The sequence below is a fragment of the Streptomyces sp. NPDC037401 genome, from assembly GCF_055602345.1.
Genome location: NZ_JBVJWO010000004.1, coordinates 126921 through 180552, shown reverse-complemented (window position 1 = coordinate 180552; position 53632 = coordinate 126921). Strand labels below are relative to the sequence as shown.

53 protein-coding genes and 1 pseudogene are annotated in these 53632 nt (G+C 74.0%); 34 read left to right on the top strand and 20 right to left on the bottom strand.

All coding sequences use genetic code 11. The features are described 5' to 3' along the window. The first annotated feature begins 215 nt into the window (after positions 1-215). Together ACZ7H1_RS05095 and ACZ7H1_RS05090 are read left to right on the top strand one after the other, a co-directional pair. Positions 216-1751: a glycoside hydrolase family 64 protein gene (locus ACZ7H1_RS05095; RefSeq protein WP_470783836.1), complete on the top strand. Its 1536-nt coding sequence runs from the start codon at positions 216-218 to the stop codon at positions 1749-1751. Continuing rightward, a complete protein-coding gene (locus ACZ7H1_RS05090) occupies positions 1745-2764 on the top strand; it encodes a LacI family DNA-binding transcriptional regulator (protein ID WP_470784014.1) in 1020 nt (339 codons plus the stop codon). The genes ACZ7H1_RS05095 and ACZ7H1_RS05090 overlap by 7 nt, the downstream gene beginning before the upstream one ends. A 50-nt stretch (positions 2765-2814) precedes the next feature. Here ACZ7H1_RS05090 and ACZ7H1_RS05085 read toward each other — a convergent pair whose 3' ends face one another. Together ACZ7H1_RS05085 and sigK are read right to left on the bottom strand one after the other, a co-directional pair. Beyond that, positions 2815-3561 (bottom strand): anti-sigma factor, encoded by a 747-nt coding sequence (locus ACZ7H1_RS05085; protein WP_470783835.1) that lies wholly within the window; start codon positions 3559-3561, stop codon positions 2815-2817. After that, positions 3558-4142 carry an ECF RNA polymerase sigma factor SigK gene (gene sigK / locus ACZ7H1_RS05080; RefSeq protein WP_470783834.1) on the bottom strand — a complete coding sequence of 195 codons (585 nt, stop codon included), beginning with the start codon at positions 4140-4142 and terminating at the stop codon, positions 3558-3560. Before sigK ends, ACZ7H1_RS05085 begins: the two co-directional genes overlap by 4 nt. 326 nt (positions 4143-4468) lie before the next feature. On the opposite strand from sigK, the gene ACZ7H1_RS05075 reads away from it, so the two are divergent. The 17 genes from ACZ7H1_RS05075 to hypE all read left to right on the top strand — a co-directional run bounded on the left by ACZ7H1_RS05075 (position 4469) and on the right by hypE (position 22664). Next, entirely contained in the window at positions 4469-6577 is a 2109-nt protein-coding gene (locus ACZ7H1_RS05075) for an MMPL family transporter (RefSeq protein WP_470783833.1), read from the top strand. A 156-nt stretch (positions 6578-6733) separates the two neighbouring features. Beyond that, complete coding sequence (locus ACZ7H1_RS05070) at positions 6734-7105, top strand: low affinity iron permease family protein (RefSeq protein WP_470783832.1); 372 nt, start codon at positions 6734-6736, stop codon at positions 7103-7105. Between the two features lie 213 nt (positions 7106-7318). Next, positions 7319-9112: an enoyl-CoA hydratase-related protein gene (locus ACZ7H1_RS05065; protein ID WP_470783831.1), complete on the top strand. Its 1794-nt coding sequence runs from the start codon at positions 7319-7321 to the stop codon at positions 9110-9112. An 87-nt stretch (positions 9113-9199) separates the two neighbouring features. Then, positions 9200-10255: an NADH-quinone oxidoreductase subunit B family protein gene (locus tag ACZ7H1_RS05060; protein ID WP_470783830.1), complete on the top strand. Its 1056-nt coding sequence runs from the start codon at positions 9200-9202 to the stop codon at positions 10253-10255. Positions 10256-10311: 56 nt separating this feature from the next. Further along, positions 10312-12096, top strand: coding sequence for a nickel-dependent hydrogenase large subunit (locus ACZ7H1_RS05055; protein WP_470783829.1), 1785 nt, complete (start codon positions 10312-10314; stop codon positions 12094-12096). Continuing rightward, positions 12093-12662 (top strand): hypothetical protein, encoded by a 570-nt coding sequence (locus ACZ7H1_RS05050; protein ID WP_470783828.1) that lies wholly within the window; start codon positions 12093-12095, stop codon positions 12660-12662. The genes ACZ7H1_RS05055 and ACZ7H1_RS05050 overlap by 4 nt, the downstream gene beginning before the upstream one ends. Then, the gene (locus ACZ7H1_RS05045) at positions 12659-13318 is read left to right on the top strand and encodes a DUF5947 family protein (RefSeq protein ID WP_470783827.1); all 660 of its coding nucleotides are present in this window, start codon (positions 12659-12661) and stop codon (positions 13316-13318) included. Before ACZ7H1_RS05050 ends, ACZ7H1_RS05045 begins: the two co-directional genes overlap by 4 nt. Next, on the top strand, positions 13315-14016 hold the full coding sequence (locus ACZ7H1_RS05040; protein ID WP_470783826.1) for a DUF6084 family protein: 702 nt from the start codon (positions 13315-13317) through the stop codon (positions 14014-14016). The genes ACZ7H1_RS05045 and ACZ7H1_RS05040 overlap by 4 nt, the downstream gene beginning before the upstream one ends. After that, the gene (locus tag ACZ7H1_RS05035; protein WP_470783825.1) at positions 14013-15509 is read left to right on the top strand and encodes a hypothetical protein; all 1497 of its coding nucleotides are present in this window, start codon (positions 14013-14015) and stop codon (positions 15507-15509) included. The genes ACZ7H1_RS05040 and ACZ7H1_RS05035 overlap by 4 nt, the downstream gene beginning before the upstream one ends. Then, on the top strand, positions 15506-16123 hold the full coding sequence (locus ACZ7H1_RS05030; RefSeq protein WP_470783823.1) for a hydrogenase maturation protease: 618 nt from the start codon (positions 15506-15508) through the stop codon (positions 16121-16123). The genes ACZ7H1_RS05035 and ACZ7H1_RS05030 overlap by 4 nt, the downstream gene beginning before the upstream one ends. Continuing rightward, entirely contained in the window at positions 16120-16227 is a 108-nt protein-coding gene (locus ACZ7H1_RS05025; protein WP_470783822.1) for a DUF6893 family small protein, read from the top strand. Before ACZ7H1_RS05030 ends, ACZ7H1_RS05025 begins: the two co-directional genes overlap by 4 nt. Positions 16228-16355: 128 nt before the next feature. Next, positions 16356-16760, top strand: a complete 405-nt coding sequence (gene hypA, locus ACZ7H1_RS05020) for a hydrogenase maturation nickel metallochaperone HypA (RefSeq protein ID WP_470783821.1) — start codon at positions 16356-16358, stop codon at positions 16758-16760. A 3-nt stretch (positions 16761-16763) separates the two neighbouring features. Beyond that, on the top strand, positions 16764-17576 hold the full coding sequence (hypB, locus tag ACZ7H1_RS05015; protein ID WP_470783819.1) for a hydrogenase nickel incorporation protein HypB: 813 nt from the start codon (positions 16764-16766) through the stop codon (positions 17574-17576). Then, positions 17576-20023, top strand: coding sequence for a carbamoyltransferase HypF (gene hypF, locus ACZ7H1_RS05010; protein ID WP_470783818.1), 2448 nt, complete (start codon positions 17576-17578; stop codon positions 20021-20023). The genes hypB and hypF overlap by 1 nt, the downstream gene beginning before the upstream one ends. Next, positions 19992-20366: a HypC/HybG/HupF family hydrogenase formation chaperone gene (locus tag ACZ7H1_RS05005; RefSeq protein ID WP_470783816.1), complete on the top strand. Its 375-nt coding sequence runs from the start codon at positions 19992-19994 to the stop codon at positions 20364-20366. Before hypF ends, ACZ7H1_RS05005 begins: the two co-directional genes overlap by 32 nt. After that, a complete protein-coding gene (gene hypD, locus ACZ7H1_RS05000) occupies positions 20363-21523 on the top strand; it encodes a hydrogenase formation protein HypD (RefSeq protein WP_470783814.1) in 1161 nt (386 codons plus the stop codon). The genes ACZ7H1_RS05005 and hypD overlap by 4 nt, the downstream gene beginning before the upstream one ends. Positions 21524-21572: 49 nt before the next feature. Continuing rightward, positions 21573-22664, top strand: a complete 1092-nt coding sequence (gene hypE, locus ACZ7H1_RS04995; RefSeq protein WP_470784012.1) for a hydrogenase expression/formation protein HypE — start codon at positions 21573-21575, stop codon at positions 22662-22664. On the opposite strand, the gene ACZ7H1_RS04990 is transcribed toward hypE, so the two are convergent. Then, positions 22647-23786 (bottom strand): cation diffusion facilitator family transporter, encoded by a 1140-nt coding sequence (locus tag ACZ7H1_RS04990; protein ID WP_470783812.1) that lies wholly within the window; start codon positions 23784-23786, stop codon positions 22647-22649. The two genes, hypE and ACZ7H1_RS04990, sit on opposite strands and share 18 nt — an antisense overlap. 782 nt (positions 23787-24568) lie before the next feature. Here ACZ7H1_RS04990 and ACZ7H1_RS04985 point away from each other — a divergent pair. Continuing rightward, the gene (locus ACZ7H1_RS04985; protein ID WP_470783811.1) at positions 24569-25861 is read left to right on the top strand and encodes an MFS transporter; all 1293 of its coding nucleotides are present in this window, start codon (positions 24569-24571) and stop codon (positions 25859-25861) included. A gap of 12 nt (positions 25862-25873) precedes the next feature. Here the strand turns inward: ACZ7H1_RS04985 and ACZ7H1_RS04980 are convergent, their stop codons facing one another. From ACZ7H1_RS04980 to ACZ7H1_RS04970, 3 genes are all read right to left on the bottom strand, one after another. After that, on the bottom strand, positions 25874-26278 hold the full coding sequence (locus tag ACZ7H1_RS04980) for a VOC family protein (RefSeq protein WP_470783809.1): 405 nt from the start codon (positions 26276-26278) through the stop codon (positions 25874-25876). 170 nt (positions 26279-26448) lie between these two features. After that, positions 26449-28080, bottom strand: a complete 1632-nt coding sequence (locus tag ACZ7H1_RS04975) for an isovaleryl-CoA dehydrogenase (protein ID WP_470783808.1) — start codon at positions 28078-28080, stop codon at positions 26449-26451. Continuing rightward, complete coding sequence (locus ACZ7H1_RS04970; RefSeq protein ID WP_470783807.1) at positions 28064-28678, bottom strand: TetR/AcrR family transcriptional regulator; 615 nt, start codon at positions 28676-28678, stop codon at positions 28064-28066. Before ACZ7H1_RS04970 ends, ACZ7H1_RS04975 begins: the two co-directional genes overlap by 17 nt. 207 nt (positions 28679-28885) lie before the next feature. On the opposite strand from ACZ7H1_RS04970, the gene ACZ7H1_RS04965 reads away from it, so the two are divergent. From ACZ7H1_RS04965 to ACZ7H1_RS04955, 3 genes are all read left to right on the top strand, one after another. Continuing rightward, complete coding sequence (locus ACZ7H1_RS04965) at positions 28886-30508, top strand: extracellular catalytic domain type 2 short-chain-length polyhydroxyalkanoate depolymerase (protein WP_470783805.1); 1623 nt, start codon at positions 28886-28888, stop codon at positions 30506-30508. Positions 30509-30632: 124 nt separating this feature from the next. Next, entirely contained in the window at positions 30633-31103 is a 471-nt protein-coding gene (locus tag ACZ7H1_RS04960) for a Dps family protein (protein ID WP_470783804.1), read from the top strand. Between the two features lie 429 nt (positions 31104-31532). Continuing rightward, complete coding sequence (locus tag ACZ7H1_RS04955; RefSeq protein WP_470783802.1) at positions 31533-31679, top strand: hypothetical protein; 147 nt, start codon at positions 31533-31535, stop codon at positions 31677-31679. Here ACZ7H1_RS04955 and ACZ7H1_RS04950 read toward each other — a convergent pair. Further along, positions 31660-32323 (bottom strand): annotated as a pseudogene (locus ACZ7H1_RS04950) (HAD family hydrolase). The gene ACZ7H1_RS04955 and the pseudogene ACZ7H1_RS04950 sit on opposite strands and share 20 nt — an antisense overlap. 64 nt (positions 32324-32387) lie before the next feature. Further along, positions 32388-34436: a heavy metal translocating P-type ATPase gene (locus tag ACZ7H1_RS04945; protein ID WP_470783800.1), complete on the bottom strand. Its 2049-nt coding sequence runs from the start codon at positions 34434-34436 to the stop codon at positions 32388-32390. Between the two features lie 95 nt (positions 34437-34531). Here ACZ7H1_RS04945 and ACZ7H1_RS04940 point away from each other — a divergent pair, with 95 nt between their 5' ends. Beyond that, positions 34532-34909: an ArsR/SmtB family transcription factor gene (locus tag ACZ7H1_RS04940; RefSeq protein WP_470783798.1), complete on the top strand. Its 378-nt coding sequence runs from the start codon at positions 34532-34534 to the stop codon at positions 34907-34909. 14 nt (positions 34910-34923) lie between these two features. Here ACZ7H1_RS04940 and ACZ7H1_RS04935 read toward each other — a convergent pair whose 3' ends face one another. Continuing rightward, positions 34924-35529, bottom strand: coding sequence for a hypothetical protein (locus ACZ7H1_RS04935; RefSeq protein WP_470783797.1), 606 nt, complete (start codon positions 35527-35529; stop codon positions 34924-34926). 105 nt (positions 35530-35634) lie between these two features. On the opposite strand from ACZ7H1_RS04935, the gene ACZ7H1_RS04930 reads away from it, so the two are divergent. Then, a complete protein-coding gene (locus ACZ7H1_RS04930; RefSeq protein WP_470783796.1) occupies positions 35635-36144 on the top strand; it encodes a GNAT family N-acetyltransferase in 510 nt (169 codons plus the stop codon). A 167-nt stretch (positions 36145-36311) separates the two neighbouring features. Further along, on the top strand, positions 36312-37985 hold the full coding sequence (locus ACZ7H1_RS04925; RefSeq protein ID WP_470783794.1) for a hypothetical protein: 1674 nt from the start codon (positions 36312-36314) through the stop codon (positions 37983-37985). Between the two features lie 66 nt (positions 37986-38051). On the opposite strand, the gene ACZ7H1_RS04920 is transcribed toward ACZ7H1_RS04925, so the two are convergent. The 4 genes from ACZ7H1_RS04920 to ACZ7H1_RS04905 all read right to left on the bottom strand — a co-directional run bounded on the left by ACZ7H1_RS04920 (position 38052) and on the right by ACZ7H1_RS04905 (position 40291). After that, positions 38052-38678, bottom strand: a complete 627-nt coding sequence (locus tag ACZ7H1_RS04920) for a YdeI/OmpD-associated family protein (protein ID WP_470783793.1) — start codon at positions 38676-38678, stop codon at positions 38052-38054. A 79-nt stretch (positions 38679-38757) separates the two neighbouring features. Continuing rightward, positions 38758-39390 (bottom strand): hypothetical protein, encoded by a 633-nt coding sequence (locus tag ACZ7H1_RS04915; RefSeq protein ID WP_470783791.1) that lies wholly within the window; start codon positions 39388-39390, stop codon positions 38758-38760. Between the two features lie 186 nt (positions 39391-39576). Further along, complete coding sequence (locus tag ACZ7H1_RS04910; protein WP_470783790.1) at positions 39577-39798, bottom strand: hypothetical protein; 222 nt, start codon at positions 39796-39798, stop codon at positions 39577-39579. 103 nt (positions 39799-39901) lie between these two features. Next, positions 39902-40291, bottom strand: a complete 390-nt coding sequence (locus ACZ7H1_RS04905; protein ID WP_470783789.1) for a hypothetical protein — start codon at positions 40289-40291, stop codon at positions 39902-39904. Between the two features lie 152 nt (positions 40292-40443). Here ACZ7H1_RS04905 and ACZ7H1_RS04900 point away from each other — a divergent pair, with 152 nt between their 5' ends. Further along, positions 40444-40695 (top strand): EF-hand domain-containing protein, encoded by a 252-nt coding sequence (locus tag ACZ7H1_RS04900; RefSeq protein ID WP_470783787.1) that lies wholly within the window; start codon positions 40444-40446, stop codon positions 40693-40695. Between the two features lie 63 nt (positions 40696-40758). Here the strand turns inward: ACZ7H1_RS04900 and ACZ7H1_RS04895 are convergent, their stop codons facing one another. The 3 genes from ACZ7H1_RS04895 to ACZ7H1_RS04885 all read right to left on the bottom strand — a co-directional run bounded on the left by ACZ7H1_RS04895 (position 40759) and on the right by ACZ7H1_RS04885 (position 42331). Beyond that, positions 40759-40938: a hypothetical protein gene (locus ACZ7H1_RS04895; protein WP_470783786.1), complete on the bottom strand. Its 180-nt coding sequence runs from the start codon at positions 40936-40938 to the stop codon at positions 40759-40761. Positions 40939-40997: 59 nt separating this feature from the next. Further along, complete coding sequence (locus ACZ7H1_RS04890; protein WP_470783784.1) at positions 40998-41810, bottom strand: peptidoglycan recognition protein family protein; 813 nt, start codon at positions 41808-41810, stop codon at positions 40998-41000. Between the two features lie 182 nt (positions 41811-41992). Then, positions 41993-42331, bottom strand: a complete 339-nt coding sequence (locus tag ACZ7H1_RS04885; protein WP_470783782.1) for a thioredoxin family protein — start codon at positions 42329-42331, stop codon at positions 41993-41995. Positions 42332-42564: 233 nt separating this feature from the next. Here ACZ7H1_RS04885 and ACZ7H1_RS04880 point away from each other — a divergent pair, with 233 nt between their 5' ends. Beyond that, the gene (locus tag ACZ7H1_RS04880; protein ID WP_470783780.1) at positions 42565-42990 is read left to right on the top strand and encodes a VOC family protein; all 426 of its coding nucleotides are present in this window, start codon (positions 42565-42567) and stop codon (positions 42988-42990) included. Next, positions 42987-43994, top strand: coding sequence for an alpha/beta fold hydrolase (locus ACZ7H1_RS04875; RefSeq protein ID WP_470783778.1), 1008 nt, complete (start codon positions 42987-42989; stop codon positions 43992-43994). The genes ACZ7H1_RS04880 and ACZ7H1_RS04875 overlap by 4 nt, the downstream gene beginning before the upstream one ends. A gap of 210 nt (positions 43995-44204) precedes the next feature. Here ACZ7H1_RS04875 and ACZ7H1_RS04870 read toward each other — a convergent pair whose 3' ends face one another. After that, positions 44205-44684: a hypothetical protein gene (locus tag ACZ7H1_RS04870; RefSeq protein ID WP_470783777.1), complete on the bottom strand. Its 480-nt coding sequence runs from the start codon at positions 44682-44684 to the stop codon at positions 44205-44207. Between the two features lie 156 nt (positions 44685-44840). Between ACZ7H1_RS04870 and ACZ7H1_RS04865 the strand changes: the two genes are divergently transcribed. Both ACZ7H1_RS04865 and ACZ7H1_RS04860 read left to right on the top strand, forming a co-directional pair. Next, the gene (locus ACZ7H1_RS04865; RefSeq protein ID WP_470783776.1) at positions 44841-45827 is read left to right on the top strand and encodes a nucleoside hydrolase; all 987 of its coding nucleotides are present in this window, start codon (positions 44841-44843) and stop codon (positions 45825-45827) included. Between the two features lie 118 nt (positions 45828-45945). Next, complete coding sequence (locus ACZ7H1_RS04860; protein WP_470783775.1) at positions 45946-48015, top strand: glycoside hydrolase domain-containing protein; 2070 nt, start codon at positions 45946-45948, stop codon at positions 48013-48015. 81 nt (positions 48016-48096) lie between these two features. Here the strand turns inward: ACZ7H1_RS04860 and ACZ7H1_RS04855 are convergent, their stop codons facing one another. Together ACZ7H1_RS04855 and ACZ7H1_RS04850 are read right to left on the bottom strand one after the other, a co-directional pair. Continuing rightward, positions 48097-48594: a hypothetical protein gene (locus tag ACZ7H1_RS04855; protein WP_470783773.1), complete on the bottom strand. Its 498-nt coding sequence runs from the start codon at positions 48592-48594 to the stop codon at positions 48097-48099. Positions 48595-48723: 129 nt separating this feature from the next. After that, positions 48724-49284 carry a potassium channel family protein gene (locus ACZ7H1_RS04850; protein WP_470783772.1) on the bottom strand — a complete coding sequence of 187 codons (561 nt, stop codon included), beginning with the start codon at positions 49282-49284 and terminating at the stop codon, positions 48724-48726. Between the two features lie 155 nt (positions 49285-49439). Here ACZ7H1_RS04850 and ACZ7H1_RS04845 point away from each other — a divergent pair, with 155 nt between their 5' ends. Both ACZ7H1_RS04845 and ACZ7H1_RS04840 read left to right on the top strand, forming a co-directional pair. Next, positions 49440-50270 carry a hypothetical protein gene (locus tag ACZ7H1_RS04845; protein ID WP_470783770.1) on the top strand — a complete coding sequence of 277 codons (831 nt, stop codon included), beginning with the start codon at positions 49440-49442 and terminating at the stop codon, positions 50268-50270. Beyond that, positions 50234-50608: a hypothetical protein gene (locus ACZ7H1_RS04840; RefSeq protein ID WP_470783769.1), complete on the top strand. Its 375-nt coding sequence runs from the start codon at positions 50234-50236 to the stop codon at positions 50606-50608. Before ACZ7H1_RS04845 ends, ACZ7H1_RS04840 begins: the two co-directional genes overlap by 37 nt. 40 nt (positions 50609-50648) lie before the next feature. On the opposite strand, the gene ACZ7H1_RS04835 is transcribed toward ACZ7H1_RS04840, so the two are convergent. Continuing rightward, entirely contained in the window at positions 50649-51989 is a 1341-nt protein-coding gene (locus ACZ7H1_RS04835) for a helix-turn-helix domain-containing protein (RefSeq protein ID WP_470783767.1), read from the bottom strand. A gap of 142 nt (positions 51990-52131) precedes the next feature. On the opposite strand from ACZ7H1_RS04835, the gene ACZ7H1_RS04830 reads away from it, so the two are divergent. Continuing rightward, complete coding sequence (locus tag ACZ7H1_RS04830; RefSeq protein WP_470783766.1) at positions 52132-53496, top strand: M64 family metallopeptidase; 1365 nt, start codon at positions 52132-52134, stop codon at positions 53494-53496. Positions 53497-53632: the final 136 nt, after the last annotated feature.

Genomic DNA, 53632 nt, shown 5'->3' with positions numbered 1-53632 from the left:
GTGCCTGACAGAAAGAAAAGAAGGGGGGGGGGAAGGGCAACAACCCCCCCCCCCCCCCCCCCCTCCTCCCCCCCCCCCCCCCCCCCCGCGCCCCCCCCCCCCCCCCCCCCCCCCTCCTCGCCCCCCCCCCCCCCCCCCCCCCCCCCCCCCCCCCCCCCCACCACCTCCCCTCCCCCACACCTCCCCCCACTCCTCCCGCCGTGGAAGGCGCGACCATGACACCAGCGCACATCTCCTCACCCCGCGGACTCCTCCTGGCCATGGCGGCCGTACTCGCCCTGCTGGCCGCGCTCGTGGGCATGGGACTCGGGACGGCGGGCCCGGCCGCGGGCGCCTCCGACTACACCCACGCCGTCACCGCCACGGGCACCGGCTCGGTACGGATCTCCTTCACCCCGGCCACCCCCGCCGCACTCGTCGACGTGCACTACCTCTCGCCCCGGGACGGCCAGCAGAACTTCCGCATGACGAACGGCGGCGGCACCTGGACGCAGGACGTCGGCGGGCTGCCGGCCGGTTTCCTGCTGGAGTACTGGTTCACCTACGAGAAGGGCGGACCCCTCCACGACACGCCCCGCTTCACGCACACCGTCGGGTCCGGCGGCAGCAGCGGGGGCACGGGCGGTGGCGGAGACGGCGGCGGGAGCGGTAGTTTCCCGATCGTGTTCGAGAACAACACGCGGGGCGCGTACACCGATGCGCAGATCCACGTCACGGTCCTCGGCCAGGTCGTGCCCGGGGAGTGGTCGTACCTGAAGGCCGACGGCACGATGACCCGGATCAACCACCTCGACGCGCAGGCGCCCGGGCACCTCACCAAGAACGGCGTCGCCTACCCCGACATGTCGTTCACGCTCGCCGAGGCCGGCGGCCGGGTGCCCTCGCCGACCCGGATCAGGGGCGGCCGGATCTACGTCTCGCTCGGCTCGCCCGTCTTCATCCCGGTCTCCGCGGACGACCGCGGCTGGGGCGGACCCGACCCGCGCAACCCCGCCGACCCCAACGACGACGTGTACTACGACTGGTACGAGTACACCTACGTGCACGGCGAGGTCGCCTTCGGCGGGAACACCACGCAGGTCGACCAGTTCGGCTTCCCCATGACCTCCCGGCTGCGGCAGAGCTCCAGCGGCCACGACACGACGTACGGCATCACGCTCACCCGCGCCGAGGTGCTGTCGCGGTACTCCGCCGCGGTGGGCGCTGCCTTCAAGCCCCTGCGGAACGCCCACCGGATCGTCGCGCCGCGCTCGTCGGGCGCGTTCTCGGAGGGCGGCCCCCAGGCCGGGTACCTCCAGGCGTACATCGACCGGACCTGGGCGCAGTACGCGAGCCGCCCTTTCACCCTGACCCGTCTCGGCGAGACCTTCAGCGGCACGGTCAGCGGGAACACGCTCACCTTCACCAAGAACGGCGCCGGACCCTTCCGCCTCACCAAGCCCACCTCCCCCGACGTCATGGCCTGCGCGGGAGCACTCGCCTCGGGCAACGACACCGAGAAGCAGCTGGGGGCGGAGTTCTGCGCGGCGTTCAACCGCGGGGTGGCCCTCGACACGGCCGCCTGGTACCGCCCCGCCGCCTACTATCCGGCGGGCGCGCCCGGCAACGACTACGCCGGCTTCTTCCACACCGTCGGGCTCGGCAAGCGCGCCTACGGGTTCCCGTACGACGACGTCAACGACCAGTCCTCCGTGCAGATCCTCGGCAACGCGAACCCGCCCACCTCCCTCACGCTCGGCATCGGCTGGTGAGCCGCCCCACCCTGGAGGCCGTCGCGGCCCGCGCCGGCGTCTCCCGGGCCACCGTCTCCCGCGTCGTCAACGGCGGCGCGGGCGTACGGCGGCCCGTCGCCGACCGGGTCCGCGAGGCCGTCGCCGAGCTGGGCTACGTCCCCAATCCGGCCGCCCGTACGCTCGTCACCCGGCGCACCGGCGCCGTGGCGGTGGTCATCAACGAGCCCGAGAGCCGGGTCTTCTCCGACCCGTTCTTCTCCCGGCAGCTGCGCGGCATCAGCCACGGCCTGACGGAGCACGACGCCCAGCTCGTCCTGCTGCTCGCGCAGGGACCCGGCGACCACGAGCGGATCGGCCGCTTCCTGGCCGGCGGGCACGTGGACGGCGTGCTGGCCTTCTCCTTGCACGCCGACGACCCGCTGCCGCAGGTCATCCGCCGCACCGCGCTGCCGGCGGTCTACGGCGGCCGCCCGCACTGGCCGGCGGACGGGCACGGCCCGCTGTACGTGGACGCCGACAACCGCGGCGGCGCGCACACGGCGATGGAGCACCTGCTCTCGCTCGGGCGGCGGCGGATCGCCCATCTCGCGGGGCCGCAGGACCAGACCTCGGGCGCCGACCGGCTCGCCGGATACCGGGAGATGCTGCCGGCGGGCATGGCCGAGCGGATCGCCGAGGGCGACTTCACGGTGGACGGCGGCCGGGCGGCGATGCGGGCCCTGCTGGCCCGCCACCCCGGTCTGGACGCGGTGTTCGCCGCGAACGACCTGATGGCGTCGGGGGCCCTGCGGGTCCTGCGGGAGCACGGCCGTGCTGTCCCCGGCGACGTCGCAGTGGTCGGCTTCGACGACACCGAGGCGGTGGCCGAGGCCGCCGATCCTCCGCTGACCACCGTCCGCCAGGACATCGAGGGCATGGGCCGGATGATGGCCGGGCTGCTGTTCCGCGCGCTGAACGCCGACGGCTCGCCGGCCGGCGCCCCGCACCCGGTGATCACCCCGACGCGGCTGGTCCGCCGCGGCTCGGCCTGAGCGCGGGGGAATCGCGGTCAGGCCGCTCCCGGTGACCCCGGCCGGTGGCCTCAGGCGGGAAGGCCGAGGAGCAGCAGGGGGCTGGTGGTCGGTGCGGGCGAGCCGCCCGCCGGCTCCAGGGTCAGGCCGACGGCGGAGTAACGCGCCGGATCGCCGTCCATCACCACGGCGCCGTCGTGCCGGAACAGGCCTGCCGGACGCATGGTGCCGTGGTCGTCGAACCACAGCTGGTAGGTCCGTCCGGCCGGCGCGGGTGCCAGCCCGTTGCTCAGGAAGACGGCCTTGCCCAGCTGTGCCGAGGTCACCACGCCGGTCTGCGCCCCGTCGCCGGTGCGGCCGTGGACGGTACGCGCATCGGCCGCGGCCATGACGGCGCTGACTTCCCTGACCCGGAGTTCGGCCTGGCGCGCCTGCTGCCGGGCCTCGTCGGCCTGTCGGTGCTGCCAGACGGCGACCCCGCCGAAGGCCGCGGCCGCCGCGACCGCGGCGGCGACGACGAACGGACCGGCCTTGCGCCGCAGGACGGCCGTGAACCGCGGCCGCGGGCCGGAGCGGGTGTGCGGGGGAAGCTGGCGGACGCCCTCGATGCGGTGCAGGACGGCCGGCTTGAGCTGTGCGGGCGCGGGACGGCCGGCGGCGGCCGCCAGGCGGGCGGCGGTCTCCGCGAAGCCGGCGACCTCCCGGGTGCAGGGGGCGCAGCGGCCGAGGTGGTCGGCGAAGCGGTCCCGCTCGTCGCCGGTGAGCGCGTCCAGTGCGTACGCGCCGGTGAGGGTGTGGAGCTCTTCGTCGTCCTTCATGTGGTCACCCCCATGCAGTCGCGCAGCCGGATCAGGCCGTCGCGCATCCGTGTCTTGACGGTGGGCAGCGGGGCCCGCAGGGTCTCCGCCACCTCGCGGTAGGTCAGGCCCTGGTAGTAGGCCAGTGTGACGGCCTGGCGCTGGAGTTCGGTCAGCCCGCGCAGGCAGCGGCGCACCTGCTCGCTGTCGAGGCGGGTCTCGACCTGCTCGGCGACCTCGTCGAAGGGGCGTGCCTGCTCGCGTACGGCCTGGTCGTGCTCGCGGTTGGCGGCGGCCTGGGCCGAGCGGACCCGGTCCACGGCGCGCCGGTGGGCGAGGGTGGCCACCCAGCTCTGAACGCTGCCCTGCTCGGGGCGGTAGCGGGCGGCCCGGCGCCACAGGTCGATCATCACCTCCTGGGCGACTTCCTCGGACTGCGCGCGGTCGCGGACGACCCGGACGACGATGCCGGACACCGTGGGCGCGACGGCGTCGTACAGCGTCGAGAAGGCGTCCTTGTCGCCGCGGGCCACCTGCTGCATCACGTCTTCGAGACGGGGGGCGGGCTCGTCGGGGCGGCCGAAGGGCAGGAGCTGAGTCATGGGCGCCTCTCCCGCCGCCAGGCCCGGTGCCCGTCGTCGTACATCCCTTGCATGGATCGTCCTTTGCCGACGAGGTGACCGGAACCCTGCCGAGGGGGCCCGGCCGCGGGCCCGCTCCGGGCGGACCTGCACCCCCTATTCGTCCCCGGCGCCTTCCCGGATTGCCCGTGGGGGCGCCGAATCTCATGCGCCGGTGATTTCCGCCCGCGCGGTCCCGGCGGACGGGCCCCGGCCGACATCCGGGCGGCTCCGCCGCATCCGTCCCCGGCTTGCGGACGGAACGGGGTACGGATCCCCAGTCCGCGCTGCAACGCCCAAGGAGCGGCATGTCCTCCCGCACGCATCCGGCCCGCCGGATACTCCCCGTCGTCCTGCTCCTCGCCTGGCTGCTGATCGGCGGCGGGCTCGGCCCCTACGCCGGGAAGCTCGGCGAGGTCGCCGTCAACGACCAGGCGGCGTTCCTGCCGCGCAGCGCCGAGTCGACCCGGGTCGTCGAGGCGCAGCGGGCGTTCCGGGAGGACGGGGCGCCGCCGGTGATCGTCGTCTGGACGGCGGAGCGGACGGGCGCGGCGCTCGGCGCGCAGCAGCGGCGCGAGGCGGGCCGCGCCCTGGCCCGGCTCACGGGCACTGCGGGAATCGCAGGTCCTCCGGCTCCCGTCGTCGCCTCGCGGGACGGGCTGGCGCTCCAGGGGGTCGTTGCGCTGGAGCCGGGCCTCGGGGAGGAGATGCCGGCGGTGCTGGCGCGGGTCGCGGCCGCCGCCGCGGCCGTCCCCGCTACGGCGGTGCAGCTCGCGGGCCCCGCGGCGACGCAGGCCGACCTCATGGACGCCTTCGCGGGAATCGACGGACTGCTGCTGGGAGTGGCCCTGGCGGCCGTCCTGCTGATCCTGCTGCTCGTCTACCGCAGCGTGCTGCTGCCCCTGGTGATCATCGTCGGCGCGGTCTTCGCCCTCGGTCTGGCCTGCGCGGTCGTGTACGTCCTGGCCGGTCACGGCGTGGTGCGCGTCGACGGCCAGGTCCAGGGGATCCTGTCCATCCTCGTGATCGGCGCCGCCACCGACTACGCGCTCCTGCTCACGGCGCGCTTCCGGGAGGAGCTGCGCCACCGCGACCGCGGTACGGCGATGCGTGCGGCCCTGCGGCGGACGGCGGGGCCGGTCACGGCCAGTGCGGCCACCGTCGGACTCGGCCTGATCGCCCTGCTGCTCAGCGACCTCACCAACAACCGGGCCCTGGGGCCGGTCGGCGCCATCGGGATCGTCTGTGCCGTCCTCAGTGCGCTCACCTTCCTGCCCGCGGCGCTCGTCCTGCTGGGGCGTGCCGCGTACTGGCCCGCCGGGCTCGGCCGCGGCGGCGAGCAGGGTGCCGGGCACGGGATCTGGGCCGGGGTCGCCCGGCTGGTCGACCGCGCGCCGCGCAAGGTGTGGGCGGTGAGCCTCGCCGCGCTCCTGGCGTGTGCGGCGTTCGCGCCCGCCCTGGGTGCGAAGGGCGTTCCGCTCGACGAGGTCTTCGTCGACGGCGCGCCGTCCGTCGCGGCGCAGGAGACGCTCGGGCGGCACTTCCCCGGCGGTTCGGGCAGCCCCGCGGTCGTCATCGCGCAAGCGGCCCGGCTCGGCGAGGTCACCCGGGCGGCCGCGCGCACCGAAGGCGTCGCGGGCGTGGCGGTCTTCACGGCCGGCAGGCCGGGTGGCGGCGGTCCCCCGCTCGTCGTCGACGGACGGGTCCGGCTCGACGCGACGCTCGCGGCCGCCCCGGACAGCGATGCCGCCCAGCAGACGGTCGTCCGGCTGCGGGAGGCCGTGCACGCCGTGCCGGGCGCCGGCGCGCTGGTCGGCGGCCACACCGCGCAGGAGTACGACACCCGGCGCACCGCCGAGCGCGACCGGGCCGTCATCGTGCCGGTGGTGCTCGCCGTGATCCTCGTCATCCTGGCCGTGCTGCTGCGGGCGCTGCTGGTACCGGTGCTGCTCGTCGCCACCGTGGCGCTCAACTTCCTGGCCACGCTGGGCGTCTCCGCGCTGGTCTTCCGCGAGCTGCTGGGTTTCGGCGGCACGGACGCGTCGGTGCCGCTGTACGGATTCGTCTTCCTGGTGGCCCTGGGCGTCGACTACAACATCTTCTTGATGTCGCGGGTCCGCGAGGAGACGCTGCGGCACGGCACCCGTCAGGGCGTGCTGCGCGGGCTGACCGCCACGGGCGGGGTCATCACCTCGGCCGGGGTCGTGCTGGCGGCGACGTTCGCGGCCCTGGGCGTCATCCCGCTGGCGTTCCTGGTGCAGATCGCCTTCATCGTGGCGTTCGGCGTCCTCCTCGACACGCTCGTCGTGCGGTCGCTGCTGGTTCCTGCGCTGGTGCGGGACATCGGCCGCACGGTGTGGTGGCCCGGCGCACTCGCCCGCGTACCGGATGAGCCGCAGCCGCGGGAGTCCCCGTGAGGCGGCCCGGGAGCAGGGCGGTCAGCCCTGTGCCCGGCGGCCGCCGAGCGCCATCCGGTTCCAGGTGAACCACGCGGGCGTCCGCGCGCTCCGGCACCGCGGCCCTGCCCGCCCACGCGTCCGGTTCGGCGGCCGCGCCGTGGGCAGGGGCCGGGTATGACCTTCGAGCATCCTGCGCAAAAGGGCGACGGGAGGCGGCGCGGCCGCTTCGAGAGGCTGGCCGAGCTGGCCTCCAATTTCACGAGTTCCGCCGTCTTCTCGCTGGTGTGCGTGGCGCTGGTGGCGGGCTTCGTCGTCGTCCACCTGCTCCATCTGCCCACGAGCTGGCAGCACCTCGCGGGCGATGCGATGGCCGCGGTCTCCCTGCTGCTCCTGGCCCTGCTGAAGAACTCCGAGCGCCGGGCCGAGCACGCGATCCAGCAGAAGCTGGACGCCATCGCCGAGGCGCTGCTGGCACAGCGGCAGGGCGAGTGGAGCCGGGCCGACCACCAGCTCAAGGAAGCCATCGGCATCGAGGATCGCCAGTAGCGCCCGCCGACGGTTGCGGCCCGCCGTTCGTCGCCCCCGTGCGTCCGTGCAGCCCCCTGCGGGGCCGCTTTCGAGTGACCCGCCCGCTCGGTTTCGGGCGTGGCACGGCCGGGGTACCGGACCATCTCAGGCGGCCGGTCATGACCCGGTCACGCACTGCCATCAGGCCGGGCGCCACGGTGTCGCGGCTCCGGGCCGACGCAGGGAGACCACGTGCACGTCCTGCTCGTCGCGAGCGCCTTCAACAGTCTCACCCAGCGGGTCCACGCCGAGCTGCGCGACCGCGGCCACAGCGTGGCGGTGGAGCTCGCCCTGCCGCGCGTGTCCCTGGCCGCGGCGGTGCACCGCCACCGTCCGGACCTCGTCGTCGCGCCCATGCTGAGGTCGGCCGTGCCGGAGGAGGTCTGGGCGGCCCACACCTGCCTGATCGTCCACCCGGGACCGGTCGGCGACCGCGGCCCGTCCTCGCTCGACCGCGCCGTCCAGGACGGGGCGCGCCGCTGGGGCGTGACCGTCCTGCGGGCGAACGCCGAGATGGACGGCGGCGACGTCTGGGCGAGCGTGGAGTGCGCCCTGCCGCCGGTCGGCAAGAGCGACCTGTACCGCGGGGAGATCGCCGATGCGGCCCTGGAGGCCGTCCTGCTCGCCGTGGACCGCTTCGCCTCCGGCACGTACGTCCCCCAGCCGCAGGCACCGGGCCCGCTGCGGCCCGTGCTGCGCCAGGACGCCCGCCGGATCGACTGGGAAGCGGACGGCACCGAGCGCGTCCTGCGCGTGCTGCGCGCCGCCGATTCCCAGCCGGGCGTGCGGGACGAACTCCTCGGCTCCGTGTGGTTCCTGCACGGCGGCCATCCCGTCCACCCGCACGAAGGCCTCGCCGGCCGCCCCGGCGAGCTGCTGGCCACCCGGGCGGGGGCGGTCTGCCGGGCCACGGCCGACGGAGCCGTGTGGATCCCGGAGCTCCGGGCCCCCCGTACGCCGGGCGGGCCGTACACCCCGCGGCTGCCCGCGACGCTCGCGCTCGGCGACCGGCTGCCCCCGCTGCCCGAAGTGCCCGCCCCGCTGCTCGCGGACCCGTCGCCGGCCGGCCGGGGCCGCCGTACCTGGTCCGACATCGGCTACCGCGAGGAGGGCCGGGCCGGCTTCCTGTCGTTCGCCTTCCCCGGCGGGGCGATGAGCACCGCTCAGTGCCGCCGGCTGCTGGCGGCCTACCGGGCCGCGTGCAGCCGTCCGACCTCGGTGCTCGTGCTGGGCGGCGGCCGGGACTTCTTCTCCAACGGCATCCATCTGGGCGTCATCGAGGCCGCCGGCGATCCGGCGGAGGAGTCCTGGGCCAACATCAACGCCATCGACGACCTGGTCGAGGCCGTCCTGACGACCACCGACCGGCTCGTCGTCGCCGCCCTCGGGGGCAACGCCGCCGCCGGCGGGGCGATGCTGGCCCTGGCCGCCGACGAGGTCTGGTGCCGCACCGGCGCCGTCCTGAACCCGCACTACCGGCTGATGGGCCTGTACGGATCGGAGTACTGGACGTACACGCTGCCGCGCCGGGTCGGCACCGGCGTCGCGGAGCGGCTCACCGCCGAGGCCCTGCCGCTGAGCGCCGAGGCGGCCCAGCGGCTCGGGCTGGTCGACCGTACGGTCGGCTGCGCCCCCGGGGACTTCGCGGGCGAGACGGCGCGGCTCGCCGCGCACCTCGCCTCGCTGCCCGCCGTCGCGTCCAGGATCGCGGCGAAGAAGACGCGGCGCGAACGCGACGAGGCGGACCGGCCCCTGGCGGCGTACCGCGCGGCGGAGCTCGAGCAGATGCGTCGGACCTTCCTCGACCCCGAGGCCCCGTACCACGCCCTGCGCCGGGCCTTCGTGCGCAAGGAGCCCCCGGCCGGCACGCCCCCGCACCTCGCGCGCGCCGTGCCGGGCCGCCACACTCCGCCGCTGCCGTCCCGGCCCCGGTCCGTCACTGGACCGGGCGTACAGAACGGGGCACCCGGGGCGCCGTCCTGTTAGCAAGAAAGGTGAGGCCGGGAACGGCGGGGCCGAGACCGACGCCCCCGCCGTACCGTCCCCCGATTCCCTTCCCAAGGAGGCATCCTCATGGGTGCAGCAACGCAGGACCCGGTAGAGGACCCCACGATCCACATCCTCTGGATCAACGCGGGGCTGAGCTGCGACGGCGACTCGGTGTCCCTGACGGCAGCGATGCAGCCGAGCATCGAGGAGATCGTCACCGGGACCCTGCCCGGACTGCCCAAGATCGCCGTGCACTGGCCGCTGATCGACTTCGAATGCGGACCGGTCGGCGGCGCGGACACCTTCATCGAGTGGTTCTTCAAGGGCGAGCGGGGCGAGATCGATCCGTTCGTGCTGGTCGTCGAGGGGTCGATCCCCAACGAGAAGATCAAGCCCGAGGGCTACTGGTGCGGCTTCGGCGACGATCCCGAGACCGGGCAGCCCATCACCACCAGCGAGTGGATCGACCGGCTGGCGCCCAAGGCCCTCGCCGTCGTGGCCATCGGCACTTGTGCCACGTACGGCGGCATCCACGCGATGGAGGGCAACCCGACCGGGGCCATGGGCGTGCCCGACTACCTGGGCTGGGACTGGACCTCGCACGCCGGCATCCCGATCGTGTGCGTCCCCGGATGCCCGATCCAGCCGGACAACTTCTCGGAGACGCTGACCTACCTGCTCTACCAGGCGGCGGGCTCGGCCCCGATGATCCCGCTGGACGACAAGCTGCGCCCCACCTGGCTGTTCGGCGCCACCGTCCACGAGGGCTGCGACCGCGCGGGCTACTACGAGCAGGGGCAGTTCGCGAAGACCTACGACTCCCCGACGTGCCTGGTCAAGATCGGGTGCTGGGGTCCCGTGGTCAAGTGCAACGTCCCCAAGCGCGGCTGGATGAACGGCATCGGCGGCTGCCCCAACGTCGGCGGCATCTGCATCGCCTGCACCATGCCCGGCTTCCCGGACAAGTTCATGCCGTTCATGGACGAGCCCCCCGGCGCGAAGGTCTCGAGCAGGGCCAGCGGCGTGTACGGGGCCGTCGTCCGCAGGCTCCGGACGATGACGGCGCACACGGTCGACCAGGAACCGAAGTGGCGCAGCACCGGCCGCGAACTGACCACCGGCTACCGCCCGCCCTGGTGACCGGCCCCTCCCCCAGCTCATCAACTCCCCTCCGAAGAAGGGTCACGGCAGACACGATGGCACCGAAGACGACGGCGGCCGGCGACGGCAGCGGCCTGGTCGAGATGGCTTGGGATCCGATCACCCGGATCGTGGGCAGCCTCGGCATCCACACGAAGATCGACTTCAAGCAGAAGCGGGTCGCGGAGTGCTACAGCACCTCGTCGGTCTTCCGCGGCTACAGCGTCTTCATGCGCGGCAAGGACCCCCGCGACGCGCACTTCATCACCAGCCGCATCTGCGGGATCTGCGGCGACAACCACGCCACGTGCTCCGTCTACGCGCAGAACATGGCCTACGGGGTGAAGCCGCCCCACCTCGCCGAGTGGATCATCAACCTGGGCGAGTCCGCGGAGTACATGTTCGACCACAACATCTTCCAGGAGAACCTGGTCGGGGTGGACTACTGCGAGAAGATGGTCCGCGAGACCAACCCCGGGGTCCTGGAGCTGGCCGAGCGCACCGAGGCCCCGCACGCCGCCGAGCACGGCTACCGCACGATCGCCGACATCATGCGCTCGCTCAATCCCATCGAGGGCGAGTTCTACCGCGAGGCGCTCCAGGTCAGCCGCTACACGCGCGAGATGTTCTGCCTGATGGAGGGGCGCCACGTGCACCCCTCCACGCTCTATCCGGGCGGCGTGGGCACCATCGCCTCCGTCCAGCTCTTCACGGACTACATGAGCCGCCTGATGCGGTACTGCGAATTCATGAAGCGCGTCGTCCCGCTCCACGACGACCTGTTCGACTTCTTCTACGAGGCCCTGCCCGGGTACGAGGAAGTCGGCCGGCGGCGCGTGCTCCTCGGCTGCTGGGGCGCCCTCAACGACCCGGAGCACTGCGACTTCACGTACGCCAACATGACCGACTGGGGACGGAAGATGTTCGTCACCCCGGGCGTGGTCGTGGACGGCAAGCTGGTCACCAACGACCTCACCGAGATCAACCTCGGCATCCGCATCCTGCTGGGCAGCTCGTACTACGACGACTGGGAGGGGCAGGAGCAGTTCGTCACGCACGATCCGCTCGGCAACCCCGTGGACCCGCGCCACCCGTGGAACCAGCACACCATCCCGGCCCCGCAGAAACGGAACTTCGACGACAAGTACAGCTGGGTGATGTCGCCGCGGTGGTTCGACGGCAAGGACCACCTGGCCCTCGACACCGGCGGCGGCCCCATCGCCCGCCTGTGGTCCACCGCCCTGTCCGGGCTGGTCCACACCGACTACGTGCAGGCCACCGGGCACAGCGTCGTCATCACCCTGCCGCGCACGATGACCAAGCCCGAGACCCGCTTCGAGTGGAAGATCCCGAAGTGGAGCAACGCCCTGGAGCGCAACCGCGCCCGCACGTACTTCCAGGCGTACGCCGCCGCCATCGCCCTGCACTGCGCCGAGAAGGGGCTCGCGGAGGTCCGCGCCGGACGCACCCAGACCTGGGAGAAGTTCGAGGTGCCGGACGAGTCCATCGGCGTCGGCTTCACCGAGGCCGTACGCGGTGTCCTCTCCCACCACATGGTGATCCGCGACGGCAAGATCGCCAACTACCACCCGTACCCGCCGACTCCGTGGAACGCCAGCACCCGCGACACCTTCGGCACCCCCGGCCCGTACGAGGACGCGGTGCAGAACACCCCCATTTTCGAGGAGAACTCCCCGGAGAACTTCAAGGGCATCGACATCATGCGCGCCGTGCGCAGCTTCGACCCCTGTCTGCCGTGCGGTGTGCACATGTACGTCGGCGGCGGCAAGACCGTGAAGACCATGCACGTGCCCACCGGGCTGAGCGGACTGGGCGGATGAGCGCCGTCGGCACGGCGGCCGGCGCCGCCGCGGACGCACAGCGGGCGGGTCGGCAGGTCGAGGCGGTGCTCGACAGGATCGCCTCGACCGGCGACCGCGCGGCGTGCGCGGCCGCCGAGGAACTCGTGCGCGTGCTCATGGACTTCTACGGCGCGGGGCTCGCCCGCATCGTCGGGCACCTGGGCGCCGCCCCCGGCGGCCGCCCGGAGCGCGGACCGCTGTCCGCGCTGCTGGACGACGAGCTGGTGTCGAGCCTGCTGACACTGCACGCGCTGCACCCCGAGGACGTCCACACCCGGATCGGCCGCGCGCTGGGCAGCCTGCAGGAGCCCGTGGAACTGGTCGGCTTCGACGAGGAGAGCGGCGTCCTGCGGGTGCGCCCGCAGGCGGCGAGCGGCTGCGGGTGCTCCGGCTCGGGCACCGGCGGAGCGGGCCGGGCCGTCGAGGACGCCCTGGCCTGCTTCGCGCCCGAGGTCACCTCGGTGCAGCTGGAGCCGGCCGCTGCCCCGCCGGCTCCGCTCCTCCAGATCGGGACCCGGCCGCACACCCCGGCGCGGGTGTCGTGACCGCAGCGCTGACGCCGCCGGGCGGCGCGCCCGGGCCGCGCGGGCTGCGGCGGTTCACCGGCCCGCGCCCGCCCCGGCCGGAGACCTGCGAACTGTGCGGGGTGGCGGTGGCCCCGGACGGCCACCGCCACCTGGTGGAGACCGAGCAGCGGACCCTGGTGTGCGCGTGCACCGCCTGCGCCCTGCTGTTCGACCGGCCGGGCGCGGCGACCGGGCGGTTCCGCACCGTCCCGGACCGCTACCTCGCCGACCCCGGCCACCCGCTCGGCGACGACGCCTGGGACGTCCTGCGGATCCCCGTGGGCGTGGCGTTCTTCTTCCGCAACGCGGCGCTCGGCCGGCTGGTCGCGCTCTACCCGAGCCCCGCCGGGGCCACCGAGAGCGAGCTCGACCCGCAGACCTGGGAGGCCGTACTCGGCACGGGGCGGCTGTCCGCCCTGCTCGAACCGGACGTGGAGGCACTGCTCTTGCACCGCGCGCACGGCCGCACCACCTGTCACCTGGTGCCGATCGACATCTGCTACGAGCTGGTCGGGCGGATGCGGATGCTCTGGCAGGGCTTCGACGGCGGCGCGCAGGCGCAGGCCGCACTGCGGTCGTTCTTCGAACGGGTCGAACGGCGCGCCCAGGTCCTGACGGAGGCACCGCTGTCATGACGGAGTTCACGTTCACCTGCACCGGCGTGCGCGCCGACCCGTATGCCGCCGGACCGACCCTGGTCTTCCGGCTGCGCATCACGGCGGCCGGGGACACCCGGGTGCACGCGCTCGCCCTGCGCTGCCAGATCCGCATCGAACCGGCCCGGCGCGGCTACGGACCCGCCGAGACCGAGGGGCTGTCCGACCTGTTCGGGGAGCCCGCCCGCTGGGGCAGCACCCTCAAGCCCGTGCAGTTCGCCCAGGTCTCGCTGATGGTGCCCGGCTTCACCGGGGAGACCGAGGCCGAGCTCGTCGTACCGTGCACGTACGACACGGACATCGCGGCCACCCGGTACTTCAGCACGCTGGAGGACGGCGAGGCGCCGCTGCTGATGCTGTTCTCGGGCACCGCCTTCACGGGAGCCGGCGGCTTCCACGTCGAGCCGGTGCCGTGGGACCGCGAGACGCTCTACCGGATGCCGGTGGCGGTGTGGCGCGAGATGGTCGAGCAGCACTTCCCCGGCTGCGGCTGGCTGCGGCTGCCGCGCGACACCATGGCCGACCTGCTCGCGTTCCGCTCCCGGCACGCGCTGGCCTCGTGGGAGGCGACCGTACGCGTCCTGCTCGACGCGGCGGCGGCCGCGGAGCCCCCGTCGCCGGGGCCGTTCCGGGCGGCCTCCCTGCGACCGCGCGCCACCGAGAGGGCAGCTCCATGACCGCCACGCCGACCACGTCCGCCACGCCGGCCGCGCCTGCGGCGCCGGCCGCGACCGCCGGTACGGCATCCCGCTTCGACACCGCCCGGCAGGTCGCCGACGCGGTCCTCTTCGAGGGCTACGTGCTGTACCCGTACCGGGCATCGGCCGCCAAGAACCGGCTGCGCTGGCAGTTCGGCGTGCTCGTGCCCCCGGCCTGGGGTCCCGCGCACGACGAGCACTCCAGCCAGCAGACCGAGATCCTGATGGAGCCCAAGGGCGAGGCGACGCTCACCGTCGAGGTGCGCTTCCTGCGGGCGCAGCGCCGCACGGTCGGGCAGGCGCAGCCGGACGGCACCTTCACCGAGGTCGCCGAACTGCACCTGGCCGACCGGGTGCTCGTCCCCTGGGACGAGGGCGCCGAGGAGCGCATCGAGCTGACGGCGGGCCTGGCCGAGCTGACCGGAGAGGGCGTCGTGCTGCCGTTCCGGCGTCCGGCCGGCGAGGAGACCGAACCCGTCCTGGACGCCGACGGCCGCTGCGTGGGCCGGCTGGTGCGGCGCACCGAGGAGGTCGAGGGCGCCGTACGCCTGCGCGCGACCGGACTCGACGGCGCCTACCGGGTGTTCAGGCTCTCGGCCGTCGTCGAGAACACCAGCCCGTGGGCGCCGGACCCCGGCGCCGGCCCGCACGGCGCCGACCGCGAGGCGGCGCTCCCCCGGTCGCTGGTCGCGGCGCACGTCCTGCTCGGGCTCAGCGCGGGGTCCTTCCTGTCGATGACGGACCCGCCCGAGTGGGCCAGGGCAGCCGTCGCCGAGTGCTCCAACCGGCACACCTGGCCCGTCCTGGCCGGCGAACCGGGCCGCGCCGACGTGGTGCTGTCCTCGCCGATCATCCTGGAGGACCACCCGGCCATCGCACCCGAGAGCGCCGGGGCGATGTACGACGCGACCGAGATCGACGAGATCCTCGCCCTGCGGACGGCGGCGCTGACCGACCGGGAGAAGCGCGAGGCCCGCGGGACGGACGCCCGCGCGGCCGCCGTCATCGACCTGGCCGACTCGATGCCGCCCGAGGTCCTCGAACGGCTGCACGGCGCGGTACGGGCGCTGCGGGAGATCACCGACGGGCCGACCGCGTCCGCCGTGGCCGCAACCTCCGCCGTGGCCGCCGGACTCCGGGACGAGGACGAGGTGTTCCGGCCGGAGACCCCCTGGTGGGACCCGGCGCGGGCGGACACCGCGGACCCGGCACGCGACCGGATCACCGTCGACGGCGTCCCGGTGGGCGTGGGCAGCCGCGTGCTGCTGCGCCCCGGCCTGCGGCGCACCGACGCCCAGGATCTGTTCGTCCAGGGGTGCGCCGCCCGGGTCGAGGCGGTGCTGCACGACGTCGACGGGGGGGTGCACCTCGCGGTCACCGTGGAGGGCGACCCCGGTGCGGACATCCGGCGGGAGCAGGGAAGGTTCCTGTACTTCCAGCCCGACGAGGTCACCCCGCTGGAGGACGCGTGAGCAGCCGGACCCTGGTCGCAGGCATCGGCAACGTCTTCCTGAGCGACGACGGCTTCGGCGTGGAGGCCGTACGGGCCCTGGCCGCGCACCCGCTGCCCGCGGGCGCGGAGGCAGTGGACTTCGGCGTACGCGGCGTCCACCTCGCGTACCAGCTGCTCGACGGGTACGACACGCTGATCCTGATCGACGCCACCGCGCGCGGCGGCGCCCCGGGCACGCTGTACCTGATCGAGGCCGGGGAGCCTGCAACGCCCCCGGGGACCGCGGGAGCCGGGAATCCCGTGGAAGCAGGGGAAGCAGGGGAGGCCGCCGTGCTCGACGGCCACCACATGTCGCCCGACGCCGTGCTGGCCCTGCTCGGGACGCTGTGCGCCGGGACCGGATCCGTCCCGCCCCGGCGCATCCTCGTCGTCGGCTGCGAGCCCGCCTGCCTCGACGAGGGCATCGGGCTCAGCGAGCCGGTGGCCGCCGCCGTGGCCCCGGCCGTCGGCACGGTCCTGGACCTGCTCCGAACCGCCGACCCCGATACCACCGAGAGCGCCGACCGCGCCGAGGACACGAAGGACGCCGAGGCCGGGGCACCGCACCGCCGTGAACTGAGGAGAATCCCATGAAGAAGGCCGTCATCGGCGGAGCGGCCGCGGCCGCCGCCCTCGCCGCCGTGCTCAAGCAGGTCCTGCCCGACCTCCGGCGGTACTTCCGGATGCGGAGGATGTGACGCGACGGCAGCCGCGACGGCCGGAGCCCGGACGACCGAATGGCGTACGGGCGTACCGGCCGTCGGCGCGCCCGGCCGTGGCGGGCCGTGCCCCGCGGGTCTAATGAGCCCCGGCAGGACGGAGTCCGATGCACGAGATGTCGATCGCCATGGCCGTCGTGGGCCAGGTCGAGGAAGCTGCGCAGGCCGGCGGCGCGTCCGCCGTCACCGCCGTCCGCCTCCAGGTCGGCGAGCTGGCCGGCGTGGTACCCGACGCCCTGGCGTTCTGTTTCGAACTGGCCTGCGCCGGAACGCTCCTGGAGGGCGCACGGCTGACGACGGAGTCCGTCACGGCACGGGCCCGCTGCAGCTCCTGTACCCGCGAGTGGGCCGTCGGCATGCCGCCCGACCTGTGCTGCCCCGGCTGCGGGAAGGCGACGGAGGTCGAACTCGTCTCGGGCCGCGAGCTGCGCATCGTCAGCGCGGAGTGGGCGGACGCACCCGCCCCCGCCCCCGCACCACGCACCCGCTACCCGATCCCCGAGGAGGCCTGAAGCATGTGCCGAGTGGTCGATCTTCAGCAGGCGGTGCTCGCCAGGAACGACGCGGCGGCGCACGCCCTGCGCACCGGACTGGCGGCCCGGGGCATCACGGTCGTCAACCTGCTCTCCAGCCCCGGCAGCGGCAAGACGGCCCTGCTGGAACACGAGTTGCTCCTCGCGCGGCAGCGCGGCCTGCCGGTCGCCGCGCTGACCGCCGACCTCGCCACCGAGAACGACGCGGTACGGCTGGCGCGTTCGGGAGCGCCGGTCAAGCAGGTGCTGACCGACGGGCTGTGCCACCTGGAGGCGCACATGCTCGGCCGGCACCTGGACGGGTGGCTGCCCGAGGACACGCGGCTGCTCTTCGTGGAGAACGTCGGCAATCTCGTCTGCCCGGCCTCCTACGACCTCGGTGAATCGCTGCGGGTGGTCCTCGCCTCGGTCACCGAGGGCGAGGACAAGCCGCTCAAGTACCCGACCGCCTTCGGGCTGGCGCAGCTGGTGGTGGTGACGAAGACGGACATCGCCCAGGCCGTCGAGTTCGACGAGGCGGCCTTCCGTGCGCACGTCCAGCAGGTCAACCCGGGCGTGGAGGTGGTGCTGACCTCGTCCCGTACGGGCGAGGGGGCCGGGCTGCTGCTCGACCGGGCGCTGGCGGCCGGATCGGGCGCCGCGGTGCACGTACCGGTCATGGCACGGCAGCTCGGGGACACGGCCGGCCATCACCACCACGGCGACCATCACGACCACGGCGACCACGGCCACGGTGACGGTGACGGTCTCGGCCCGCACCTCCACCCGCACCCGGCCCCGGCGCAGACCCGCTGATGGAGGCCGTGCAGCGCCGCCGCGTGACCGTCACGGGTGTGGTGCAGGGCGTGGGTTTCCGGCCGTACGTGTACACCCGTGCGACGGGCCTCGGCCTCGCCGGGCACGTGACGAACACCCCGGACGGGGTGGTCGCGGAGGTCGAGGGCGCGCCGGCCGCCGTGTCGGAGTTCTGCGACCGGCTCGCGGCCGAGGCTCCGCCGCTGGCCGTGGTCGATGCCGTGGACCACTGTGAGCTCCCCGTCGCGGGCGGCGCCGGATTCGCCATCGTCGCCTCCCGCACCGGCGGTCCCGCCCGCACGCTGGTCTCCCCCGACATGGCCACGTGCGCCGACTGCCTGGCAGAGCTGGCCGATCCGGCCGACCGGCGCCACCGGCACCCGTTCATCACGTGCACGCACTGCGGGCCGCGCTTCACCATCGTCACCGGACTGCCGTACGACCGTGCGCACACCACCATGGCCCGCTTCCCGATGTGTCCCGACTGCGCCCGCGAGTACGCCGACCCCGCGGACCGGCGCTTCCACGCCCAGCCGGTCGCCTGTCCGGCCTGCGGGCCCCGGCTGAAGCTGCTCGCCGGGCAGCCGGCCCGCGAGCTGCCCGCGGCGGACCCGGTCGCCGAGGCCCGGCGGCTGCTGGCGTCGGGGGCGATCCTCGCGGTCAAGGGGCTCGGCGGCTACCACCTCGCCTGCGACGCCGCCCACTCCGGTGCCGTCGCGGAGCTGCGACGCCGCAAGGGCCGGGGGGACAAGCCGTTCGCCCTGATGGCCCGCGACCTCGCCGGGGCCGAAGCGCTCGTGCACGTCGGCCCCGAGGAGCGCGCGCTGCTGACCGGCGGCGTCCGGCCGATCGTGCTGCTGCGCCGCCGCGCCGGTGCACAGGCCGGTGCGGGCCCCGGGAGGCCCTCCGAGGAGGTCGCCCCGCGCTGTCCCGACCTCGGCGTGATGCTCCCGTACACGCCCGTGCACCACCTGCTGCTCGGCCTGCCCGGCGATCCGCCCGGTCCCCGGCTGCTGGTGATGACCAGCGGGAACCTCGCGGGGGAACCGATCGTCACCGACGACGAGGAGGCCCTGCACCGGCTGGGCGGGATCGCCGACGCCTGGCTCACCCACGACCGTCCGATCCACGTGCCCTGCGACGACTCCGTGGTGCGGGTCTGCGACGGCGAGCTGCTGACCCTGCGCCGGTCCCGGGGGTACGCCCCCCTGCCGGTCACCGTGCCGGTGGCGGTCCCGGCGACCCTGGCCGTGGGCGGGGACCTCAAGAACGCGTTCTGCGTCGGCGAGGGGCGGCGGGCCTGGCTGTCCGCGCACGTCGGCGACATGGACGACCTCGCCACGCAGGACGCCTTCGCCCGCGCCGAGCGGCAGCTGGAGTCCATCACCGGCGTCTCCCCCCGGCTGCTCGCCGCCGACCGCCACCCCGGCTACCGCTCCGGCGGCTGGGCCCGGCGCGCCGCCGCCGGCCGACCGCTGGTGCCCGTCCAGCACCACCACGCGCACATCGCCTCCGCGATGGCCGAACACGGCCTGGACGGCGGCCGTCCCGTGATCGGCGTGGCCTTCGACGGGACCGGCTACGGGGACGACGGCGCGGTCTGGGGCGGGGAGGTCCTCCTCGCCGACTACGCCGGCTACCTGCGCTTCGCCCACCTCTCCTACGTCCCGCTGCCGGGCGGTGACGCCGCCGTCCGGCGGCCGTACCGGATGGCCCTGGCGCACCTGCGCGCCGCGGGCATCCCGTGGACCCCGGACCTGCCGTGCGCCGCCGCCTGCCCGCCGGAGGAACTACGGGTACTGGAGCGCCAGTTGGAGCGGGACCTGAACTGCTCCCCCACATCCAGCATGGGACGCCTCTTCGACGCGGTGTCCTCTCTCGCCGGGGTGTGCCACCACTCCGGGTACGAGGCGCAGGCCGCCATCGAGCTGGAGGGCGCCGCCTTCGCCGCCCACCGGATGCGCGGCGGCGCGGCGGGCACGGGTCCCGGCCCGGGGTACGCCTTCGGACTGCGGCTGCCGCCCGCGGGGTCCGGGGGGCCGGTCGTCGCCGACCCGGCGCCCGTGCTGGCCGCAGTCGTGGACGACGTGCGCGCGGGCGTGACCGGGCCGCTCGTCGCGGCCCGCTTCCACGCCGGTGTCGCCGCGCTCGTCGGCAGTCTCTGCGCGCTCGCGCGCGAACGGCACGGCACGGACACCGTCGCGCTGACCGGCGGCGTCTTCGCCAACACCCTCCTCTCCTCGGCCTGTGCCCGGGAGCTGCGCGCGGAGGGCTTCACCGTCCTGCGGCACCGCCGGGTCCCGCCGAACGACGGCGGGCTGGCACTCGGCCAGCTCATGGTGGCGGCGGCCGCCGACGTCACGGACCGCCCGACACCCCCGACACCCCCGACACCCCGACAGCAAGGAGAAGCCCATGTGCCTGGCGGTCCCCGGCAGAGTGCTTGACATCGGGGAGAAGGACGGCACCCGCATGGCCACCGTCGACTTCGGCGGCGTGCAGAAGGAAGTGTGCCTGGAGTACCTCCCGGACCTCCAGGTCGGCGAGTACGCCATCGTCCACGTGGGGTTCGCCCTCCAGCGGCTGGACGAGGAGTCGGCCCGGCAGACCCTCGAGCTGTTCGCGCAGCTCGGCATGCTCCAGGAGGAGTTCGGCGACCCGTGGGAGCTGGCCGCCCAAGCCGGCGGTACGCCGTGGCCGTTCGGCGAGGACGCCGCGGAGGGCGGCACGCAAGGCATCGCGGAAGGCATCGCGCAGGGCGCCGCGCCGCAGGAGGAGGTACAGAAGTGAAGTACATCGAGGAGTTCCAGGACCCCGCACTGGCACGCCGGCTGCTCGACGACATCCACGCCACCGTGACCCGCCCCTGGGCCCTGATGGAGGTGTGCGGCGGCCAGACGCACACCATCATCCGGCACGGGATCGACCAGCTCCTGCCGGAGCAGGTCGAGTTGATCCACGGTCCGGGCTGCCCGGTGTGCGTCACCCCGCTGGAGGTCATCGACAAGGCCCTGGAGATCGCCTCCCGGCCCGAGGTGATCTTCTGCTCCTTCGGGGACATGCTCCGCGTGCCCGGCACCGGCCGCGACCTGTTCCAGGTCCGGAGCGAGGGCGGGGACGTACGGGTCGTGTACTCGCCGCTCGACGCCCTCACGATCGCGCGCCAGAACCCGCAGCGCGAGGTGGTGTTCTTCGGCATCGGCTTCGAGACCACCGCCCCGCCCAATGCCATGACGGTCCATCAGGCAAAGCGGCTGGGCATCCGCAACTTCAGCCTGCTGGTGTCCCACGTGCGGGTGCCCCCTGCCATCGAGGCGATCATGCAGTCGCCCAGCTGCCGGGTGCAGGCCTTCCTCGCCGCGGGGCACGTGTGCAGCGTCATGGGCGTGGGCGAATACCCGGAGCTCGCGGAGCGCCACCGGGTCCCGATCGTCGTGACGGGCTTCGAACCGCTGGACATCCTGGAGGGCGTACGGCGGGCCGTGCACCAGTTGGAGCGCGGCGAGCACACGGTCGACAACGCGTACGCGCGCGCCGTCCGCCCGGAGGGGAACCCGGCCGCGCTGGCCATGCTCGAGGACGTCTTCGAGGTCACCGACCGGTCCTGGCGGGGCATCGGCGTCATCCCGGGCAGCGGCTGGCGGCTCTCCCCCCGCTACCGGGAGTTCGACGCCGAGCACCGGTTCTCGGTGACCGGCATCGACACCCGCGAGCCGGCCGAGTGCCGCAGCGGCGAAGTCCTCCAGGGACTGCTCAAGCCCCACGAGTGCGAGGCGTTCGGCACCCTGTGCACGCCGCGCACCCCGCTCGGCGCCACGATGGTCTCCAGCGAGGGTGCCTGCGCCGCGTACTACCTCTACCGGCGGCTGGACCTCACGGCCGCCGCCACCTCCCCGACCTCCCCGACCGCACCGACCGCACCGCTGGAGGCGAGCCCCGTTGCCTGAGACCGCACAGCCCGACACCGTGCAGCCCGACACCGTGCAGACCGGCACGGTGCAGACCGGCACACCACCCGGCACCGCGCTGCCCGGTGCGGTGCTCGACGTCGCCGGCTGGACCTGCCCGGCCCCGCTGCGCGACCGTCCGCGGATCGTCATGGGACACGGCGGCGGCGGCGCGCTCTCTGCCGAACTGGTCGAGCACCTCTTCGCCCCGGCCTTCGGCGGCGCGGTCCTCGCCCAGCTCGGCGACTCCGCGGCGGTTTCCCTGGGCGGTGCCCGGCTGGCCTTCTCCACCGATTCGTACGTCGTACGGCCGTTGTTCTTCCCCGGCGGCAGCATCGGCGACCTCGCGGTCAACGGCACGGTGAACGACCTGGCCATGAGCGGTGCCCAAGCCGCCTACCTGTCCTGCGGGTTCATCCTGGAGGAGGGGGTGGAGATCTCCGTGGTGGCGCGGGTGGCGGAGGCCATGGGAGCCGCCGCCCGGGCCGCGGGCGTGGAGGTGGCGACCGGGGACACCAAGGTCGTCGAGGCGGGCCACGGGGACGGGATCTACCTCAACACCGCGGGAATCGGGCTCATCCCCGAGGGCGTGGACCTGCGCCCGCAGCGCGTCGTACCCGGCGACGTCGTGATCGTCAGCGGCGAGATCGGCCTCCACGGCGTGGCGATCATGAGCGTCCGCGAGGGCCTGGAGTTCGGCGTGGACGTCGAGAGCGACTGCGCGGCCCTCGGCGGCCTCGTGCAGAGCATGCTCGCCGTCACCCCCGACCTGCACGTCCTGCGCGACCCCACCCGGGGCGGGCTGGCGGCCTCGCTCAACGAGATCGCGGCCGCCTCCGGCACCGGCGTCGTCATCCAGGAGAGCCGCGTCCCGGTCCCGGCGGCGGTCGCCAACGCCTGCTCGATCCTCGGTCTCGACCCGCTCTACGTGGCCAACGAGGGCAAGCTCGTCGCGTTCGTGCCGCGCGAGCACGCCGACGCCGTCCTCGACGCGATGCGCGCGCATCCGCTGGGGCGCCGTGCCGCGGTGATCGGCGAGGCCGTGGCGGCCCACCCGGGCATGGTCGTGGCGCGGACCGGGCTCGGCGGCACGCGGGTGGTCGACCTGCCGATCGGCGAGCAGCTACCGCGCATCTGCTGACGCCGGGGCGGCCCCGGCACGCTCCACGCGGTCCACGTGGCCGGTGTGATGGAGCTCGTGGATGTGGTGGGTGTGATCGGTGTGGACCGTGGCCGCGGTCAGCCGGGGAACCGCGCGGGCCAGGGCGCGTTCGGCCGCGACGGCCAGCCCGTGCGCCTCGACGACGGTCAGGTGCGGGTCCACGACGATGTCGGCCTCGGCGCGCAGGCTGTGGCCGATCCACCGCATACGCAGCTGCCCGACGCCGCGTACGCCCTCCACGGCGAGCAGGGCCGTCTCGGCGGCCTCGACGAGCCGGGGGTCGACCGCATCCATCAGCCGCCGGCCGACCTCGCGGGCCGCGTCCTTGAGGACCAGCAGGATCGCCGCGGTGATCAACAGGCCGACGACGGGGTCGGCCTGGCGCCACCCGAGCACGGACCCGCCGGCGCCGAGCAGCACGGCGAGCGAGGTGAAGCCGTCGGTACGGGCGTGCAGGCCGTCGGCGACCAGGGCGGCCGAACCGATCTTCCGGCCGGTGCGGATGCGGTGGCCGGCCACCCACTCGTTGCCGAGGAACCCGGCTGCCGCGGCCGCCGCCACGGCCCCGACGTGCGTGACGTCGCGCGGGTGCAGCAGGCGGTCGACGGCTTCGTACCCGGCGAAGGCTGCCGATGCGGCGACGGTCAGCACGATCACCACGCCCGCCAGGTCCTCGGCGCGGCCGTATCCGTAGGTGTAGCGGCGGTCGGCGGCGCGGCGCCCGAGGAGGAAGGCGATCCCGAGCGGCACGGCGGTCAGGGCGTCGGCGGCGTTGTGGACCGTGTCGCCCAGCAGCGCCACCGACCCGGACATGGCGACGATCACCGCCTGGACGGCCGTGGTCGCCGCGAGGACGAGGAAGGACAGCCACAGCGTGCGCATGCCCTCGCGCGAAGTCTCCATCGCGGCATCGACCTTGTCCCGCGCCTCGTGGCCGTGCGGGGTGAGCACGTGGGCCAGCCGGTGTCCCAGCCGTCGCCACGGGCCGCGGCCGGGCTGATCGCGGCCGTGCACGTGGTGGTCGTGGTGGGCGTGCTCGTGGTGGCGGTCGTGGTCGTCGTGGTGTCCATGGCCGTGCGCGGGGGTGTGGTTGCCTGCCATGCGCCCCACCATGGCAGGCGAACCCGATTGCAGCCATCACCGTCGTACGGCCGCTGACCAGGTGCGATGACCTCGCAATTGCACCGGTGCGAGGAAACTCGCGGGCGGTGGGACGGCCGTCGGGTGCAGGATGCCCCGGTGGACCACGTGCTGTGCGGGCTCGCCGCCAATGCCGCCCTCCCCCGGAGCTGGTGGACCGTCTGATAGCCCTCGCGGACGAGGACATCGGCGCGGCCTCGCCCGTCGCCCGGACCTCAGCCGCCCGCAGGCGTGCGCGCCGGCCGAGCGCGTCACGGCGAGTGCGGTGGCGGCGGCGCACACGGGACGGCTGACCGCTGCGGACGTGGACCCGTCGGCCCTGCCGGAGTTGGCGGCGTCTCCGGATGCGAACCTGCGGATGCTGGTCGCCCGCCGTCGCGACCTGCCCGCCGGTGTCCGCGACGCACTGGCCCTCGATCCCGACGCCAGGGTGCTCACGGCCGTCGCCGCGCACCCCGGTCTCTCGGAGACCCTGCTGCTCGCTGCCCCCGGAGGTCATCACCGCACTGCTGTCCGACGACGACCGGCGCGTCGTGGAGGCCGCGGCCGCCAACCCGTCCCTGCCCGCCGCCGTGATGGCCCGGCTGCTGCCCGGGCCGGGCCGAGGCGCTGTCCGCGCGCGGTGGAAAAGCAGTACCGGTGAGCGCGGGGCGGTCCTAACGTACGGTCTGCCCTTGCCGTTTGCGCCCTGCGCTCCCCCGTGGACGGGTGCCGGGCAGCGGTCTTCCGGAAGGATCCCCCGAATGGCCTTGCCCCCCGCCGCGCCGGCCCCACGCCTGTGGAACCGGAATTTCACCCTCTATTTCACGTCGCGCACCATGTCGGTGCTGGGCGACACGATGGTCCCGGTGGCGCTGGCGGTCGCCATGCTCGCGCTCGGGTACGGGGTGAGCGGGGTCGGGTTCGCGCTCGGCGCCTGGATGGGGGCGTTCGCGCTCTTCGTCGTCTTCGGCGGGGTGTTCGCGGACCGCTTCCACCCCCGGCCGCAGATGATCGGCGCCGACCTGGTCCGGTGCGCGCTCCAGGGCTCCCTCGCCGCGTACCTGTGGCTCGGGCATCCGGCGCTGTGGTTCATCATCGGCGGGTCGGTGCTCGGCGGCATCGCGACCGCGATGTACCAGCCGGGGGTCTCCGGCCTGGTGCCGCAGGTCGCCGCCGACGCGGGGCAGGCCAACGCCGTGGTACGGGTGAGCCAGGGCGTCGCCTCGATGGCCGGGCCCGCGATCGCCGGGACGCTCGTCGCCACCACGTCGTCGGCGACCGTGTTCGTGGTCGACGCGGCCACCTTCGCGGTCAGCGCCGGCTGCCTGACGGCGCTGCGGCTGCCGCGGTTCGAGCCGGACCGCACGGCCTCCACGCTGGCGAACCTCCGCACCGGCTGGCACGAGTTCCGGTCCCGGTCCTGGCTGTGGGGCGTCATCCTGATCTGGTGGGTGCTGGGCGTCTTCGTCTGGGGCCCGCTCACGCCGCTGGGCGCGGTGTCCGTCATCGCCGAGCACGGCAAGGCGGCGTTCGGCTATGCGGAGAGCGCCTTCGGGGCCGGATGCGTGCTCGGCGGCCTGGCGGCGATCCGGATCCGCCTCTCGCGCCCGCTGCTGGCGGGCGGGGCGGCGATGTTCCTCTTCCCGCTGATGCCGCTGGCGGCGGCTCTGGTTCCGGCGCTGCCGCTGCTCCTGCTGGGGTACGCGCTGAGCGGGGTCGGGTGGGCGTACTGGGGCGTCCAGTGGGCCACGACCGTACAGACCCAGGTCCCCGAGGACCGGCTCAACCGCGTGACGGCGTACGAGATCGCCGGGTCGATCCTCGCCCTGCCGTTCGGCCAGGCGCTGGCGGGCCCCGCGAGCAGCGTCTTCGGCGTCCACGAACTGCTGCTGGCCGGGTCCGTGATCAGCGTGGGCTGTGCGCTCGCGCTCGTCACCGTCCCGCCGGTCCGCCGCCTGCGGCGCGTCCCGGCGCCGCCGCCGTCGTACGGGGACCCCGCCCCGCGGCAGGGCGACGGCGCGACGCACGAGCCGAGCCCCGCGGCGGGGCGGTGACGGCAGGGGGTGTCAGCGGGCCTCGCTCAGTTCGAGGAGGTGCCCGTCGGGGTCGCGGAAGAAGCAGCGGACCTCGAAGCCGTGGTCCACGGGCTCGGTCAGGAACCGGGCGCCTCGGGCGCTCAGCGCCGCGTGGGCGGCCCGGCAGTCGGGCACCCGGAACGTCATGGCGTGGCCGACCCGGTCGGCGTCCGCGGGCGCGGCGAAGGTCACCGTGGGCTTGTCCTCGGTCGGTCCGCCGCCGGTGACCAGCAGCAGCCAGGTGCCGCACAGCCGCAGGACCACGCTCGTGCCGCCGTACTCGCGGACGAGTTCGGCGCCGACGACGTCGCAGTAGAACGCGCGGGACCGGGCGGTGTCCGCGACGACCAGGATGTGGGTCAGTTCGGTCCCCGCGGGGAATTCCTGCGCGGTCACGGGCGGCTCCGGTGGGTGCGGGGCTCGCGGCGGGCCCGGCCGGCGGGTGCGTACGGCCGCGGCGGCGGTCGCGGTCGCGGTGACCGTACGGGGGTGACGCTACGGCGCGGACGGTCCGGCCGGTCCGCGACCCGCGCGGACCGGACCGGCCGCCTCACCCGTGCGGACCGTCACGCGTCGGTGCGGGCCCGGTCGAGGATGGCCCCGGTGTCGACGCCCGTGGGGAGGGTGCCGAAGGCGTGGCCGTGTTCGCCGCCGAGGCGGGAGGCGCAGAAGGCGTCCGCGACCGCCGCCGGCGCATGGCGCTGGAGCAACGAGCCCTGCAGGACGAGGGCCATGGTCTCGGTCAGCTGACGGGCCCGGTACTCGGCCCCGGCCGGGTCCGCCAGCTGCTTGCCGAGCAGCGCGACGGCCGCGTCGAGGTGCCGGTTGGCGCCCGCCGCCTGCCCGGCCTCCGCGAAGAAGGCCTCGACGGTCTCGGGCTGGCGGGCCATCGCCCGCAGGGAGTCCAGCGCGGCCACGTTCCCGGATCCCTCCCAGATGGAGGACAGCGGGGCCTCCCGGTACAGGCGGGGCATGCCGGACTCCTCGATGTAGCCGTTGCCGCCCAGGCATTCGAGGGCTTCCGCGGCGTGCGCGGGGACGCGCTTGCAGACCCAGTACTTGGTCACGGCCAGCCCGAGCCGGCGCAGCAGGGCCTCGTCGGAGTTGCCTGCGGCGACCCGGTCGGTGGCGCCCGCGAGCCGCAGGGCGACGGCGGTCGCGGCCTCGGACTCCAGCGCGAGGTCGGCGAGCACGTTGCGCATCAGCGGCTGGTCGACGAGGGCCTTGCCGAACGCCCGCCGGTGGGTGGCGTGGTGGACGGCGCGGACCGTGCCGAGGCGCATGCCGGAGGCCGCGCCGAGGACGCAGTCGAGACGGGTCATGTTGACCATCTCGATGATGGTCGCCACGCCGCGGCCCTCCTCCCCGACCAGCCAGCCGAAGGCCTCGTCGTACTCGATCTCGGCGGAGGCGTTGGAGTGGTTGCCGAGCTTGTCCTTGAGCCGCTGGAGGTGCAGGCGGTTGCGCGTGCCGTCGGGCAGGACGCGGGGCAGCAGGAAGCAGGACAGTCCGCCCGGTGCTTGAGCGAGGGTGAGGAAGAGGTCCGACATGGGGGCGGAGGTGAACCACTTGTGCCCCGTGAGGCGGTACGTGCCGTCGGCTGCCGGGACGGCGGTGGTGGTGTTGGCCCGGACGTCCGAGCCGCCCTGCTTCTCGGTCATCGACATGCCGGCGATCAGGCCCCGCTTGGTCTCGGGCTGCCGGAGCCCGAAGTCGTACACGGAGGCCGCCAGCAACGGTTCGAACCGCTCGGCCAGCTCCGGTGTCGTGCGCAGCGCGGGGACGGCGGCGTACGTCATGGAGACGGGACAGGAGTGTCCCGCCTCGACCTGGCCCCAGACGACGAACTTCGCGGCGCGGGCGACGTGCGCGCCCGCCCGGTCGTCGCGCCAGGGGGCGGCGTGCAGGCCGTTGCCGACGGCGGTGCGCATCAGTTCGTGCCAGTAGGGGTGGAACTCCACCTCGTCGATCCGGTGGCCGTAGCGGTCGTGGGTGCGCAGGACGGGCGGGTTCTCGTTGGCGAGGCGGCCCCATTCGGCGGCCTGTTCGGATCCGGCCAGGACGCCGAGCCGGTGGATCTCGGGCGCGGCCCAGGCGGCGCCCTCGCGGGCGACGGCCTCCATCAGTGCCGGGTCGGCGGCGGCGTCGTACCCGTGGTGCGGCGGGACCTGGTTGGTGACCTCATGCGTCTGGGGCATCGTGTCCTCCGAGAGCTCTCAGGGTGAAGGCGATCAGACCGGGGATGACGTCGGCGGGTTCCGCGTCGCCGTCGGCGAGCGGGCCGACGAGCGCCTCCGCTATCGCTCCGACGAGGGCCGCCGCGGTCAGTTCGGGCGGCTGCGGCGGGAGTTCGCCGGTGGCGACTCCGGCGGCGATCTGCCGGGCGTACACGTCGCGGAAGGCCCGGCGGAAGACGAGCCGTTCGGTGTCGACGGCCGGGTCGGCGGGCTCCGCGAGGAGGGCGAAGGCGCGGCGGGGCGCCTGGAGCGCCCGGGTGGCGAAGACCTCGACGGCGGCGGCGACGCGCTGTGCGGCCGTACCGGGGCGCTGCGCCGCGGCGTCCACGGCCTCGACCTCCCGCGCCACCAGGGTCCGGAAGAGCGCGGCCGCGAGCTCGGACTTGCCGGCGAAGGACTGGTACACGGTGCCGGTGGAGATCCCGGCCTCCGCGGCGATGGCCGCGACCGAGCAGCCGGCGTACCCCTCGCGGGAGAGGAGGCGGACGGCGGCTTCGAGGACCAGGCCGCGGCGTGCGTCGAGCCGGGCTTGGACGGCGGGGGGACGGCGGTAGGGCATGGGAAGGATTGAAGCACTGATTCAGTGCTTCATGCCAGGGGGCGGGTGGTGCCGGACCGACACAGGGCGGCCCGTCCTTTGTGGTTGCGGACCCCATAGGCACCCGCACGGGCCGGCCCTAACCTCCCGGGGACCGCGCCGGCACCGAGTCGGCACCGCGCCGAGCCGGCGCCGACCCCTGCGCTTCCAGCTGCTCACGGAGGGCCCATGAGATCACCGACCGCCGCCCGGTTCCGCCGGCCGGCCGCACTGCTGCTGCTCGCGGCCGTGGCGTACCTGCTTCCCGCGCCCGCCGCGGCCGTTCCGGTCGCCGCCGCCGCACCGGCGCCGCTCGCCCCCGTACCCGGGGAGCTCACGCCCCACGACATCCGGGGCGTGTACGGCGCGGGCGTCTCCTCCGGCGGCTACATGGCCACGCAGCTCCACGTCGCGTACTCCGGCACCTTCGACGGGTCGGGGGTGTTCGCCTCCGGGCCGTACGGGTGCGCGCAGAACACGCTCGACAAGGCCCTCTACGCCTGCATGGACACCCGGCAGGACCTCCAGCTCGACCGGCTGGAGCAGACGGCGCGGGACTGGTCGGCGCAGGGCCTCGTCGACCCGGTGTCCCAGCTCGAGGGCGACCCGGTCTACGCGTTCAGCGGCTCGGGCGACGCGACCGTCCGGCGTCCGGTGGTCGACGCCCTGTCCGAGTACTTCGGCCGCTTCGGCGCCCGCGTCCGCCACAACAGGACCACCGCGGCGGGGCACGCCTGGATCAGCCCGCTCGGCCCCAACTCCTGTACGGTCACGCAGAACCCCTGGATCAACGACTGCGGCATCGACGCGCCGCGGGAGCTGCTCGGCCACCTGCTGGGCTCCGTCGCGGCGCCGGCCTCCACGCCCGGGGGCTCCCTGATCCGCTTCGACCAGAACCGGTACGCGCCGGGCGGGCAGGCCCGCGCGATCTCCATGGACGAGCAGGGGTTCGCGTACGTGCCGACGGCGTGCACGGGCGGCGCGGCCTGCCGTCTGGTGGTGGCGCTGCACGGCTGCAAGCAGGGGTATTCGTACCAGGGCTTCGGGACCCGCTTCATCGACGGGGCCCAGCTGAACGAGCACGCGGACACCAACGGCCTGATCGTGCTGTACCCGCAGGCGGTTCCGACCGGGACGCTGGACAACCCGAACGGCTGCTGGAACTGGTGGGGCTACCTCGGCGACTCCGCGCACGCCCGCCACGGCGGCCGGCAGATCGAGACGATCATGGGCATGGTGCGTGCGCTCGGCGGAGGAGGCGGCGGGACGCCGTCGCCCGGCCGGGTGACGCTGCCCAGCCTCGACGCCGAGGACGGCTACGTGAAGGCTGCGGGCGACGGCTCGGGCCCGGCGGTCGGCACGTACGAGAGCACGTACGGGCTGGCCCTGGGGAGGGGCGCCGACGGCAGGTTCAACCGCACGGTGCTGTCGTTCGACACCTCTGCCGTCCCGGCCGGGAAAGAGATCACCGGCGCGTACGTGACCGTGTCCCGGAGCAGCGGCTCGGGCGATCCGTGGTCGAGCCCGGCGGGCAACCGGCTCCTGGCCGACGTGCACCGCGGCTGCCTGGGCGGCTGCGCGGTCGAGCCGTCCGACTGGGGTGCGGCGGTGACGGTGCCGGGGGCGGCTGCGATCGGCCCGTTCACCTCGGGCTCCGCGTCCTCGGGTCCGCTGTCGGCGGCCGGGCTGGCGGCGGTCAACCGCTCGGGCCGGACGCATGTCCGGCTGCGTTTCGAGCACAACCAGATGTCTACGGCGTACCTCTTCGTCAACCGGGACACCCGGGCGACGCTGACGGTGGAGTACCGGTGACGGAGGCCTCACCGTTTGCGTCCGTTTGGCATGGGTAAGCGATATTTCGTCTGGTTATGATCCATTAGACGGCGGCGCCCGACCACCGGGCCTGCCGCCGGCCGCCTACGGAAGAGAGATTGCCGTGTCCGTCGTGAAGAGCGCCCTGCCCGCAGCCGACCTGAAGATCGTCGGTGAGGCACTCCAGGGCGCGCTGGTCGATCTGATCGACCTCGCACTCGTCGCCAAGCAGGTGCACTGGAACGTCGTGGGCCCCCGCTTCCGGTCCGTCCACCTCCAGCTGGACGAGGTCGTCACCACGGCCCGTACGCATTCCGACGTGATCGCCGAGCGCGCCTCGGCCCTGGGCGTGGCCCCGGACGGCCGGGCCGCGACGGTCGCCTCGACGTCCGCGATCACCGGAGTCCCGGGTGAGTGGGTGAAGGACGCCGACGCGGTCCGCATCCTCGTGGACGCCCTGGGCACGGTGATCACCCGCATGCGCGAGCGCATCCAGTCCACGGCCGACCCGGACCCGGTGACCCAGGACCTCCTGATCGGCCTGACCGGCGACCTGGAAAAGCACCACTGGATGTTCCAGGCGGAGAGCGCCTGAGCGGGCCGGAAAGCGGGAACGGGACACTCGGTACGGCGAGGTCCTGCACGTCGCCGACGGGCTCGCTGTCCCCGTAGAACGTCTCGAAGAGGCGTGGCCCCAGCCGGTGCCGGCCGGGGCCACGCTCCCCGCACCATCTCAACCGGGCCGGCAGAACTCGCACGCCGTCGCTCACCGGTCCGCCCTCTCGCGGGCCTTCCGGCAGGCGCGCGGGTCCAGGTGGGCCCAGTCGGCCGGCCGTGCGCCTCATCGATTCGGGTGTCGTCTCGCGCGCGGGCCCGATGATGGGCTGGTCGCAGCGGCAGCAGATCTTTCCGCGGCTCACCGACGGGCTCCCGGCTCCGGGCAGGACCACACCTCCGTGCCGTCGAGGCGGCCGCCGGGCGACCGGAGGAGGCCGCCCGCTACGCGCTCCGGGCCCTGCACCTGTTGGAGACGCACTGGTACGCCACGGGGCTGGAGCGGGTCCGCGAAGTGCGGCGCGCACTCGGGCCGTGGGAGCACGAGCCGTATGTGCGCGACCTCGACGACCGGCTGTACGGCTGGGGATCTGTCGTCAGCGCCCTCGCGAATTGAACCCGGCGATGAGGCCCGGCAGCTCCTCCAGACTCTCCACCCGGAACGTGGGGAGCGCCTGGGCCTCCTCGCTGTTCCACTGGATGGTGGCCCACGGACCGCGGCGGATCAGCGCCGTGCGCATGCCCGCCTGCGCGCCCGGCCGTAGGTCGTTGTCGACGCGGTCGCCCACGTAGAGGATCTCGTCGGCGGCGAACGGCACGACGTCGGCGACCCGCTCGAAGAACGCGATGTCGGGCTTGCTGGCGCCCCAGTCGTCGGAGGTGCCGATCAGGTCGACGTCATCGGTGAACAGGCCGCGGAGGATGCCGCCGGCGCGGACGGTCTGATTGCCGGCGATGCCGAGCCACAATCCGTCGGCGCGCAGCTTGGCGAGGGCGGGCCGGACGTCCGGGTACAGGTCGGACTCGTCGAAGTGCTCGGGCTGGCCGGCTGCCCGCCCGCGCCTCCCGCTCGGCCGTGAGGTCGAAGCCGGGCTTGAAGGGCTGGAACGCTTCGCGGTAGTCGCGTCCCTGGGCGATGACCGCGCCGAACGTCGCAGCGAAGGTGTGGCGTGGGACACCGAGCCAGTCGGCCCACGTTCCGTACTCGCGCGTTTCGTCCACCAGGCATTCGCCGACGTCGAAAACCACAGCTCGAATCATGCGCCGACCCCATCCAGCGGCCGGGACGCACGACTGCGTCCCCTCCCGCCCGAAAGCTTCCGTTCTAGTGGTCGTCGCAACACCCCGGCTCAGGGGATGCGATGGACTTCGGGATTCGGCCCGGTGCCGGTGGGGTCGACGCGCGGGTCCAGGCCGATTCGCGGAGCAGGCGGAGGCCGTTGAGCGCGACGAGGACGGTGGAGCCCTCGTGGCCGAGCACGCCCAGCGGGAGCGGGAGGTGGCCGGCCAGGTCCCAGGCGGTCAGGGCGGCGATGAACACGCCCGCGACGACCAGGTTCTGCACGACCAGGCGGCGGGCCGCGCGGGAGAGGGCCATCACGGCGGGGACGGTGGTCAGTTCGTCGCGTACGACGACCGCGTCGGCGGTCTCCAGGGCGAGGTCGGAGCCCGCGCGGCCCATCGCGATGCCGGTGTGGGCGGCGGCGAGGGCGGGGGCGTCGTTGACGCCGTCGCCGACGACGAGCACCTTGCGCCCCCCGGCTTCCAGCCGGCGGACGGCCGCGACCTTCTCCTGGGGCAGGAGGCCCGCGTGGACGTCGGCCGCGCCGATGCCGACGTCGGCGGCAACACCGGCGGCGGCCCGCGGGTTGTCACCGGTCAGCAGCAGCGGCCCGGCGCCCGTCAGGGCGGTGAGGGCGGCGACGGTGGCGGCGGCGTCCGGGCGGAGCCGGTCGGCGATGCCGAGCACGCCGGCCGGCGTGCCGTCGCACAGGACGAGGACGGCGGTGCGTCCGGCGTCCTCCAGCGCTCCGGCGTTGCGGGCAGCCTCCCGACCGGCCGGGCCGGCGATGTCGTACGGCAGGCGGGCCGGGGCGCCGACGGCGACCGTGCGGCCCAGGACGACGGCCGTGACCCCGACGCCGGGGACGGAGGTGAACTCCCGGGCGGCGGGCAGCTCGAGGCGGCGTTCGCGGGCGGCGTCGACGACCGCGCGGGCCAGGGGGTGTTCGCTGGGCAGCTCGGCGGCGGCCGCCAGGGCCAGCAGGGCATCGGCGGTCAGCCCGCCGCCGTCCAGCGGCGTCACCTCGGCGACGCGGGGCGCGCCTTCGGTGAGGGTGCCGGTCTTGTCGAGGGCGACCACGTCGGCCTGGCCCAGGCGTTCCATCACGACGGCCGACTTGACGAGCACGCCGTGGCGTCCGGCGGTGGCGATCGCCGACAGCAGGGGCGGCATGGTCGCGAGCACCACCGCGCACGGCGAGGCGACGATCATGAACGTCATCGCGCGGAGCAGCGCCCCTTCGAGTCCGGCGCCGAAGGCGAGCGGTACGAGGAAGACCGCCAGCGTGGCGCAGACCATGCCGATCGCGTACCGCTGCTCGACCTTCTCGATGAACAGCTGCGTGGGCGCCTTGGTTTCGGACGCCTCCTCGACCATCGCGACGATCCGGGCGATCACGGAGTCCGACGCGTCGCGCTCGACGGCGACCGTCAGCGCCCCGGTGCCGTTGAGGGTGCCGGCGAACACCTCGTCCCCGGGCTGTTTCGCCGCCGGGAGCGGTTCGCCGGTGATGGTGGCCTGGTCGACCTCACCGGCCCCGTCCAGCACCCGGCCGTCGGCCCCGACGCGTTCGCCGGGCCGGACCAGGACGGTGTCGCCGACCGCGAGGTCCCCGGCGGCCACCGTCTCCTCCCGGCCGTCGGCGGTCAGGCGGGTGGCCGTGGCGGGGGCCAGGTCCAGCAGGCCGCGGACGGCGTCCCGGGTACGGGCGGTGGCGAGCGCCTCGAGCGCTCCGGAGGTCGCGAAGATGACGATCAGCAGCGCCCCGTCCCTGACCTGGCCGATCGCGGCCGCACCCAGCGCGGCGACGATCATCAGCAGGTCGACGTCCAGGGTCCTGTCCCGCAGAGCCCGGAGTCCGGACCAGGCCGGCTCCCAGCCGCCGGTCGCGTAGCCCAGGGCGTAGAGCGCGCCCCACGTCCAGGCGGGTGCGCCGGCCGACTGCAGGGGCAGCGCGAAGAGGAAGAACGCGAGGGCGGCCGCGGCCCAGCGGGCCTCGGCGAGCGCGAAGAGCCGGGTGCGGCGCCGCAGCGCCGCCACCGGGGCGGTCTGCGCGGCTCCGCCGGCACGCTGGAGCAGATCTGAAGGCATGGCGGGGAAACCCTTCGCGGGCTCGGGGCGGCAGGGACCTCACCATACAGGAACATATGAACAGGTCTTCAAGTGTCATCGCTAAGATGGACGCCATGGGTCATGGAATGGACGACAGGAACGCAGCCACCACCCGCGAGCGCCTGGACACCGTGGGCACCGCGGACGTCGCCGCCACCCTCCAGGCCCTGGCCACGCCCTCCCGGCTGCGGATCCTCGCCCGCCTCCACGAGGGCCCCTGCGCGGTCGGCGACCTCGCCGAGGCCGTCGACATGGAGGCCTCGGCCTGCTCCCACCAGCTGCGCCTGCTGCGCAACCTCGGGCTGGTCACCGGCGAGCGCCGCGGCCGCTCCATCGTCTACGCCCTGTACGACCACCACGTCGCCGAACTGCTCGACCAGGCCCTCTTCCACGTCGAGCACCTGCGCCTCGGGCTGCGCGACACCCCCGCCGAGCCCGCACCCGCCACCTGACAAGGGCGGCGCACTCACCCCGCGGCCCGGCGCGCCGGCCCCCGGTCCGCGTCGGCGCCCCGGCACCGGCGTACGTAGTACCCCCAGGTCAGGGCCGTCAGCAGCGGTCCCCACAGGGCGAAGAGCCCGCTGACGATCCGGGCCAGCCAGCACCACCAGCCGTTCTCCCACTGCCCGTCGGGGGCTCCGGCGATCCCGAAGGTGGTCAGCACCCAGTCCACCAGCAGGGCGAGGAGGCCGGCCGACAGCACGACGGCCGGCACCAGCACCGCAGCCGGCCGCACACTGCGGCCGCCGAGCCGCGGCACCCAGCGCGGCACCACCTCCCCCCAGCCGCGGACCAGGGCGAAGCAGAGCAGTGCGGCCGCCTCCGAGAGCAGGCTGAGCCCGAAGACGTACGGGCCCATGACCCACGGCGAGTCGGGCAGCCGCCCCGGCACGGTGCCCGTCAGCCCCATCGTGTGGCCGAAGGCGAAGGGCAGCCGCCACAGGCAGACGGGGAGCAGGAGCAGCGGAATCGCTCTGGCCGTACGCAACGCCCAGCGGGGAACCGGCCGTTCGGTCCGGGCAGTCGTGTCCGCCGTCGTCGTGTCCGCCGCCGTCGTGTCGATCGTCGTCATGCACCCAGCGTCGCCGCCGCCCGCCGCCGGGACATCGGCCCCGGGGATGCACCGCTTCCCCCACGCGGTGGAGGCCGTCCGCCGGACGTCACCGACAATGCGTGCATGCGCATTCGAACAGTGCACGCCGCCGAACTCCCCCTCCTCCAGGACATCGAGCGCGGCGCGGGCCGCTGCTTCCGGGACGTCGGCATGCCCGAGATCGCCGACGACGAGCCCCTCCCGCTCGACCAGCTCGCCCGCTACCGGGAATCCGGGCTCGCGTGGGTCGCGGTCGACGCCGGCGACCTGCCGGTCGCGTACCTGATCGCCGAACCGGTCGACGGGAACCTCCACATCGAGCAGGTGTCCGTCCACCCGGACAGCGCCCGCCGTCGGATCGGCCGCGCCCTGCTGGACCGTGCGGCGGAGCACGCCGTGAGCGCCGGGATGCCCGCGCTGACCCTGACCACGTTCACCGACGTGCCGTGGAACGCCCCGTACTACGCCCGCTGCGGGTTCCGGATCCTCGGCGAGGACTCGCTCACACCGGGTCTGCGGAAGGTCCGCGCGGCCGAGGCGGAACACGGTCTGGACCGGTGGCCCCGGGTCTGCATGCGGCGGGCGCTCGCCTGATCCGCGGGCCGGGGGGGCGGCGCTATTGCAGGAACGTCCCTGCTCGGCGCCCCGGAGCGCAGGCCGCGAACGGCCGTGATCCCGTTGCGCCGTTCCCCTGCCCGGGCGCGGCGATCGCCCCTAGGCTGAAGCCGACTTGGCCCCTCACGACCTGCGAAGAGCCGCCCGTGCCCGAACCGAGCAATCCTCTTGCACACCGCACCGCGCTGACCGTCGCGGACGGCCGGGACGCCCTGCCGGACGTACGGCGGATCACCCGCGCCTGGCTCAACTCCAAGTTCCACCGCGAGATACCCAACGCCTCCGGCGTCCACCAGCTCGACGACATACGGGTCCTTGCCTCCCAGGTGGCCCACCGCGCCGACGGAACCGAGAGCGCGATGCGCATGCAGTTACGCGAGGACACCCCCGAGGCGACCTGGCGGACCACGGTCACCGCCGTCCATCCCGGAGGCACCCGGCCGGCGCAGGTGGCCGTGGCGCTGGAGTGCTTCGTCAATCCCGGCCACTGTTCCGAACCGGGGCGGCCGCGCCTGGTCGAGCAGCTCGTGGAAGCCCTGGAGTGCAGCGACGGCACCACCCGCCTGACGCTCCAGCCGGTACGGATCACCGCGGGCGAGGTCTGCGTCCTCATCGACGTGCTGTGCGACCCGGACCGCAGGCTGCCGGCCGTCGTCGCGGCCCGGCCCCTGCACCCGGACCAGCGGTGGTCGGCCCGGCTGGGCAAGGCGATGACCAAATGCGCGGGCGCAGCCTCCCTGTTCTTCCTCGACACCGTGGCGGCCGTCGACGCCTTCCGCTGCGCCGCCGAACACCACCGCGTCCCGCCGGGCGCCGTACGGACGTTCCTGACGGAGGTGGACCCCGCGTGGGCGGCGGACGGCCCGCGGCACCGGTACACCACCATGGCGCGCCTGTCCGAGCGGCACACCACCTCCTGGGACACCGTGGTGCGCACCGTGCAGCGGATGTCGACCGAGGCCGCGCTCCCCGAGGCCCTGCGCACCGTCGACTTCCCCGACGAGGAGCTGCGCCGCCGCGACGAGCGGCGCGCGGCGCTCAGCACGGCCCACAGCGGCGACGAGACCCGGAGCCTGCGCGAGCAGGTGACCGTCCTGACCGCTCTGCTGGAGGTCGCCGACGGGGAGATCGAGCAGCGCCGCGGCACGGAGGAGCTCGCGCTGCGGACGAACGGCTCGCTGGAGAAGGAGCTGCGCGCGGGCCGGACGCAGTGGGACAGTGACATGGAGGAGCATCTCCAGGCCCTGGAGGAGATCGAGCGCCTGCGGGCCGAGGCGGACGTCCTGCGGAGCAGGCTCGCGCGGGCCGGGCGCGTCGAGGAGACGGTGGTCCTGGAGACGCGGCCCGCGCAGCCGACGAGTTTCGAGGAACTGTGGGACCGGCGGGGCGACTTCGGCCACATCCTCGTCACGGCCGAGCGCGCGCCCGCGCTCGCCCTGGACGAGACGGACCGCAGCCGGGTGTGGGCCGCGAAGGTGTGGTCCGCGCTGCGGGCCCTCGACCGGTACGGCCGGGACGCCCGCGAGGGCTTCAACGGCGGGTTCTACGAGCACTGCCAGTCGGACCGGTCGCAGTGGCCGGTCAAGAAGGTGGCGATGGCGGAGACGGAGGCGACGATGGCCAAGTACGGCAGCGAGCGGATCCTCCCGGTGCCGTACGCCTACGCGCCCGACGGGACGGCCGAGATGCAGCCCCACCTGAAGATCGACAGCAAGGGCGAATCGCCCCGCGTGCACTTCCTCGACGACACCAAGGGCGTCACGGGCAGGGTCATCGTCGGGTACATCGGCAAGCACCTGACGAACACCAAGACCAACTGACCTGCGGGCGTTCACGTTCGGGGATGCAGGCCGGGCGGGGGCGGCTCCACCGGCCGCGCACGGGTCTCAGCGGGCGGGAGGGTCCGCCGGACCGTCGCCCAGCAGGGTCCGGAGGGCCTTCGCGACCCGCGCCCGGCGGGCCTCGGGGGTGAGGGCCTGGAGCAGCGGCAGGATGAGCTGGTAGCGCCCCGTCTTGTCGAGGGCCTCGTACGCCTTCGCGGCCGCCGGGTCGGCCGCGAGCTCCGCCGCCAGCTCGGGCGGGACGGTCGCCGCCTTCTGCGACTCGTACGCCGCCTGCCAGCGCCCGTCCTCCTGGGCCCGGCGCACCTCGGCCAGACCGGGTTCGCGCATCCGGCCCGCCGCCGTCAGCTCGGCGACCTTGTCGACGTTCACCCGGGACCACAGGCTCCGGGGCCGGCGCGGCACGTACTTCTGGAGGTAGTGGCGCTCGTCCAGCGAGCGCCGCTGCCCGGAGATCCAGCCCCAGCACAGGCCGATGTCGACGAGCTCGTCGTCGGTGACCGAGGGGATGCCGGACTTCTTCTTGGCCACCTTGATCCACACGCCCTCGTGGCGCGTGTGGTGCCCGGCCAGCCAGCCTTCGAAGGCGGCGCCGTCCGCGAAGGCGACGACCTCCACCCCGCCGAGTTCCGTTACGCCCCCGGCGCCCTGCTCACCCACCCTGTCTGCCATGGGGCCCAGGCTATCGCCGACCGCTGCGGCCTCCGCGGCGCCCGCCGCCAACGGAGCCGCGGGCCGGGCGTCCTGAGGGTCAGTCGGCGGCCGGCGCGGGGAGCGCCAGAGCGCGGGCGAGTGCGGCGGTGACCGGTTCCGCACGGCCGGGCAGCTGCCTGGCCGCCCAGCGCGCGGCCAGGTGGAGGAAGCCGGTGAGGTCGCGCTCCGCCCCGGCCAGCAGGGTGCGCAGCTGCCCGGCCGGCAGTTCGATCAGGGGGCTGTCGTCCTCGTCGGCGTCGGCGGTCAGCCGGATTCCGTCACCGAGCCGTTCGACGAGCGGCGAGGGATCGTGGCCGAAACCGGCCGGCCCGTCGCCGTTCACGACGCCGAGCCAGTCGCGCCAGTCCTCCAGACCGCTGCAGCAGCCGGGCAGGACGGTGGTCCCGGTGGCCGTGTCCGTGACCCGCAGGCCGCCGGGGGCGAAGAGGGTGTCCAGGGTGAGCAGGCCGTGGAGGAAAGCGCCGAGGGGGTCGCCGGGCCGCGGTGGGCGCCCGTCCGCGTCGGGGTCGACGTCGTTGCATCCGGCGATGCTCATCACGGCCGTGCCGACCTCGGCCGGGGAGAGCGTATCGCCGAGCGGGAGGAGGGCGAAGGACTCGCAGGCGGCCACGGGCCACAGGCCGAAGCCGGCGGCCGGACGGGTCTCCAGCACGGGCTGTACGAGGATCATCCCGGGATGATGCCGCACGGGCGGCGGACCCCGCCTCGCGTTTTCGGGCGGCGGACGGTACGCCCCGCGGGCCGCAGACACCCTCGTTCGAACTGATTTTCGAGCCGCGCCCTGGTCGAGGACACGGCGACCGGCCGACCGGCGTGACGTGTGTCACCCGGGTCGGCCGGTGGCCTCGTCACTGGGTCAGAGCCGGCCCATACGTGTGTAGGGGCTCACGATCCGGGCCGTACGGGAGCCGAAGTCGACGAGCATCGCTACGCCTTCCTCGACGCCGATGATCCGGCCCAGGCCGAACTGGTCGTGGGTGACCCGGTCGCCAAGCTCGAAATGCTTGGCCGCCGGAGCGACCGGAGCTTGGAACGGGCTCGTGGGGAGGTGGCGCCGCGGCGCTGAGGGCTTCGTCATCGTGGTTCCAGTATGCGCCCCACACCCGGGAACGGCCGGGTCGAGAAGACAACAATGACGCATCGACCCGGGGAACAGGCCGCTGCTACGGCCCGGCGGCGGGTCAGAACTGGGCCCGGTCACCGATGTATTTGGTGTACTCGCAGGCGGTCCGCGCGCTGCCCTTGAACTTCACGCAGAATTTCACACCCGTGCCGGTGTTCATGTTCGACCAGGTGTGGCTGAGGGTGTCGCCGACCCGCCGTGCGGTGCCGGTGTTGAACGGGTCGCCGTCCCAGTACAGCGTCGCCGCGGCCGTCTTCCGGCTCTTGGGCGGGTTCGTCCAGATGCCCGTGACGGAATTCCAGCCGTTGTTGCCCTCGAGCCGGATGCAGATCTGCGGCCCCGAGAAGTGATGGGTGCACGCCGAGCTGTCCGCGGCCGCGGGAGGGGCCGTCGTGACGAGCAGGGCGAGGGCCGCGGCCGCCGCGTTCAGATAAGTGATCTTCCTCATGGCCTGCTCAAGCCTCCGCCGGACCGCGAGGACACGGGCGGGGCGCAGGGACCACCCTGGCGGAGGGAGGCCTCCGGGCACCGCGGTGCAGACCGGAGCGGAACAGCCCGTAGGGTCGTGGTCGACCGGTGACCACGGAGAAGGACGACGAGATGAGTGACAAGGCCCGCAAGCTGTTCGACGCGCTCGACCTCAATTCCGACGGCACGCTCACCCGGGCCGAGGTGATCTCGGCCATCAGGACCCAGGGGCCGACACTCGCCGCCCGCGGCGACCTGCCGTTCTGGGGCGTGGTCGACGCCGACGCCTCGTCGGCGCTGTTCGACCAGGCCGACAAGAACGGCGACGAGGTCCTGACCTTCCAGGAGTTCGCCGCGGAGGTCGACCGCCGCTTCGGCTGGTAGGCCGCGCAGACCGGCAGGCCGCGGGGCGCGGGCGCGGATGTCGCCCGGCCTGCTGCGGAGCGCTCACTCCCGCGGGGGCGCAGCGCCTCCGCTCCGCAGCGCCCCGAGGATCTCCGCCGTGGTGACGACCCGGCCGATCCGCGGGAAGATCTTCCCGAAGGTGTGCGCGTGCGCGTCGGCGTCCGTATCGGCCGTGGCGTCCTCCGGGCAGGTCCGCGCCGTCGGCGACAAGGCGACCGTCACGCCTCACGCTCTCCCGGGCACCGTCGGCGACCGGTGTGCGCCCGCCGTACGGGGCCGGGTCAGGACTGCTCGGGCGCGGGCTCGGTTACGGGCGGACGGATCGGCTCGAGGCCCGGCGTGCCGACGGGGAGGTACTCGGACTGCGCGGCCGGGCCCCCGATGCCGAGGGGGTCGCCGGGGTGCCAGAACGGCACGGTGAGGGCCTCTCCGGTGAGGTCCGCGACCTGCTCGCGCAGCTTCGGCAGGAGCGCGTAGAGGCGGTCGCCGGGGCAGGCCGTGGCGTTGAAGTCGCGGTGGCCGTAGATCTCGGACGGGGGCAGCCCGTACTGGAGGCAGATGTGGGCGCAGAGCTCGGCCAGCGCCCGGAACTGCCCGGCCGGCGGGTCGACCTTGGTGTACGTGCCCTCGTTCTCGATGCCGATGGCGACGCTGTTCTGGCCCACGCAGTGGGCCGAGCGGACCTGGCGGTACCCGGAGCGAAGCTCGGCGAGGCTGTGGTGGCGGCCCTCCAGGATGTGTGCGCCCCGGCTGATCGTGAAGTGCTGGCCGGTGTCGATCCAGCCGTGGGTGTCCATGTGGTACTTCTGGATCGCCCGTGCCAGGGAAAAGGCGCGTTCGCGCGACAGGTCGGTGACGTTCGCGGTCGCCGTGTGGTGCACGATGATCCGCCGCGGGGGTGTGGACAGGACCACCACCTCCTCGGCCGCGGCGCGGGCACCCCAGGCAGCGCATTCGGCGATCTCCGGTCCGGCGCCGGAGGCGGCGCGGGCGCGGCCGGCCGCCGCGAGCGGCAGCACGGAGGACGCGCCCAGAGCGAGCATTCCGGTGAGCAGGGACCGGCGGATGAGCCGCGGTTGCGCGGATGACGTCATCGGGAATCCGTCCTGTGGGGAGGGCGCCCATTGAAGGCGCGTCCCCGCCGCGGAACGCACAGGCGCTCCGGGACACGGCGCCGGACGGATCAATTCGGCCCCCCAATGCAGCAGAGGACGGGCGGGGCGCTGCCCCGGATGGCGGGCACGCGTACGGCCGCTCCGGAGCCGGCGCGCAGCGCTCAGAGGTGGCCGTCGAGGAACTCGCTGATCTCGGCGCGCGTCATCGGGCCGGTCACCGTGGCCACCGCCTCCCCGAGCTTGACCAGGACGAACGACGGAGCGCTGGTGATCCCGTAGCGCTTGGTGGGGGCCGGGCAGCGGACCATGTCGGTCTTCACGACGGTGAGCCGCTTGCCGTACGCGTCGGCGACCTCCCGCGTGACGAGGTCCATCTCCTTGCAGACCTTGGCCACCTTGGGCCAGGTACCGGAGAAGTACACGAGGACCGGGCCGTCCGCCATGGACAGGATGAAGTCGAACTCCTCGTCCTCCAGTGGTTGGTGGACCCTCGTCGCCATCGGCACTCCTCATCGTGATCAAACGCGGCAGCCCTCATCATCACCTACGGGACGCACGCCGCGACGCTCGGTGCCCCACGCTCGGGTGTTCACACGAGGCGGACGGCCGGGCATGTGGTTTTCGGACCGATTGCGGAGGGTTCCGGCCGGACCGGGCTCCGGGGACCGGGAAACGGGGGGCGGTCCGGGTCAAGATCGCAGTACCGGTCCTTCCCGACGAAAGAGGTCCTCCTGTGGCCGTCGAGCTGAACCACACCATCGTCGCGGCCCGCGACAAGCGGGCGTCGGCCGAGTTCCTCGGCCGCCTGCTGGGCATCGAACCCGGCGCGGACTTCGGGCCCTTCGTGCCCCTGACCCTGAGCAACGGCGTCACCCTCGACTACGCCGACGTCGCGGCCGGCGCCGCGATCACCACCCAGCACTACGCCTTCCTGCTCACCGAGGAGGAGTTCGACGCGGTCTTCGCGCGCATCCGGGAGGCCGGACTGCCGATCTGGGCCGACCCGTACGGCAACCGCCCGGGCGAGATCAACCACAACGACGGCGGCCGGGGCGTCTACTTCCACGACCCGGACGGACACGTCCTGGAGCTCCTCACGCGCCCGTACGGCAGCGGCACCGAAAGCGCCGCCCCGAAGCCGGAGGGTTCCGCCGCGTGACCGGCGGGAGCGGTATGCGCGGCACGTGCCGGACGGACTCCCCCGGCGGCGCCTCGCGCCGTACGGTCCTGCGGGGCGCGGTCGCCGGAGCGGGCGTGGCCGGCGCAGCTGCCGTGACGGCATCGGGTACGGCCTCCGCAGCCCCGCGGCCGCGCCGTGGCGCCCCGACCTTCGTCCTGGTGCACGGATCCGGCAGCAACTCGTACGCCTGGGCCCCGCTGTTGCGCGAACTGGCGCTGCGCGGCCGGCGCGCGGTCGCCGTCGATCTGCCCGGACACGGGCTCGGCGCGTTCATTCCCGCCTCCTACCAGGCGCCTCAGGACCTGGAGCGGTTGCGTACCGAGCCCTCGCCGCTGTCCCGGGTGACGCTCGCCGACTGGGCCGAGCACGTGGCCGGCGTCGTGCGGCGGGCACACCGCAACGGCCCGGTGGTCCTGGTCGGCCAGAGCCTGGGCGGGGTGACGCTGAACGCGGTCGCCAACCGGGTCCCCGGGCTGATCACGCACCTCGTCTACGCGTCGGCGTTCTGCCCGGCCAAGAGGGCGACCGTGGTCGACCTGGTCATGACCCCGGAGGGGGCCGCGAGCGCGCTCTTCCGGATTCCCCCGGTCCGCACCCCGCCGGAGCTCGGCGTGAACCGCCTCAACTGGCGTTCGGCCGATCCCGCGTTCCTCGCCGCTGCGAAGGAGGCACTGGCCGCCGACTGGACGGATGCCGAGGTCCGGGCCCTGCTGAACATCCTGGAGCCGGACGAGGCCGCATCCGTCGGCGTGACGGACGCCCGCGGCCTGCCCGGCACCTGGGGGCGGGTCCCGCGGACGTACCTGCGGTTCACCGCGGACCGCTGCATACCGCCCGCCCTCCAGGACCTGATGATCAGGGAGGCCGACGAGCTGACCCCGCGGAACCGTTTCCGCGTACGGGACCTGGCGGTGCCCCACTTCGGCCCCCGGGATCCGGCGGTGCTCGCGGACGAACTGGAACTCGTCGCGCGACTGTGCTGACCGCGGCTTGCGCGGTGCCGCGGCAACACGATCATCCGACCGGAGCCGGATGTACCGGAACGGCGGCGGTCGCCGTTCTACAGTGGCCCTGCGTCCCCCCGGACCGCGGCGGTGCATGTGCCGCACGGATGCCGATGCGGCGGGCCGGCTCGCTCCGGTCCGGGGAGACGCGCAGCGCAACTCCCCCCGGAGTGGCCGGAGTCGAACCCGTCAGGGGCGGTGCAGGTCCATGACCATCACGGGGTACGGGCCGGCCGCGGTGTCCGCGGTGGCGTAGGACTCGGGGACGACGTTCTCCATCCACATCCGCAGGCGGTCCGGAGCGGGGGCTTCGAAGCCGATCAGCCAGCCCCAGTCCCCGCCGTAACTGCCGCTGAACACGAGCGCGGCCCCTGCGGCGCGGTCGGCGGTCGGCCGGCCCGGCAGCGTCATCGGGTCCGGCTTCTGGTGCCAGGAGTCGGCCCACATCGCGGTCTGCGTACCGTCCTCGCCGGCGGAGCCGAAGACCAGCAGGCCGTCCTGCGGCCCGTCGTCCGGGTGTTCCCAGGTGTAGGCGACCGAGGTGAGGTGGCCGCCCGCGGCGAAGGTCACGGCCGCCGTCGCCGGGGACTCGGCGAACGGATCCGCGGGCATCAGCCGGAAGGCGTTCGTGCCCGCCCACGGTCCGGCGCAGTCGGAGAGAAGTGCCATGCGCCCACCATGGCAGCGCGGGGGGCGGCCCGCGCGACGACACGTCAGCGCGGGCGGGCGGGGCGAGCGGGAGCGCAGGGACGGACCGGGCCCGTCCGGTGCGGCAGGCAGGCACACTGGAGGGGTTGGTGACACGTCGTCGTAGAGGAGTGGCCCGTGCCCGTCCCGATCATCATCGACTGCGACCCCGGGCACGACGACGCCCTCGCCATCATGCTGGCGGCCGGCGACCCCTCGGTCGACCTGCTCGCCATCACCACCGTCGCGGGCAACCAGACCCTGGAGAAGACCACGCTCAACGCCCGCCGGGTGTGCACCGTCGCCGGGATCACCGACGTGCCGATCGCGGCCGGGTGCGACCGGCCGCTGGTCCAGCCGCTGGCCGTCGCCGACGACGTCCACGGGGAATCCGGGCTGGACGGGCCGCAGTTCGCGCAGCCCACGGTGGACGTGGTGCCCGAGCACGCGGTCGACCTGATCCACCGGCTCCTGAACGAGCACCCCGAGCCCGTCACGCTCGTTCCGACGGCCCCGCTCACCAACATCGCCCTGCTGCTGACCCGGTATCCCGCGGACGCCGCCCGGATCCGCGAGATCGTGCTCATGGGCGGATCCGCCGACCGGGGCAACCGCACCCCGGCGGCCGAGTTCAACATCCACGCCGATCCCGAGGCCGCCGACATCGTCTTCCGCAGCGGGGTGCCGCTGACGATGTGCGGGCTCAACGTCACGCACCAGGCGCTGGCCACGCCCGAGGTGCTGGCCCGCTTCGAAGGACTGGGCACCGGGCTCGGGCGCACCTGCGCGGAGTTGCTGGGCTTCTTCGCGGGCACCTACCGGCAGCTGTGGGGGTTCGAGCACCCGCCCGTGCACGACCCGGTGGCGGTGGCCCGGGTCCTCGACCCGAAGATCGTGCAGTGCGTCGAGGCGAACGTCGCCGTGGAACTGCGGGGCCAGTACACGCGCGGAGCGACCGTCGTGGACCCGCACGGCTATCTGGGCCGGCCGGTGAACGCCCGGGTCGGCATGACGCTGGACCGCGAGCTCTTCTGGAACCGGATGGTGGGCGCCGTGGCGGTGCTGGGCGGCGGCCGGCCGGCTCGGACCCCCGCCGATGAGCAGGAAGTACGCCAAACGGATTGACTGCGTCCAGTTGGCCGGAGGCATGGCCTCCGGTGACGCGGAATGGTGAGGGCGAACTGCCATGGTCGCCAGTACGGGCCGATGCGCGGCCCGTCGCTGGGACGACGATGGGAGAACGATGGCGTTCCGCACACCGCGGACCGGCTCCATGAGCAGGTTCCGCAGACTGTCGGCCGTCCTCGGTGCCGGCGTGCTCGTCACGCCCGGCGCCGCGGGAGCGGCCCTGGCCGACGAACCCCAGGAGACCCGGCAGGTCGAGTACCGCAATGTGACCGTGGCCGTGCCGCAGGACTGGCAGATCGTCAGCCTCGACGACTCGCCGCACGCCTGCCTGCGGCTCGACACCCCGGCCCTCTACCTCGGCCATGCCGGGGACCAGTCCGAGTGCGAGGCCTCCGCCGTGGCACGGACGCGCGCGGACGTGCTGCACCTGGAGCCGGACGAGGGGGCACCGGACCGGGCAGACATCCCCACCGTCACGGTCGCACCCGGCCGGCGCCTTCCCGAGGAGCTGCCGGAGGCGCCGAGCGGTGAACTCCGTTTCGTCCTCGAGGAGCAGGGTCTGGTGGCCACCGTCGCCTACGCCGACTCCCCCGAGGGCCCGGTGTCGGTGGTCCGTGCCGTCCTGGAGCAGGCGACGGGGAAGCGCACGGGCACCCCGAAGGCCCGGCGCCCACCGGTGCTCCGCGCGCCGGTGGTCCAGAAGGCCTTCCGCGGCAAGGCGTTCGACGCCTGCACCGCCCCCTCGTCCGCGCAGATGCGGTCCTGGCGGGCCTCGTCGCCGTACGCCGGTGTCGGCGTGTACATCGGCGGGCCGGCGCGGGCCTGCGCGCAGCCGCAGCTGACGCCGTCCTGGGTGAGCACCCAGTCCGCGGCCGGCTGGCACCTGATCCCGATCTGGGTCGGTCCCCAGCCGTGGACGGGCAGCAGCTCCCTGTCCACCAGCGCGTCCGGGGCCGCCTCACAGGGCCGCACGGCCGCCGCCGGAGCCGTCGCCGCGGCCCGGGCCCTCGACCTCGGCGAGGGCACCGTCCTCTACAACGACGTCGAGAACTACAGCGACCGCGCCAAGTGGGACGGCCCGGTCCTGTCGTACCTCGACGCCTGGACCCGGGCCGTGCAGGCGCAGGGGTACCGGGCGGGCGCGTACGTGGCCAAGTCGTCCGGGGTGCAGGCCCTGAGCGCCAAGTACGCCAAGAGCACGTACGCGATGCCCGACGTGCTGTGGACGGCGAACTGGAACGGCTCCGCCGACGTGGGCGACGCCTCGATGGGGCTGCCCGCGGGTGGCGCGCAGTGGCCGGGAGCGCGGCGCGCCCACCAGTACAAGGGGAACGTCCCCGAGACCTACGGCGGCGTCCGGATCGCCATCGACCGCAACTACGTGAACATCGGGGCGCCGGCCGGGGACAAGGACTTCGGCTCGCGGGTCCCGGGCGTCATGGCCGCGGCCGACTTCACCGGCGACGGCATCGCCGACCTGGCCGCCGTCCACAGCGACGGTTCGCTGCACTCGTACCACACCGCCGCCGACGGCACGGTCGCGTACGGGCGCAAGCTGTGGGCCGACAACACCTGGGGTCCCGTACGGCACCTGGTGGGCGGCGACTTCACGGGCAGCGGGCGGGCGCAGCTGGCGGCCGTGTGGGGGGACGGGTCCCTGCACCTGTACGAGGCCGACGCCGGCGGCGTGCTGCGCCGCGTGAAGACCATGTGGCACGACCGGACCTGGCGCTCCGTCCGCAAGGTCACGACCTGGCGGAACGCGGGCAGCGGGCGGGACGGCCTCGCGGCCGTGTGGCACAACGGCAGTCTGCACCGGTACGACGCGCTGGCCGGCGGGTCACTGAGCCGCACCTCGGCGCGCCTGTGGCAGGACAGCACCTGGGGAGGGGTCCGGCACATCGCGACCGGCAACTTCACGGACTCGGGCCGCACGGATCTCGTGGCCGTCTGGGGGGACGGGCAGCTGCGCCTCTACCCCGGATCCGGGGAGGGCACGCTCTCGGGCAGCTCCCTGCCCGTGTGGCCCGACCGGACCTGGGCGACCATGCGGGCGGTGGCCGCGGGCGACTTCACCGGTGACGGTACGACCGACTTGATGGGGTACTGGGCCAGCCGGAAGCTGCACCTGTACGAGGCACCGGGCGACGGCACGCTGGACCCGGGGGCCGTCGCGGGCCGCTGAGCCGCGGGCGGCGGCGGCCGGGCCGGGGGTCGTCCCGGCCCGGCCGTCCGCGGGCGGCGTCGGCGGCCGCCCGCCGACACCTCAGCCCTTGATGGAGGTGATCTTCTTGGTGGCGGCGTCGGCCTGCACGTAGACCTTGGTCGTGCCCCGGCCCCAGGTGAAGGTGACGGTGGCGTTGACCTTGCCGCGCGAAGTGCCGGTGTAGGTGACCTTCCACTTGCGCGGGGTGTCCTGGGCGTGCAGGACGCCGTCGGCGTGGTTGCGGTCCTCCCACGCCTTCAGGCTGCGCTGGAAGGACTTGGAGAGGTAGTGGCTGCGCAGCTGGAGGGCGGTACGCCCGTCGGGCGCGTAGTGGGCGTCGATGTAGGCGCCGTAGAAGTTCGCGATGCGGCTGAAGGCGTTCGCGGGGCTGCCGGAGACTGACGGGGCGGCGGCGGCCGCGGCGACCGGGGCGGTGACCCGTTCGGCCGGCGAGCCGATGGCAAACTGCCCGACGAAGAGGGAGAGCGAGAGGGCTGCGGCGGCCGCGGTCGCCACGGCGGCGGTGCGGGCGGTGCGGGTCGTGATGCGCGTGGACATGGAGCGTTCCCCCGGGGTGGTCGGCCCCGCCGGTCGCGGGTGCCGTGGTCGGTATGTCCTGCATGGAGACACGGCGGCACGGGGATCGGTTCTCGTCCCGCCGTCGCTTTACCCGATCTTGAGGAACCGTCAGACGACCGGGCCGGACGGGGGCTGGTCGTCGGCGCCGAGGCCCCGCCGGGCGGCGAGGACGAGAACCTTCAGGACCACGGAGACGAAGGCGAGGTCGGCGAGGATCTGCAGGATGACCAGGATCCGGGCGAGTTCGGTGCGGGCGGCGATGTCGCCGTATCCGACGGTTCCCAGCGTGACCACCGAGAAGTACAGGGAGTCGGTGCGGCCGAGCGGCTCGCTGAAGCTTGCCGGGTCTGCGAGCGAGAGTGTGACGTACGTCCCGGCGAAGACCGTGACCAGCAGGGGCAGTACGAGGGCGAAGGCCTCCACCGCCCGCAGCTGGGGCAGGTCGGAGCGGAGGACGGAGCGCAGCTGCACCACCATGACCACGACGAACAGCACGGCCCCGGCCACGAGCCTGAGCACGGCCCACCCGTCGCCCGGGGTGCCCTCCAGGGGTGCGACGTAGTACAGGCCCACCACGGCGACGGACGTCAGCAGGCAGCGGACGACGCTCGCCGTCACTGCCCGCCGCCGCGCCGCGGGATCCAGTGCGCCCAGGCGTCGCGCGGTCATTGCATCCACCTCCGTGATCCGGCCGTCACCAGACGAAGGATCGCCCATCGGGGCCGCCGTCGCCGTGACGCAGCGCCGTGGACCCCTGGGCAGATTGGTCCAGACCAAATAGAGTGAGCGGCCGTCGGGTCGGCCGCTGCCGGGGGTGGAAGTTGATGAGACGTCGATCGTTGCCGGCCCTGGCGGGCGCGGGAGCGTGCAGTGCGGCCCTCCCCGCGGGCAGCGCGCCGGCAGCGCCCCGGGCGGCCGGCCCGGCATGGGCGCCGGTCGAGCTGCCCGCCCCGACCGGGCGCCGGCCGGTCGGCACGGTCGCGCTGCACCTGGTGGACCGGGACCGCCCGGACCCGCTCGCCCCGGACCGGCGCCCCCGCGAGCTGATGGTGCAGCTGTGGTGCCCGGCCGCCGCCGCTGCGCCGTTCCCGCGCGCCCGGTACACCTCGGGCGCCGTCGCCGAGGCCCTGGAGACGGGTCTTCCGCTGACGGCCGGCACCCTGGCCTCGGTCCGTCCCCACGCCCGGTACGGTGCACCCGCCGCGCCCGGCGCACTGCCCCTGCTGCTGCTCGGCCACGGGCGCAGGGGCGGCCGCAGCAACTGCACGGCGCTCGCGGAGGAACCGGCCGCCCACGGACATCTGGTCGCCGGCGTGGACCACACCTTCGACGCGGCGGTGGTGGAGTTCCCGGGCGGCCGGACCGTACGCAGCGCCCTGCCCGAGGAGTCCGGCGACTGGGAGGCGCGGGAACGGCTGGAGATCGGCGCCCGCGTCGGCGACCTGAGATTCCTGGCGACGGAGCTGACCGGACCCGCCCGGGGCGGCCGCGCGCGGACCCGGAGCGGATCGGGGTCCTCGGCCACTCCATGGGCGGGGCCGCCGCGGCCGAGGCGCTGCGCGTGGACGGCCGCTTCCGGGCCGGGCTGGGCCTGGACGGGGCGCTGTTCGGCTCGCCCGTGCCCGAGTTCGGCCTGGACCGCCCGTACCTGCTGATCACGGCGCTCGATGACCACGACACCTGGCGGCGCCGGCGCACGCACCAGCGCGGCTGGGCCCGGCAGTTGCGGTTCACGGGGACCGGCCACCTCACGTATACCGACCTGCCCCACTTCGCCGCGGCGGGCGGCCTGCCGCAGTCCTGGCCGCCCGAGCCGTACGCCGAGCTGCTGGGCACCCTCGACCCGGCGCGCTCGACCCTGCTGGTCCGCAGCTACACCCGCGCGTTCTTCGACCACACCCTGCGCGGACGGCCCGCGCCGCTGCTCGACAGCCCCTCGCCACACTTTCCCGAAGTGGAGTTCCGCTGGGTGCACGGCGCCGCCACCCGCTGACCACCCGGCGGGCCCGGCACCCCCGCCGCGCCGCGGCCCCTCACGGCTGCGGGAACGGCGGGGTGCCCGGGGCCGGGCCCAGGGTGGTGGTGCCGGGAGCCGCACGGTGGCCCAGACCGGTGCGGTAGACGTCCAGGGCCGCTTCGGTGCGGCCCGTGCGGCGCAGCAGGTCGCCCAGGAGCCGGCACAGGTCGGCCAGATCGCCGCTGGCCCCGCTGCGTTCGAGCAGCGAGAGGGCGCGCACGTAGTGCTCCTCGGCGTCCTCGGGCTCGTCGCGGTCCTCGGCGATCAGACCGAGGAGGCGGTGCGCGCCGGCGGCGTGGACGGCTCCGTGGCGGTCGTCGAGTTCGAGGAGCGCGGACAGCAGGCCGGCCGCCTCCTCGTGGCGGCCCTGGCGGCGCAGCACGTCGGCCAGTTCGACCTCCACCTGGGCCGTGAAGAGCGCGGCGCGCTTGGCCGTGAGCATCGCGCGGGCGGTGCGCAGTTCGCGCTCCGCGAGGGCCAGCTCGCCGTTCTGCGCCTGGACGTAGCCGCGCATCCAGTGGCAGTGGGCCAGGTCCGTGTGCAGGCTCAGCTGCCGGTAGACCTCCTGCGCCTTGGCCAGCGAGGCGTCGGCGTCGCCGATCCGCCCCTCCGCGAGGAAGGTGCGGGCCACCTGCCGGTGCATGCCGGCCACGAGGGCGGGGTCGGTGACCTTCGGGGCCAGGGCGAGGGCCAGTTCGGCGGCGTGCGCGGCGCGGGCGTGGGCGCCCATGTCGATGTACGGGCCGATGATGGCCGCGTACAGCAGGACCAGGGCCTCCGGGTCGGCGAGGCCGCTGGTACCGAGTTCGTCGATGGTGGATTCGAGCAGGTAGCAGGCGTAGCGCAGCTCTCCGGCGAGGAGGTGGGCCACGGCGCGGCCGCGGACCGCGCGGGCGCGCCGGGGCAGCGGCTCGGCGGCGAGGAGCTGCTCGGCCGCCTCGAAGTGGCGTCGCGCGTCGTCCAGTTCGCCGGCCTCCAGGGCGCAGTCGCCCAGCCCGAGCAGCGCCTCGGCCTGTTCGGGGCGGAGCACGAGGTGCTCCGCGTCGGTGAGGATCCTGCGGTAGCCGACGGCGGCCTCGTCCGCGGCGCCGGTGGCCAGCTGGCGCTGGGCGTCGGTGAGGGCGAGGCGCAGTTCGGTGGCCAGGTGGGCGGGGCGCCCGGTGGACAGTTCCTCGAAGGTGGTGCCGAGCCGCTGGGCGAGGAAGCGCAGCGCGGTCTCGGAGGGCCGGACCTTCCCGGCCTCCAGCGTCGAGACGTACGCCGGGGTGTAGGCCGGCTCCGCGAGCTGGCGCTGCGTCAGGCCGCGCTGACTGCGCAGTTGTTGTACGCGGCGTCCGATGTCTGCCGGTTCGTCCATGGCGTCCCTCCGCGCTCGGTCCGTGCCGCAAGTATTCAGGGACTTCGGGTCATTGCGCATGTCCCGCACACCCCTCTACGTTAAGCAGCTCGTTCATCCTACTTACTTGCGCACTTAACTGAACTGTCGGGGAGAAGGATTCATGCGCTCAGCGATACGCAGGGCCGTACTGGTCGCGGGTGTGGCCACCGCCGCCACCGCCGTACTGGCCACCGGGCCCGGGACCGCGACCGCCGGGCCGCCGCAGCCCGGTGCCGCGGCGCCCGGGAAGCGCGTCGAGGTCGAGATACCCGGCCCGGAGAGCGGCGCCGCCGCCGGGTCCGGTCACACGCGGGTGGCCGCGGAAGGCCGGGCTCGGCCCAAGTCCCCGCTGTCGTCGGCCGAGTCCGCCGCCGACGGCGAGGTCGCCCGTCTGGCGGGCAGCGGCCCGACCGCCGACCGGCTGGACATCGTGGTGGTCGGGGACGGCTACACCGCGGCGGAGCTGGGCAAGTTCCGCGCCGACGCCCGGCAGAAGTGGGCCGAGCTGACGGCCGTCGAGCCGTACACGACGTACCGGAACCTCTTCAACGTCTGGACGGTCGACGCCGTGTCGAAGCAGTCGGGCGTCTCCGGCGACCCCGACCCGGCCACCGTCCGCGACACCGCGCTCGGCTCGTACTTCTGGTGCGACGGCATCGAGCGGCTGCTGTGCATCGACCAGAAGAAGGTCGACGGGTACGTCGCCAAGGCGCCCGAGGCGGACCTGGTGGTCGTCCTGTCCAACAGCGCCAAGTACGGCGGCGCGGGCTACAACGAACCCAGCCCCACCCTGGGTTACGAGGGCATCTCCACCGCCTCGGCGGGCAACGAGAAGTCCGGCCAGGTCGCCATCCACGAGACCGGCCACTCGCTCGGCAAGCTCGCGGACGAGTACTTCTACCCCGGCTACCCGGGCTACGAGCAGTACACGGGCGCCGAGCCGGCCGACTCCAACATCTCCACCCTCACCGCCGGCGACCTGGCCGCGCGGCGGGCCAAGTGGCACCGCTGGCTCGGCGAGACCTCGCCCGACGGCGGCACCGTCGGCGCCTTCGAGGGCGGCGGCTACTACGTCAAGGGGCTGTACCGGCCCACCGACAACTCGCTCATGCGGATCCTCGGCAAGCCCTTCAACCTGCCGGGCATCGAGGCGATGATCGCCGGCTTCCACCGCCACGCCGAGCCCGTCACCTCGCGCACGCCGGCCGGCCGCACCCTGCGGACCGGGCAGTCGGCCAAGATCGCGGTTCCGCAGCTGACCGGCGCGGACGGCCGCCAGTTCGCGGTGCGCTGGTACCTCGACGGCAAGGAGCTGCGCTCCCTGCGGGGCCGTACCAAGGTGACGGTGAAGTCCCTGGCCGGCAAGCTCGCGGACGGGCGCACCCACAAGCTGTCGGTGACCGTCACGGACGCCACGCCCTCGGTGCGCGACCCGAAGATCGCCAAGGGGCTGAAGTCGACGCTGCGCTGGAAGGTCCGCCGCTGACCCCACCGCACCCTGCGGGGGGGGGGGGGGGGGGGGGGGGGGGGGGGGGGTGGGGGGTGTGGTCTGGGTGGGAAGAAGGGGGGGGGCCGACAAAACCCGGTGGGGGCTGGCCCTCACCCACTCCTTGTTCGGGTGG

Coding starts and splice junctions, on each gene's coding strand:
- hypB (WP_470783819.1), top strand. CDS start 16,764: ATGTGCCGAGTGGTCGATCTTCAGCAGGCGGTGCTCGCCAGGAACGAC.
- ACZ7H1_RS05025 (WP_470783822.1), top strand. CDS start 16,120: ATGAAGAAGGCCGTCATCGGCGGAGCGGCCGCGGCCGCCGCCCTCGCC.
- ACZ7H1_RS04975 (WP_470783808.1), bottom strand. CDS start 28,080: ATGCCCCAGACGCATGAGGTCACCAACCAGGTCCCGCCGCACCACGGG.
- ACZ7H1_RS05060 (WP_470783830.1), top strand. CDS start 9,200: ATGGGTGCAGCAACGCAGGACCCGGTAGAGGACCCCACGATCCACATC.
- ACZ7H1_RS04910 (WP_470783790.1), bottom strand. CDS start 39,798: ATGACGAAGCCCTCAGCGCCGCGGCGCCACCTCCCCACGAGCCCGTTC.
- ACZ7H1_RS04850 (WP_470783772.1), bottom strand. CDS start 49,284: ATGACCGCGCGACGCCTGGGCGCACTGGATCCCGCGGCGCGGCGGCGG.
- ACZ7H1_RS04900 (WP_470783787.1), top strand. CDS start 40,444: ATGAGTGACAAGGCCCGCAAGCTGTTCGACGCGCTCGACCTCAATTCC.
- ACZ7H1_RS05005 (WP_470783816.1), top strand. CDS start 19,992: ATGTGCCTGGCGGTCCCCGGCAGAGTGCTTGACATCGGGGAGAAGGAC.
- ACZ7H1_RS05040 (WP_470783826.1), top strand. CDS start 13,315: ATGACGGAGTTCACGTTCACCTGCACCGGCGTGCGCGCCGACCCGTAT.
- ACZ7H1_RS04970 (WP_470783807.1), bottom strand. CDS start 28,678: ATGCCCTACCGCCGTCCCCCCGCCGTCCAAGCCCGGCTCGACGCACGC.
- ACZ7H1_RS04935 (WP_470783797.1), bottom strand. CDS start 35,529: ATGACGACGATCGACACGACGGCGGCGGACACGACGACGGCGGACACG.
- ACZ7H1_RS05085 (WP_470783835.1), bottom strand. CDS start 3,561: ATGAAGGACGACGAAGAGCTCCACACCCTCACCGGCGCGTACGCACTG.
- ACZ7H1_RS04990 (WP_470783812.1), bottom strand. CDS start 23,786: ATGGCAGGCAACCACACCCCCGCGCACGGCCATGGACACCACGACGAC.
- ACZ7H1_RS05035 (WP_470783825.1), top strand. CDS start 14,013: ATGACCGCCACGCCGACCACGTCCGCCACGCCGGCCGCGCCTGCGGCG.
- ACZ7H1_RS05075 (WP_470783833.1), top strand. CDS start 4,469: ATGTCCTCCCGCACGCATCCGGCCCGCCGGATACTCCCCGTCGTCCTG.
- ACZ7H1_RS04915 (WP_470783791.1), bottom strand. CDS start 39,390: ATGATCCTCGTACAGCCCGTGCTGGAGACCCGTCCGGCCGCCGGCTTC.
- sigK (WP_470783834.1), bottom strand. CDS start 4,142: ATGACTCAGCTCCTGCCCTTCGGCCGCCCCGACGAGCCCGCCCCCCGT.
- ACZ7H1_RS04870 (WP_470783777.1), bottom strand. CDS start 44,684: ATGGCACTTCTCTCCGACTGCGCCGGACCGTGGGCGGGCACGAACGCC.
- ACZ7H1_RS04985 (WP_470783811.1), top strand. CDS start 24,569: ATGGCCTTGCCCCCCGCCGCGCCGGCCCCACGCCTGTGGAACCGGAAT.
- ACZ7H1_RS04845 (WP_470783770.1), top strand. CDS start 49,440: ATGAGACGTCGATCGTTGCCGGCCCTGGCGGGCGCGGGAGCGTGCAGT.
- ACZ7H1_RS05055 (WP_470783829.1), top strand. CDS start 10,312: ATGGCACCGAAGACGACGGCGGCCGGCGACGGCAGCGGCCTGGTCGAG.
- ACZ7H1_RS04890 (WP_470783784.1), bottom strand. CDS start 41,810: ATGACGTCATCCGCGCAACCGCGGCTCATCCGCCGGTCCCTGCTCACC.
- hypA (WP_470783821.1), top strand. CDS start 16,356: ATGCACGAGATGTCGATCGCCATGGCCGTCGTGGGCCAGGTCGAGGAA.
- ACZ7H1_RS04920 (WP_470783793.1), bottom strand. CDS start 38,678: ATGGCAGACAGGGTGGGTGAGCAGGGCGCCGGGGGCGTAACGGAACTC.
- ACZ7H1_RS04940 (WP_470783798.1), top strand. CDS start 34,532: ATGGGTCATGGAATGGACGACAGGAACGCAGCCACCACCCGCGAGCGC.
- ACZ7H1_RS05095 (WP_470783836.1), top strand. CDS start 216: ATGACACCAGCGCACATCTCCTCACCCCGCGGACTCCTCCTGGCCATG.
- ACZ7H1_RS04855 (WP_470783773.1), bottom strand. CDS start 48,594: ATGTCCACGCGCATCACGACCCGCACCGCCCGCACCGCCGCCGTGGCG.
- ACZ7H1_RS04830 (WP_470783766.1), top strand. CDS start 52,132: ATGCGCTCAGCGATACGCAGGGCCGTACTGGTCGCGGGTGTGGCCACC.
- hypF (WP_470783818.1), top strand. CDS start 17,576: ATGGAGGCCGTGCAGCGCCGCCGCGTGACCGTCACGGGTGTGGTGCAG.
- ACZ7H1_RS04905 (WP_470783789.1), bottom strand. CDS start 40,291: ATGAGGAAGATCACTTATCTGAACGCGGCGGCCGCGGCCCTCGCCCTG.
- ACZ7H1_RS04930 (WP_470783796.1), top strand. CDS start 35,635: ATGCGCATTCGAACAGTGCACGCCGCCGAACTCCCCCTCCTCCAGGAC.
- ACZ7H1_RS04860 (WP_470783775.1), top strand. CDS start 45,946: ATGGCGTTCCGCACACCGCGGACCGGCTCCATGAGCAGGTTCCGCAGA.
- ACZ7H1_RS04835 (WP_470783767.1), bottom strand. CDS start 51,989: ATGGACGAACCGGCAGACATCGGACGCCGCGTACAACAACTGCGCAGT.
- ACZ7H1_RS04965 (WP_470783805.1), top strand. CDS start 28,886: ATGAGATCACCGACCGCCGCCCGGTTCCGCCGGCCGGCCGCACTGCTG.
- ACZ7H1_RS04885 (WP_470783782.1), bottom strand. CDS start 42,331: ATGGCGACGAGGGTCCACCAACCACTGGAGGACGAGGAGTTCGACTTC.
- ACZ7H1_RS05070 (WP_470783832.1), top strand. CDS start 6,734: ATGACCTTCGAGCATCCTGCGCAAAAGGGCGACGGGAGGCGGCGCGGC.
- ACZ7H1_RS05050 (WP_470783828.1), top strand. CDS start 12,093: ATGAGCGCCGTCGGCACGGCGGCCGGCGCCGCCGCGGACGCACAGCGG.
- ACZ7H1_RS04945 (WP_470783800.1), bottom strand. CDS start 34,436: ATGCCTTCAGATCTGCTCCAGCGTGCCGGCGGAGCCGCGCAGACCGCC.